At 41.3% G+C, this 57,671-nt stretch carries 41 protein-coding genes and 1 pseudogene (1 of these 42 running past the window's edge); 15 read left to right on the top strand and 27 right to left on the bottom strand.

What is annotated here, in order from left to right; translation table 11 throughout:
- Both HWQ44_RS31505 and HWQ44_RS31500 read right to left on the bottom strand, forming a co-directional pair.
- On the bottom strand, nt 1-189 hold the start of the coding sequence (locus HWQ44_RS31505) for an RNA 2'-phosphotransferase (protein ID WP_292726109.1). Its footprint begins 357 nt before the window's first position; 189 of the gene's 546 nt are visible here — the first part of the coding sequence; the start codon lies at nt 187-189; the stop codon falls past the left edge of the window.
- A gap of 68 nt (nt 190-257) precedes the next feature.
- Nucleotides 258-1,574, bottom strand: coding sequence for an amino acid permease (locus tag HWQ44_RS31500; protein WP_292726107.1), 1,317 nt, complete (start codon nt 1,572-1,574; stop codon nt 258-260).
- A gap of 855 nt (nt 1,575-2,429) precedes the next feature.
- Between HWQ44_RS31500 and HWQ44_RS31495 the strand changes: the two genes are divergently transcribed.
- From HWQ44_RS31495 to HWQ44_RS31465, 7 genes are all read left to right on the top strand, one after another.
- Nucleotides 2,430-2,645, top strand: coding sequence for a hypothetical protein (locus HWQ44_RS31495; RefSeq protein ID WP_292726105.1), 216 nt, complete (start codon nt 2,430-2,432; stop codon nt 2,643-2,645).
- Between the two features lie 292 nt (nt 2,646-2,937).
- On the top strand, nt 2,938-4,101 hold the full coding sequence (locus tag HWQ44_RS31490; protein ID WP_292726103.1) for a glycosyltransferase: 1,164 nt from the start codon (nt 2,938-2,940) through the stop codon (nt 4,099-4,101).
- A gap of 7 nt (nt 4,102-4,108) precedes the next feature.
- Nucleotides 4,109-5,176, top strand: coding sequence for a tetratricopeptide repeat protein (locus HWQ44_RS31485; RefSeq protein WP_292726101.1), 1,068 nt, complete (start codon nt 4,109-4,111; stop codon nt 5,174-5,176).
- 198 nt (nt 5,177-5,374) lie between these two features.
- On the top strand, nt 5,375-5,671 hold the full coding sequence (locus HWQ44_RS31480) for a hypothetical protein (RefSeq protein ID WP_292726099.1): 297 nt from the start codon (nt 5,375-5,377) through the stop codon (nt 5,669-5,671).
- A gap of 5 nt (nt 5,672-5,676) precedes the next feature.
- Nucleotides 5,677-10,239: an NHLP family bacteriocin export ABC transporter peptidase/permease/ATPase subunit gene (locus HWQ44_RS31475; RefSeq protein WP_292726226.1), complete on the top strand. Its 4,563-nt coding sequence runs from the start codon at nt 5,677-5,679 to the stop codon at nt 10,237-10,239.
- A gap of 447 nt (nt 10,240-10,686) precedes the next feature.
- Entirely contained in the window at nt 10,687-11,046 is a 360-nt protein-coding gene (locus tag HWQ44_RS31470) for a type II toxin-antitoxin system RelE/ParE family toxin (protein ID WP_292726097.1), read from the top strand.
- Complete coding sequence (locus HWQ44_RS31465; protein ID WP_292726095.1) at nt 11,043-11,348, top strand: helix-turn-helix transcriptional regulator; 306 nt, start codon at nt 11,043-11,045, stop codon at nt 11,346-11,348. The genes HWQ44_RS31470 and HWQ44_RS31465 overlap by 4 nt, the downstream gene beginning before the upstream one ends.
- A gap of 52 nt (nt 11,349-11,400) precedes the next feature.
- Here HWQ44_RS31465 and HWQ44_RS31460 read toward each other — a convergent pair whose 3' ends face one another.
- Nucleotides 11,401-12,378: a threo-3-hydroxy-L-aspartate ammonia-lyase gene (locus tag HWQ44_RS31460; protein ID WP_292726093.1), complete on the bottom strand. Its 978-nt coding sequence runs from the start codon at nt 12,376-12,378 to the stop codon at nt 11,401-11,403.
- Nucleotides 12,379-12,587: 209 nt separating this feature from the next.
- On the opposite strand from HWQ44_RS31460, the gene HWQ44_RS31455 reads away from it, so the two are divergent.
- Together HWQ44_RS31455 and HWQ44_RS31450 are read left to right on the top strand one after the other, a co-directional pair.
- Complete coding sequence (locus HWQ44_RS31455) at nt 12,588-13,400, top strand: SDR family oxidoreductase (RefSeq protein ID WP_292726091.1); 813 nt, start codon at nt 12,588-12,590, stop codon at nt 13,398-13,400.
- Between the two features lie 573 nt (nt 13,401-13,973).
- Nucleotides 13,974-14,174: a heavy-metal-associated domain-containing protein gene (locus HWQ44_RS31450; RefSeq protein WP_292726089.1), complete on the top strand. Its 201-nt coding sequence runs from the start codon at nt 13,974-13,976 to the stop codon at nt 14,172-14,174.
- Between the two features lie 424 nt (nt 14,175-14,598).
- Here HWQ44_RS31450 and HWQ44_RS31445 read toward each other — a convergent pair whose 3' ends face one another.
- The 18 genes from HWQ44_RS31445 to scyA all read right to left on the bottom strand — a co-directional run bounded on the left by HWQ44_RS31445 (nt 14,599) and on the right by scyA (nt 38,462).
- Nucleotides 14,599-15,561 carry a general stress protein gene (locus tag HWQ44_RS31445; protein WP_292726086.1) on the bottom strand — a complete coding sequence of 321 codons (963 nt, stop codon included), beginning with the start codon at nt 15,559-15,561 and terminating at the stop codon, nt 14,599-14,601.
- 245 nt (nt 15,562-15,806) lie between these two features.
- The gene (gene aroF / locus HWQ44_RS31440) at nt 15,807-16,907 is read right to left on the bottom strand and encodes a 3-deoxy-7-phosphoheptulonate synthase (protein WP_292726084.1); all 1,101 of its coding nucleotides are present in this window, start codon (nt 16,905-16,907) and stop codon (nt 15,807-15,809) included.
- Between the two features lie 298 nt (nt 16,908-17,205).
- Nucleotides 17,206-18,297 carry an anthranilate phosphoribosyltransferase gene (trpD, locus tag HWQ44_RS31435; protein ID WP_292726224.1) on the bottom strand — a complete coding sequence of 364 codons (1,092 nt, stop codon included), beginning with the start codon at nt 18,295-18,297 and terminating at the stop codon, nt 17,206-17,208.
- A 74-nt stretch (nt 18,298-18,371) separates the two neighbouring features.
- On the bottom strand, nt 18,372-19,613 hold the full coding sequence (trpB, locus tag HWQ44_RS31430) for a tryptophan synthase subunit beta (RefSeq protein WP_292726082.1): 1,242 nt from the start codon (nt 19,611-19,613) through the stop codon (nt 18,372-18,374).
- 437 nt (nt 19,614-20,050) lie between these two features.
- Entirely contained in the window at nt 20,051-21,280 is a 1,230-nt protein-coding gene (locus tag HWQ44_RS31425) for a tyrosinase family protein (protein WP_292726080.1), read from the bottom strand.
- 158 nt (nt 21,281-21,438) lie between these two features.
- Complete coding sequence (gene trpA, locus HWQ44_RS31420; RefSeq protein ID WP_292726078.1) at nt 21,439-22,272, bottom strand: tryptophan synthase subunit alpha; 834 nt, start codon at nt 22,270-22,272, stop codon at nt 21,439-21,441.
- 48 nt (nt 22,273-22,320) lie between these two features.
- The gene (locus HWQ44_RS31415) at nt 22,321-22,530 is read right to left on the bottom strand and encodes a hypothetical protein (RefSeq protein ID WP_292726076.1); all 210 of its coding nucleotides are present in this window, start codon (nt 22,528-22,530) and stop codon (nt 22,321-22,323) included.
- Between the two features lie 121 nt (nt 22,531-22,651).
- Nucleotides 22,652-23,485 carry an indole-3-glycerol phosphate synthase TrpC gene (gene trpC / locus HWQ44_RS31410; protein WP_292726074.1) on the bottom strand — a complete coding sequence of 278 codons (834 nt, stop codon included), beginning with the start codon at nt 23,483-23,485 and terminating at the stop codon, nt 22,652-22,654.
- A gap of 223 nt (nt 23,486-23,708) precedes the next feature.
- Complete coding sequence (locus HWQ44_RS31405) at nt 23,709-25,913, bottom strand: anthranilate synthase (protein ID WP_292726072.1); 2,205 nt, start codon at nt 25,911-25,913, stop codon at nt 23,709-23,711.
- 327 nt (nt 25,914-26,240) lie between these two features.
- Nucleotides 26,241-27,437 carry a 3-dehydroquinate synthase gene (locus tag HWQ44_RS31400; protein ID WP_292726070.1) on the bottom strand — a complete coding sequence of 399 codons (1,197 nt, stop codon included), beginning with the start codon at nt 27,435-27,437 and terminating at the stop codon, nt 26,241-26,243.
- Between the two features lie 53 nt (nt 27,438-27,490).
- Nucleotides 27,491-28,549, bottom strand: a complete 1,059-nt coding sequence (tyrA, locus tag HWQ44_RS31395; protein WP_292726068.1) for a bifunctional chorismate mutase/prephenate dehydrogenase — start codon at nt 28,547-28,549, stop codon at nt 27,491-27,493.
- A 14-nt stretch (nt 28,550-28,563) separates the two neighbouring features.
- Complete coding sequence (locus tag HWQ44_RS31390) at nt 28,564-29,853, bottom strand: glycosyltransferase family 4 protein (protein WP_292726066.1); 1,290 nt, start codon at nt 29,851-29,853, stop codon at nt 28,564-28,566.
- A gap of 236 nt (nt 29,854-30,089) precedes the next feature.
- Nucleotides 30,090-31,259 carry a scytonemin biosynthesis PEP-CTERM protein ScyF gene (gene scyF, locus HWQ44_RS31385; protein ID WP_292726064.1) on the bottom strand — a complete coding sequence of 390 codons (1,170 nt, stop codon included), beginning with the start codon at nt 31,257-31,259 and terminating at the stop codon, nt 30,090-30,092.
- A 175-nt stretch (nt 31,260-31,434) separates the two neighbouring features.
- Nucleotides 31,435-32,808 (bottom strand): ScyD/ScyE family protein, encoded by a 1,374-nt coding sequence (locus HWQ44_RS31380; RefSeq protein ID WP_292726063.1) that lies wholly within the window; start codon nt 32,806-32,808, stop codon nt 31,435-31,437.
- A 123-nt stretch (nt 32,809-32,931) separates the two neighbouring features.
- Entirely contained in the window at nt 32,932-34,188 is a 1,257-nt protein-coding gene (locus tag HWQ44_RS31375) for a ScyD/ScyE family protein (RefSeq protein ID WP_292726061.1), read from the bottom strand.
- A 30-nt stretch (nt 34,189-34,218) separates the two neighbouring features.
- Nucleotides 34,219-35,190 (bottom strand): scytonemin biosynthesis cyclase/decarboxylase ScyC, encoded by a 972-nt coding sequence (gene scyC, locus HWQ44_RS31370; protein ID WP_292726059.1) that lies wholly within the window; start codon nt 35,188-35,190, stop codon nt 34,219-34,221.
- A 25-nt stretch (nt 35,191-35,215) separates the two neighbouring features.
- Nucleotides 35,216-36,277, bottom strand: a complete 1,062-nt coding sequence (gene scyB / locus HWQ44_RS31365) for a tryptophan dehydrogenase ScyB (protein ID WP_292726057.1) — start codon at nt 36,275-36,277, stop codon at nt 35,216-35,218.
- Nucleotides 36,278-36,581: 304 nt separating this feature from the next.
- On the bottom strand, nt 36,582-38,462 hold the full coding sequence (gene scyA / locus HWQ44_RS31360) for a scytonemin biosynthesis protein ScyA (protein ID WP_292726055.1): 1,881 nt from the start codon (nt 38,460-38,462) through the stop codon (nt 36,582-36,584).
- A 1,720-nt stretch (nt 38,463-40,182) separates the two neighbouring features.
- Between scyA and HWQ44_RS31355 the strand changes: the two genes are divergently transcribed.
- Together HWQ44_RS31355 and HWQ44_RS31350 are read left to right on the top strand one after the other, a co-directional pair.
- Nucleotides 40,183-42,162 carry a scytonemin biosynthesis sensor histidine kinase gene (locus tag HWQ44_RS31355; protein WP_292726053.1) on the top strand — a complete coding sequence of 660 codons (1,980 nt, stop codon included), beginning with the start codon at nt 40,183-40,185 and terminating at the stop codon, nt 42,160-42,162.
- A 140-nt stretch (nt 42,163-42,302) separates the two neighbouring features.
- Nucleotides 42,303-43,181 carry a response regulator transcription factor gene (locus HWQ44_RS31350; RefSeq protein WP_292726052.1) on the top strand — a complete coding sequence of 293 codons (879 nt, stop codon included), beginning with the start codon at nt 42,303-42,305 and terminating at the stop codon, nt 43,179-43,181.
- A gap of 41 nt (nt 43,182-43,222) precedes the next feature.
- Here the strand turns inward: HWQ44_RS31350 and HWQ44_RS31345 are convergent, their stop codons facing one another.
- The 4 genes and pseudogenes from HWQ44_RS31345 to HWQ44_RS31330 form a co-directional block, all read right to left on the bottom strand.
- Nucleotides 43,223-44,425 (bottom strand): AAA family ATPase, encoded by a 1,203-nt coding sequence (locus HWQ44_RS31345; RefSeq protein ID WP_292726050.1) that lies wholly within the window; start codon nt 44,423-44,425, stop codon nt 43,223-43,225.
- A gap of 425 nt (nt 44,426-44,850) precedes the next feature.
- Nucleotides 44,851-46,014 (bottom strand): bifunctional glutamate N-acetyltransferase/amino-acid acetyltransferase ArgJ, encoded by a 1,164-nt coding sequence (gene argJ, locus HWQ44_RS31340; protein WP_292726048.1) that lies wholly within the window; start codon nt 46,012-46,014, stop codon nt 44,851-44,853.
- Nucleotides 46,015-46,039: 25 nt separating this feature from the next.
- Nucleotides 46,040-46,351, bottom strand: a pseudogene (locus tag HWQ44_RS31335) (transposase family protein); the annotation flags it as partial.
- Nucleotides 46,352-46,648: 297 nt separating this feature from the next.
- Nucleotides 46,649-47,227, bottom strand: a complete 579-nt coding sequence (locus HWQ44_RS31330) for a transposase (protein WP_292726046.1) — start codon at nt 47,225-47,227, stop codon at nt 46,649-46,651.
- A gap of 167 nt (nt 47,228-47,394) precedes the next feature.
- On the opposite strand from HWQ44_RS31330, the gene HWQ44_RS31325 reads away from it, so the two are divergent.
- Nucleotides 47,395-49,824, top strand: a complete 2,430-nt coding sequence (locus HWQ44_RS31325; RefSeq protein WP_292726044.1) for a GH116 family glycosyl hydrolase — start codon at nt 47,395-47,397, stop codon at nt 49,822-49,824.
- Nucleotides 49,825-50,780: 956 nt separating this feature from the next.
- Nucleotides 50,781-53,201 carry a sucrose synthase gene (locus HWQ44_RS31320; protein ID WP_292726043.1) on the top strand — a complete coding sequence of 807 codons (2,421 nt, stop codon included), beginning with the start codon at nt 50,781-50,783 and terminating at the stop codon, nt 53,199-53,201.
- Nucleotides 53,202-53,313: 112 nt separating this feature from the next.
- Here HWQ44_RS31320 and HWQ44_RS31315 read toward each other — a convergent pair whose 3' ends face one another.
- Both HWQ44_RS31315 and HWQ44_RS31310 read right to left on the bottom strand, forming a co-directional pair.
- The gene (locus HWQ44_RS31315; protein WP_292726040.1) at nt 53,314-53,868 is read right to left on the bottom strand and encodes a peptidoglycan-binding domain-containing protein; all 555 of its coding nucleotides are present in this window, start codon (nt 53,866-53,868) and stop codon (nt 53,314-53,316) included.
- Nucleotides 53,869-54,727: 859 nt separating this feature from the next.
- Nucleotides 54,728-55,444 (bottom strand): ROK family protein, encoded by a 717-nt coding sequence (locus HWQ44_RS31310; RefSeq protein WP_292726038.1) that lies wholly within the window; start codon nt 55,442-55,444, stop codon nt 54,728-54,730.
- Nucleotides 55,445-55,603: 159 nt separating this feature from the next.
- Here HWQ44_RS31310 and HWQ44_RS31305 point away from each other — a divergent pair, with 159 nt between their 5' ends.
- Together HWQ44_RS31305 and HWQ44_RS31300 are read left to right on the top strand one after the other, a co-directional pair.
- Nucleotides 55,604-56,434, top strand: a complete 831-nt coding sequence (locus HWQ44_RS31305; protein ID WP_292726036.1) for a creatininase family protein — start codon at nt 55,604-55,606, stop codon at nt 56,432-56,434.
- A gap of 135 nt (nt 56,435-56,569) precedes the next feature.
- A complete protein-coding gene (locus HWQ44_RS31300; RefSeq protein WP_292726034.1) occupies nt 56,570-57,073 on the top strand; it encodes a 2TM domain-containing protein in 504 nt (167 codons plus the stop codon).
- Nucleotides 57,074-57,671: the final 598 nt, after the last annotated feature.

Raw genomic sequence — 57,671 nt, 5'->3', positions numbered from 1 at the left:
CTCGTTGGATTCAACTACCATCTGTAATTCCTGACGGGTAATTGGAAATTTGTCTTTAGCACAAGCAGTAAGTAGTTCATCAACAGCAACCCAACCACCAGGAGCAAGTTGAATTCCAATTGCATCTGGTGTGTGTCGTAGATATTTGCTGAGATATTTGCTGATTTTAACGAGGCGAGAATCACTCATTTGATTGTAGTTAGCATGTTCATACTACGATTATAGTCTTTATGTAGCACAAAAATTTATTGATGGTTTTACTTTGTGTAAATTGACAGAATTTGTCTTCCCATCATAGCTAATGCTACTCCAATCATCACAATGAGTGTCACCTTACCACCCGGAACAAATGGCTGATTGATGCTATCTGAGTTTTCTTGTTCTTGACGTTGTTTCCAACTCATTAACGCCGGAATAATTCCACCTAGAACTGAGATACTAAATGTTCCAGTGTAATCTAGGGCAGTAAAAAAGATGCTGGGATTAAGCGTTCCGAGAGTCATAGGAGGGAAAAGAACCAACGAATAGAGGGGTAGGCGGCTAGAAAGTCTGCCCTGTGCAAGTAGGAAAATATCTTTGAACAAATCCAGCAATCCGTACACAAATCCAATGAATGATGTGACGATCGCAAACTCTGAAAAAATGGATACTAGCACTCCTAACCATTCCCCTGCACTACCTGCTCGAAGAATTTGCAATGGATCAAAAATAGTTCTACCATCAGATGTGCCATCTAGCATATCGGGACTGACGCTTCCTAAAATTACGGCATTCCATGCCAAGAACATAATTAGAGGAATCACAGAACCAATAAAGATAGACTGACGAATTTTGCCAGCATCCCCTTCGAGTTGCGCCACAACCAAGGGCACAACGTTTTGGAAAAATAGCGCCACAGACATCACTGAAATGGCACTACCAAGGGCACTCCAGTTCTGAAATAACAGTTGGGCACTCTGAATGTGTCCTCCTGCCAGAAACAATAGTCCCAAGAAGGAAACAATGACAATTCCGACAAAGGCGCTGTTTAATTTCTCAATAAACTTTTCTCGCCCAAGATACATAATGCCACCAAATAAGAGCGTGAAAGTCGTTGTGCCTACCCACGTAGGCAATATCTGCACACCCCAGACTTTAGCCGCCGCATATCCTAAAATCTCTCCGCCTTCAGTGATATATGCCACCAAGAGAGCATAGTGCATAAATAAATATGCGCCACCAGCAATTCGCGCTCCTAGTTTACCAAGGATTTTTTCAACAACTCCCAAAAAACCTATACTTGCACGCCCTTCTGTTCGCATTGTGTTTAAAGTAACATCTGCAACCAATAACCCTGACACTAAAGCGTAGAGCCAAACAGCAACTAGTCCAGATGTGGATGGCACAATACCAGATGGCAAGGTAACGGCTGGTAGAGCCAGAATCCCAGCCCCAACGGTGGTTCCCGCAATCAATGCAGTACTTCCCAATACATTACCCGGTTGATGATTGAGTTTTTTTCCATCAAATTCAAGATGAGAAAACAACCGAGTGACTTGCTCTGAATCTTTGAGAACAGTCTTTATGGGAACCATACTGAATATCCGTACTTAAACCAAACAAACAATATTACCATGTGGAAATATTCTTCGCAAAAACCCTGATTTTCTTGGTTTATCAAGCAAATTTTCCTGGTAAATAAGCGATCGCTACTTGATTATCAACACAAATTTTGGAGTATAAATGTCACTTGTAGCACTTTATTAATTAAATAGACCACGCAGTAGGGAACATTGTCCCTACAACAGAAGAAGATGTGTACACACTCGAAGATGAAGCAGTGGAGATTGGGGAGATGATGCAGCGGTATCCTTTGAACGAGTGAAACTATCAAAAATTTCTCAACAACCACAAAAGCAAAATTTCCGTGCTAGGGAGTTGGAATTTTAAATGGAGAACTAGTCAATTGGCTGAGGCAATAATTAAACTCAGTATCTTTATTGACAAGTTAATGATTGTATATTTAGCTACTAAACTATTTGCTTGATAAAGTAGGAAAAGTGGGAAAAGTGGGAAAAGTAGGAAAAGTAGGAAAAGTAGGAAAAGTAGGATGTTTTGTAGTAACCCTTGATTATGCTGTTGATAAGCTGTATTTTAGTGCATAGTAAAATACCTTCACCAAATTAAGAGCCTTACAAAATTTGGCAAAACTGGCAAAATAACCCATGCAGGAGCTTTTCGCTTATAAGGGAGCTTAGACTATCGAACTCTTTATACTGCCTGCGGGCAATAGGTAAAAAGAAACTTACGGGAAACCTGGAAGGAATTTTTTGGACTTATTGTTTTTGCCCAGTCTCAGATAAAAGTAAGTTGATAGTTAGAGCATTATCAACTTGTCCTCGTAAATGGTGAAGTATTGATAAATTTAGACATTAACAAAGGAAAGAAACATGAATCCTTCACAAGAACAAGACCAAAGCACCAGCAATGTGTTTATAGAGGGTGAACTATCAGAAGAAGATTTGATGAAGATAATAGGCGGACTGGGTATATACTTCAAATTCCAAGGACAGGACGAATTATACACTAGACAAAGTATCCTCTTTGACGACGAAGGACTCGATGCAAAGATAGCAAACGGCTCTATAGAACTCGTCATAAAATAATGAGTGAATGCAATATGTATAGATTTAGCTAATGTTTAAGCAAAATCCATGAGAAATAGCAAATTTTGATTGAATTTATTGAAAATTTAGTTCGATAAAAGGTCAAAATCTATTTTCATGAAATTGCGTTAGTTCTCAGATATTCTCATGATTTCCAAGGGAGTTTAACTCACCCTCCAAATCATGAATTTTAAAGGTCTACTATTAGGTGGAAATATGAATTCCACCTAACTTCCCATTGGTTTCGCAATTACGATATTCTTGACCAATCTACTTATTAACTACCTAATACATGAGCACTATAGTCATCACAACTTACGGTACATTAGGAGACCACTTGCCCTTTATTGCACTTGGAAAAGTCCTGAAAACTAGAGGACATCAAGTACGTATGGTGGTAAATCAGGCAATACATCCCTATGTTTTAAAAGCTGGACTGCAAGTAGCTGATGTTGGTCGTCCACAGATTGGTCCTCAAGAAGCGCAACGTTATGCACGAGAATGGAACCATTTGCCTTTGTTGAGGGAGGAGTCATTAGAGACAACAAAATCTGTAAGTGCGTTCGATCATAACTTAATCGACAGTGTGGACTGTGTTATGGAGGCATGTCATGATGCAGATTTGCTAATTTCTTGTAGCTTGCAAAAAAGAGTCGCAGCAATGACAGCAGATATTTATGATATTTGTTGGGTTGAATCTTGTGTTACTCCGTTTTTTCTTTGCTTTCCTAAGTCAGAAACTGAAAACCAAGCATCTTCTGGCGATAGTTTGCAAAATACCAAAGATTTGAACCGCTTAATTTTGGCTGCTAGTCCCTATCTTTGCGAGTTACTTCCAGAATATTCCCATGCACATCAAACAGGTTTCTGGTTTTATGAAGATCCAGATTGGATTGACTGGCAACCCAGTCAAGAGCTTAAGGAATTTGTTGAGCAGGAACCCAAACCTTTAGTGCTTTCATATAGCAGTGTACCTGTAGAAAATCCTCAGGAAGTTGTAGAGATCCACGTCCGCGCTGCGGCTAAATTAGGTCGCCGAATTGTGATTCAACAAGGCTGGGCAGGCTTCAATGAAAGCCATTTACCATTAGACATCGAGCGAGATAACGTTATGTTTCTAGATGGTTTGATATCCCACAATTGGTTGTTTTCCCGTGCAGCCGCTTTGATTACTCATGGCGGTGTGGGGACAATCGCGCGGTCATTGTGTAATGGCTGTCCAATGCTGGTAGAACCCTTAGGTAACGATCAATTTTATAATGCGCTACAGGTACTGAGATTAGGGGTAGGATCTGTTATGGACTCACAGAAGCTGACAGTGGATGGAATAGCTAATATTTTACAGAAGAAAATATTGACACCTGATTATAAAAAACGGGCTGTTGAAGTCGGTGAAAAAATCAAAGCTGAACAGGGTTTAATCGAAGCGTGCGACTTAATCGAGAGCTGGTTGTAAATGAATTATGAACCATACTATTTGTAAAATTAATTTATCTAACCAAATCATCTTTAATTTTCATCGTAGTGGTTGGGATTTTGCTGTCAATGCTTTAAAACCACTGCATAAAGATCGCGGCATCTACTTTGATGGCTTTATAGAGAATAACTTTGCTTATAAACACAAGAGATCGGGTAAAAGACCCGATGTGGTTTTAGAAAAAATGAAAAAGCATGGTCTTTACACTTCTCTTGCCACTTCAGAGGAAAAAGGCATTACACCCTATACTCAACCTTGGGTGGGTTTTATACATAATCCGCCAAATATGCCTACTTGGTTTTGGTATCATTATTCTCCTCAAACAATCTTTGCTAAAAATATCTGGAAACAAAGTCTTGATTATTGCGTAGGTTTATTTACATTATCTGAGTATCAAGCTCAATGGGTGAGAGTAGAAACAGGTAAACCAGTTTCTACTTTGATTCATCCTACAGAAATACCAGAATTACAATTTAATTTTGAGAAATTCCTGAATAATAGTCATAAAAAAATTGTGCAAGTTGGCTGGTGGTTACGCAAGCTTCATGCCATTTACCAGTTACCTATTCCTCAAAATAATTCCTTAAAATACGAAAAAATTAGATTACTACCTATGTATTCGCTTTACATAGAGCAAGAAATAAATACTTTAATGCAAATTGAGAAAGAAATTGACCAATTACAAATAGAGCAGTCTTTTTACAAAAATACTACAGAAGTTATTTATATGCCAAATAATGAATACGATGAACTCTTATCAGAAAATATAGTTTTTCTTAATTTATATGATAGCAGTGCTAACAATGTAGTTATAGAATGTATTGCCAGAGCAACTCCAATCTTAATTAATCCCTTACCAGCAGTAGTTGAGTACTTGGGCAAAGATTATCCCATGTACTTCAATAGCTTGTCTGAAGCAGCAGAAAAAGCGTTGGACACTTCATTAATTTTAGATACTCACAATTATTTGAAAACTTGTGAAACCAGAAGCAAGCTTAGGGCTGACTATTTCTTAAACAGGTTTCAAAAAAGTGAAGTTTATCAATTGATTTAAATTAGATAGTTGCTCTCTGGAAAATTGTTTTGAAAAAGTAAAGTGTTGCCATGAGTAATAATATTACTGTTTTCGATCATTGCTGAGATTATCCATTTCCATTGATGTGCGACACGAAGAAAATGTGTATCGCACATCAATGGAAGGCAGGATTTTTCTATTTTGATCGCTTTCACAACCAGCAATTCTGGGATATATATGAAACTACTGGCGACACTAGCCCACAGCGAACTGATAAAACAGCTACAACTAGTACGCACTAAATTAGAGCAACTGCAAGCACAGGATAACGAAGCTAGTTCTTTGCAACGACAGTGGCAAAACGCAGACAAACAGGTAATGGCACAGCAACGCCAAACTTTGCATCAAAGCTTGCAAGCAATACAGAAGCTCACACCAATTTTAAAGGAAAAAGGGCTAGACTCAATTGGACGCGATCGCGCCCTGATTACTTTTTTCTTCCCGCTTTTAAAATCCTGGAGTGGGATTAACTAGATATGATGTGGTGGCAAAATCTACAGAGGATAATAGGGCGTAAAAGCAAGCGGTGTCATACTCCGACTCTACTGCAAATGGAGGTAGTAGAATGTGGGGCTGCTGCCTTGGGAATTATTTTGGCGTACTATGGTCGTATTGTTTCACTGACGGAACTAAGGCAAGCTTGTGGAGTATCACGCGATGGTGTTAGTGCTTTCAACATTCTTAAAGTAGCTAGAACCTATGGACTTAGCACTAAGAGCTACAAGAAAGACTTAGATGGACTATGGAATCTCAAACTCCCTTACATTGTATTTTGGAACTTTAACCATTTCCTAGTCGTAGAAGGTTTAAGCAAGAAACGAGTTTATCTAAACGATCCGGCTACTGGACGGCGTAGTGTCTCATGGAAAGAATTTAGCGGCTCCTACACAGGTGTTGTGCTGGTTTTAGAACCTGCTTTAGGTTTCCAAACAGGGGGACGCAAACCTAGCACTATCTTGAGTTTATGGTCACGTCTGCAAGGATCTGTTGGTGCTATGGTTTACTGTGTGGTAGCAGGTTTTTTGCAAGTCATTCCAGGATTAGCTCTGCCTGTATTTTCTCAAGTTTTTGTAGATCATGTATTAATTGGCGGTAGAAATGAATGGTTGCGGCCGCTAATTTTAGGGATGATTTTGACAGCCGGACTCAATGGATTTTTAACACTGTTACAGTTGCAATTTCTGCGTCAGTTAAAAATCAAGCTGTCCGCGAGCATGAAAAGTCAATTCCTCTGGCATATTTTACGCCTGAGCATCAGTTTTTACGATCAGCGATTTGCAGGAGAAATTAGTAGTCGAATACAACTCAACGATAGTATAGCAAACCTGCTTTCCGGGAAGTTAGCTACTAGTGCGATCGCCGCAGCTTCTATATTTCTGTATGTAATAGTCATGCTGCAATACGATGTATTACTAACTTCAATTGCGATCGCCTTTGTCGCTGTAAATTTAGTTACTTTGCAATGGGTTAGAAGGTACCGCACAGATGCTAATACCAAATTGATGCAAGAGTATGGGAAAGTCCAAGGGATAGAGATTTCTGGGCTTCAAAGTATAGAGACACTTAAAGCATCTGCATTAGAGCCGGATTTTTTCTCTCGCTGGGCAGGTAACTACACCAAAGCTATCAATATACGTCAACAATTTGAAGTAACAAACCAAACACTGGGAATTTTACCAACATTTCTGTCAGGTAGTGCATCTCTACTCATGCTAGCGATCGGCGGTTTGCGAGTCATGGATGGAGCTATGAGCATCGGCATGTTAATTGCTTTCCAAGGGATGACGCAAAGGTTTCTTGAGCCTGTAAATAATCTGGTTAACTTAGGAACCGACCTTCAAGATATGGAAAGCAATCTCATTCGCCTTGATGACGTTTTACAGAACCCCATTGACCCACAGTTAGAACCGAAAAAAGGCAGGGAACAGAAGGAAAAGAAAAATTTATCCTCTGCTCCCAAGCTGAAATTACAAGGGGATGTTGAATTACGGAATGTCACCTTTGGCTACAGCCAAATAGCTCCACCGATAATAGAAAATTTTAATCTCTGTGTCAAAAAAGGGCAACGAGTTGCTTTAGTAGGTGCTAGTGGTTGTGGTAAGTCTACTATTGCCAAACTTTTGTGTGGACTTTACGAACCCTGGCAGGGAGAAATTCACTTTGATGGTGAACCCAAAGAACGAATTGAGCGCCAAGTATTGGTCAATTCTATCTCTGCGGTAGATCAAGAAATCTTTTTCTTTGCTGGCAGTGTCAAGGATAACTTAACACTTTGGGACAGTACTATACCCAACCAACATTTAGTTCAGGCTTGTCAAGATGCTCAAATTCATGATGTGATTGTTTCTCTACCAGGAGCATACAATGCAGACCTGTTAGAGGGTGCTACTAATTTAAGCGGTGGTCAACGACAACGCTTGGAAATTGCGCGTGCCTTGGTTAATAATCCTAGCATCCTGATTTTAGATGAAGCCAGCAGTGCCTTAGATGCCGAGACTGAAAACCAAGTCAGTCATAATTTGCAAGCGCGTGGTTGCACTTGCATCATTGTTGCACACCGACTTTCCACTATTCGAGATTGTGATGAAATTATTGTTCTCGAACATGGAAAGATAGTTCAACAAGGAACTCATGAGCAATTACAGCAAATTGAAGGGACATACTTGCAATTGATTCGTAGCGAACAAAACCTTGAGTTTGAATCTAGTATTGTCCCAACAACAGAAACTAATTTTGCTGATATTTCATTAATTTCTTCCACTTCTTTAACCAAGATAGATGCTATCAAAAATCCTATACAAGAAATAGATGCAGAATTACTCAGATTAGAGTCAAAGGAACGCCTCGATCGTGAGTTAATGACACAAACCTTGACAGAACTAGCATCTGTACTGCAACCAAGGTCAGACAAAGTAAGTAATCGCTCAACGTTGAATAAAAATTTCTATTTAACTGACAACCAGCAACCTTTATTAGTCGCGGCTGGTGCTGTAGGTAGAGCTTTAGGAATTGAAATTCGTCCGCCAGCAATTTCCGAAGATTCGCAGGAAATCAAAGACTCTGTAGAGGCTCTCGCTCGCGCTTCGTGTATCCGAGTGCGGCAAATTAAGTTGCCAGACAACTGGTGGCGACAGGATTACGGCCCGATATTGGCATATACCGAAAAGACCAAGTTGCCAGTGGCATTGTTACCAACGTCTAATACCCGTTATCAACTCTATGCGCCTAGCGAACAAACCTCTGTCCCTGTCGATGCTCGCACGGCAGCAACACTAATTCCAAATGCTTACATATTTTATCGACCTTTAAGCCAGAAACATCTCAAAGTTCTAGATTTACTTCAGTTTGCTTTCCAAGGACATTATAGAGAGTTGATTGTAATTTTCTTGACGGGAATTACAGTTACTTCATTAGGAATGCTCACGCCTCAAGCTACAGCTATCTTGATTGACAAAGCTATCCCTGATGGAAATCGCGCTCTACTGGGTCAAGTTGCTTTTGGTTTATTGGCTACTAATGCAGGCGCAATCTTGTTTCAATTAATTCAAGGGCTGGCTACGATTAGGCTAGAAACTTTTGCCACTTCCTCTACTCAAGCAGCAGTTTGGGATCGATTACTCAATCTCAAGCTTTCTTTTTTCCGGTCTTTTTCAGTTGGTGACTTAAATTATAGGGTCACAGCTATTAATCAAATTCACCAAAGATTGGGTAATACAATCTTAAAATCAACCCTTTCTAGTTTGTTTTCGTTGCTCAATCTCGGATTATTGTTCTACTACAATTTTTCCTTAGCTCTATTAGCTGGTGCAGTCGCACTGATAAATACTGCTGTGACTATCATCTTCGGTGTTGCGATCGTCCGTAAAGCTCGCTCGGAATTAACTTATGAAGGTAAAATTTTTGGTGTAGTTATACAGTTGATTAATGGAGTAGCTAAACTCAGAGTCGCCAAAGCTGAAACTCGTGCCTTTGCTTATTGGGGTCAACAGTATACTCAGCAACTAAAACTAATGCTTAGTACGCAAGGTATTGAAGATAGTCTTGCTGGGATCAATAAAGTACTACCTGCTTTAACGACTGCGGCTCTGTTTTGGTCTGCTGCTGGCTTAATTGCACAATCCCAGGCATTGGGCGAATCTCGCTTATCTATTGGTACTTTTCTCGCAATTAACGTTGCTTTTGGCACTTTTATCAATGGAGTAACTAGCCTCAGCAGTACAGTCGTAGAAGTTTTGCAAATCTTGCCTTTGTGGGAACTAGCTAAACCAATTCTGATTGCAGAACCGGAAATTAACTTTAACCAAGCAGATCCCGGAAAACTTTCAGGCTCATTAACTCTAGAGCGTGTTAGCTTTGGTTATGCTAATGATCTTCCTTTAGTATTAGATAATATTAGTATTCATGCTCAAGCTGGAGAATTTATTGCGATTGTTGGCCCTTCCGGCAGCGGTAAATCAACTTTATTAAAATTACTTTTAGGGTTTGAATCCCCCAAATTAGGCAAAGTTTACTACGACGGACAAGATTTAGCCTCTGTGGATATTCATGCTGTGCGCCGTCAATTAGGTGTTGTACTGCAAAATAGTCGGCTGATGTCAGCTTCTATTTTTAATAATATTACTAGTGGTGCAGGTCTTACGATTGACCAAGCTTGGGAAGCAGCTCAAATGGCGGGTTTAGCAGATGATATTGCTGCCATGCCGATGGGGATGCACACAGTCGTCAGTGAAGGCGGTACTAATCTCTCTGGTGGACAACGACAACGGCTATTGATTGCCCGAGCATTAGCACTCAAACCTAAGATTTTACTGTTTGATGAAGCTACTAGCGCGCTCGATAACACAACCCAAGCCATAGTTAGTCAAAGCTTGGATAAATTGCAAGTAACTAGAATCGTTATTGCTCATCGGCTTAGTACCATCTGCAACGCTCATCGCATTTATGTACTTCAAGCAGGTCGGGTTATACAACAAGGAACTTTTCAAGAGTTGGCAACTATGGAAGGATTGTTTGCCCAGTTGATGGTTCGGCAGATGATGTGACTTACACCATAAAATGTCCAAAAAGGTCAAGATATGTTTGAAAAAAGTTGATTCAACATTTGATTTTTCCTAGTCTAAGTTTGTAAGAACGAACAAGAAGTTACTACTTTGCAAGTAGGGCAAGGTTTGCATACTGCACTCCAGTGCCTATATTCCAGTTTGCGTACATTCCCCCACTGACATAAGGCAACTTTAGCAAGTTAATTTCAACTTAAGGCTTTCGTAGACAAACGAGAGCGATCGCCCACATCACCCCATCACCAGAAGTGCGACGCCGATAGCGTTCGCGTAGCGTCTCGTAGAGAAGCGGTAGCGAGTCATCGAGCGTCATAGCCCGTCGTAGACATCGCCAAGTTTAAGAATATTCGTTGTTTACTTGCCTTTGCACAGATATAGTCATAATATGAGTTAAAGGTGATATTCTCGGGAAAATATGTATAAGTAATAATGACGTGGGAGGTAGAATTCACAAACGAGTTTGAAATGTGGTGGGTTGAGCTAGACGACAGCACCCAAGTTTCAATAGATACAGTAGTGCGACTACTTGAGGCGCGGGGGCCAGAACTTCCTTTTCCCTACAGTTCAAAAATAAACGGCTCACGTCATTCCCACATGAGACAGTTGAGGGTGCAACACAGAGGAGAACCGTACCGAATACTCTATGCATTTGATCCAAGGAGAGTCGCCATTCTTCTTTTTGGAGGAAACAAGGGAGGAGACGATCGCTGGTACGAGGAGAATGTGCCAAAAGCAGATACGTTGTATGACGAACATTTAGAAGAATTAAAAACAGAAGGGTTCCTATGAAGACGAAGCCATTTAAAGAACTTCGTAAAAAAATGACTCCTGAACAACAGGCAGAAAGCGAGATGCAAGCAAACCTTGCATTGCTCAAATTGACACTTTCTGAGCTTCGAGAGTCCCTTGGACATACACAAAGCGATATGGCCAAGAATATGGGAGTGGTACAATCGGCACTTTCAAAAATTGAGCATCAGGATGATATTCAAATATCCACGCTCTCTCGATACATTAAATCTCTTGGCGGAAGTCTGACAATCATAGCCCGTTTTCCCGATCAAGAGGTTGTGATTTCTCAGTTCGATTGATATTCTCCGACGGGCTACGCCTACGCAGTTTGTCAATTGGGAATTTAAGTTTTCAATCCAATCCTACAGAAAACAATTTACCAACTTGTGCCAAATCTACATTTCCCCCGCTGATGATCACACCAATCCTCGACTCTGGTGCTGTCACCACACCTTCGAGTAAAGCTGTTGCTGCAAGGACTCCGGTAGGTTCAACGACAATTTTCAGCCGTTCCCATAAGAAAAACATGGTGCGAAGAATCGCTTCTTCAGATACCGTCACCATATCATCGACGTAATGCAGCACTAAGGGGAAAGTAATTTTACCAAGGCTAGGAGTTCGCGCACCATCAGCGATGGTATTAGGATTTTTGACAGTTTGCAGAGTTTTGGTATGAAAGGAGCGGGTAGCATCGTCGGCAAGGGCTGGTTCTACCCCGATTACTTTACAATTGGGGAGAAGTGCTTTGGCTGCGATCGCACACCCTGAAAGTAATCCACCACCACCACAACAAACTAATAATAAGTCCAATTCACCAACTTCTTGGATCAGTTCTAAAGCCGTTGTCCCCTGTCCAGCGACGACATGGGGATGATCGTAAGGGGGAATCAGAGTGAGATTGCGATCGCGTGCTAAATTTTGGGCTAATTCTTCTCGGTTGGTTTCTTGGCGATTGTACAAAATTATCTCTGCACCATAACCACGAGTAGCAGTTTGTTTGACAGCCGGAGCATCATCAGGCATGACAATAGTGGTGGGAATATTTAGTAATTGTCCAGCTAAAGCGATCGCTTGGGCATGATTTCCCGATGAATAGGTGAGAACGCCTGTTGGCTTTTCTGCTACCGATAGTTGGGCTAGGGCATTGTACGCCCCTCTAAATTTAAATGCCCCCGTGCGTTGAAAATTTTCGCACTTAAAAAACACTTGGCTATTGGTGCGATCGTTAACGATTCGAGAAGTCAGTACAGGAGTGCGGTGAGCAATCCCTAAAATTCGCTCTTGTGCTGCTTGCACGTCAGTTATAGTAACAAAATTATGCTGTGGCATTGATGATGATATTAAATATTCTGGCTCTTGTTTATATAGATACAGATTTTTATATTTGCGTTTATTATGCTTTATTTAAGCATACTCAATTTCAGGTGTATAGCATCATTCTTTGTTCCCATAAAAGTAGCTACAGCAAATATTATATATTGCTGTAGCTACTTTTATAAAAATTAAATTAATTCACTCAAACTAGTCATTTTTGTAACATGAATAAAACATCCAAAATTCGGCAAAAAAAAACTGCTCTAATTACAGGAGCGGCTAGTGGGATAGGCTATCAATTAACCCAAATCTTTGCTCGTCATAGTTATAATCTTGTCTTAGTAGATAAGAATGAAGAAAAACTTACTGAAATTATAGATGAATTTCCGCAAAAGTTTGGCATTTTTGTCAAAATTTTTGCTAAGGATTTATCTATCCCAACATCCCCAGAAGAAATTTTCACAGAACTACAGCAAGCATCCATCAAGATTGATGTGCTGGTTAACAATGCTGGCTTTGGTACTTATGGAGTATTTAACGAAACAGACCTCAGCCTGGAACTGAAAATGCTACAGGTAAATATAGTCAGCCTGACTCATTTAACTAAGTTATTCCTCAAGGATATGGTTGAGCAAAACTATGGAAAAATATTAAATGTGGCCTCAGCAGCAGCTTTTCAACCAGGTCCTCTAATGGCAGTTTATTTCGCGACAAAAGCCTATGTCCTATCATTTTCAGAAGCGATCGCTAATGAATTAGAGGGCACAGGTGTCAGCGTCACTGTTCTTTGTCCAGGGCCAACAGCATCAGAATTTCAACAAACTGCTGCAATGGAAGATTCAAAGATTGCTAGCGTTAAGAGAATGATGGATACCGCAACCGTTGCTAAGATTGGTTATCGGGGCTTAATGACAAACAAAACTGTTGTCGTTCCTGGGATGAGAAATAAGATATTAACTGAAAGCGTCAGATTTACGCCCAGAAATTTAGTCACAAAGATCGTGAGAAGTATGCACGAACTCAAAAAAAATAGATAGCCCCTTTCCTCAACTTAACGAAGTGGAGTAAAGAGGGGAGGGATAGCAACTAAAAAACAGGGTTTGATGCCCTGTTTTCTAGTATATAGATGGTATCAGATTGACTATAAATTTCCCAATTTAAAAATGTCTCAATCTCTGCCACAAGATAGCTGCTTTTTGGATATGTGTATGCTGCTAAAGGTGGGCAGACATAAAAATAAGTTAAAAATTACAAATAAAAAGGTTTCGGGACTTACGTATAGATCCTTGTATGTTCAGGTAGTGCTGCGAGAACAAAGAACGCCTATAAAATAATCTGCAATCTCTAGTGGAGTCTTTATAACAAACTAAAAAAGCGGGTTTTTAGAAGTTAGTAGGACTAAGTGTATTTTCATAAATTACTTTATATATTTTGGCATTTTATTTCGTTTCATATCTAAAAATTATCTCAATAACGATTTATGTATAGCTATTATTTATTACTATCTTTGGGATGCCCAATTCCCTCACTCCAGTAAGATGTGCGCTCACTATCTCAACCGTTATGATATTTATTGAATAGAAATTGAAATTGATGTCAAGAGGCAAGTAATGGCAATTAAATTGAAAGTTCCAAACATTAAAGGTGATGACTGCGCTAAGAAAATAACTAAATCTATTCAGACTATGGAATCTGATGCGAAAGTAGATGTGAACGTTGATACTAAAATCGTAACTGTAGAAGCTGCGGCTTCTGAAGAGTCAATTAAACAGATCGTTCAATCTGCTGGTTATACTATAGAAGGCTATTAATTCCAGAAAAACGGCGAGTGAGCTTATTCCTTCTAGGAATGGGAGGAATCGACATTCACAATCTTGGTCATTAGTTATGATTAAGCATGAAACAATCATGAAAACTACTAGTGACTAAAACTCACGGACTAATGGCTTCGATTTCCCCCGGCTGCAAAAACTTCGCTCCGCTCATTTTTTACAGTTGGGGAATAAGTTAAATTTCTAAATTTCTGAGGAGATTTAGATGAAGTAATTTAGCCAGCACAATTGCTTAGTCAGATATTCCACCCGAAAACAGGGTGGAATATTATTAATTAATGACTCTACTTGATAAAGAATATTTTCCTCTTCTGACTTACAAGCTAAAGACTTTAGGTTTTTGAAAGTATTGCTGTATATTTATTTGCTCTGAAAAAATTGTTAAATTCTCCGGTAATCGTTTTTAAGAACGAATTAACATGGGGTCATAAATTTGACATTCTTGAACCGCATAATTGCCCAAAATTAAGCTAGCCGACTCAAGCTCATTGTCTGTGCCACTAACGATGAGTATGTAATTACCTTGATCAATTTGCTCGTTGTAAAAGCGTGCCCACTCATCTGCTATTCCTAGCCTCATAGCGTCAAAGCGCTCACTAAAATTAACGTCTGTTGACCCAATCAATTGAGAAAAGTCTTTGCAAATTAAGGAAATCTGGTTTGCTGGAAAACCTGCGGCATACATATCGTTAATTGCCGCTTGTACATTATCTACGTTATCAAAGTAACTAATAGCATACTTAGTCAAAATCCCACTTTTATTAGGAATGGTAGGAGCAGAACTAGTCGTGGTCAGATAATTTATAGTTCTATGCTCACTGTTGAGATGCTCGTAAATGCCAAACTCTTCAATACCCCAACGCTGTAAAATTGCTTCTACTTTAGCAATTTCAACAGATGTACAATCCACAATTATAAAATAGTGTCCATGCTCTACTCGCTCGTTATATGCTCTAGCTTGCTCCTCCGATATTCCCCAACCAACTAATGCACCAGCAAAAGTCCCAGTAGCAGCACCAATACTTGCCCCGACAAGGGTTGTAACCAAAGCAGTTGCTGCTGCACCAGCCAGCATTATTGGCCCAACTCCAGGGATTGCTAAAGTCCCAAGACCTACTAATAAACCAGTCAATCCACCAACAGCGCCCCCAGAAAGCCCTCCTACTGTTGCACCTTCGTCAGCTTTATCACCCGTGCGCTCTTTTATTTCATTATTGGCAATCTCATGATTGCGGTCTGCATTCTGGACAACTATAGATACTTTGTCCATCGCCAAGCCAGAATCTCTCAACTCATGTAGTGCCTGTTCTACATCTCTTTGATGAGTAAATACGCCTACAACACGTTGATATTGATTTAAAACCATTATTACTCCTTGATAGCAGGGAAAACTAATTTCCCACAAACTTAGTTTTTCATTACCTGTAATCTTAAATACAACTTTATTTAACTCAAAACTATCCTAAGTAATAAAATTCATTACAAACCCCGCCCTCAGTGTTAGCAGAGCAGGGTAATTTATGAAAACCCGATCAACAGATTCTTTCGTTTGAAAAAATCCGTTGATCGGGTTTAGCCATTTGCAAAAAATCGGTTAATATTACGCTCTATCTACTTTGAGAGTTCTGGCGTGAGGAGAATTTGGCTTTCGCCAATGCGATCAAATGTAGGTGTAGACCAGCGATCAACTACTTTGCCTAGAATTGACATTTCTTGAACTAAGCGGTCAAATTTATCAGGGGTGAGAGATTGGGGCCCATCAGATAAAGCTTTTGCGGGATTGGGGTGAACTTCAATCATCAAGGCATCTGTACCAGCTGCGATCGCAGCCATTGCCATCGATGGAACATATTCAGACCTACCAGTACCATGACTGGGATCAATCATAATCGGTAAATGGGTAAGCGATCGCAATACCGGAAGCACTGATAAATCTAAAGTATTGCGGGCATATTTGCCATCAAAGGTTCTAATTCCCCGCTCACAAAGAATTACATTGGGATTTCCAGATGCCATAATATATTCTGCCGCCATCAGCCACTCGTCAATTGTGGCAGACATCCCCCGCTTCAGCAGCACGGGTTTATCTTGAGCGCCTACCTTTTTCAGCAACGAGAAGTTGTGCATATTCCTAGCTCCGATTTGGATTATGTCAGCGACTCTCGCCACTGCTGATAAATCGGCAGCATCCATCAGTTCGGTGACGATACCCAAACCCGTAGCTTCCCGCGCTGCTGCTAATAAATCTAAAGCGCTTTCGCCATAACCTTGAAATGCATAAGGTGAAGTACGAGGTTTGTAAGCTCCGCCACGCAGAAACTTTGCTCCTGCTACCTTTACCCGCTTTGCCGTTTCGACAATCATCGCTTCATTTTCAACAGAACAAGGCCCGGCTACCACTACGATCGGATGATGTTCGCCGAAATACACATGACCGTTAGGTGTAGGTACAACAACTTCGCTGGCTTGTCCATCTCGGAATTCTCGACTTACCCGCTTGAAAGGTTGTTGCACTCGTAACACTTGCTCAATCCAAGGGCTAAACTCCTGAACTTGTAATTTATCGATGCTAGTAGTATCACCAATTAGCCCCAGCACAACTTTATGAGTGCCAATGCTTTTTTCTACCGTGACTTTCCAAGTTTCACTCAGTTCTTGGCTAATCCGAGTAATTTCTTCAACAGGTGTACCGCTCTTAAGTATGATAATCATCTGCTTTTCCTTGTGTATAGTTTGGGTGGGCTAATCTTTACAGGTCGATGCATTGGCATTGTGGGTCGATGCATTGGCATTGTGGGTCGATGCATTGGCATTGTAGGTCGATGCATTGGCATTGTAGGTCGATGCATTGGCATTGTAGGTCGATGCATTAACATTGCAGGTCAATGCATTGGCATTGCAGGTCGATGCATTAACATTGCAGGTCGATGCATTGGCATTGCAGGTCAAGGTGTAGGGCAGCTTTAGAAGACTTGCGTGTACACCATAGCTCCTTCAAGGAGAGGTTCGTCTAGCGCAAAAATTCCGCAAGTTGTTCTAGTTTTGTCCAAGCTGCACCGCTTTGCAGAATTTTCTTAGCAAGGACAATACCTTTAACACAACCTGCTAAAACATCCGTTTCCCCATGAATTGCTTCACCAACTTGCAGGGCTAAGGCTGTATTTAAAGCGACTACATCCTGTTGTGCTTGCGTACCTTTACCTTGGAGAACTGCCTTCAAAATTTCGGCATTTTCTGGGACATCTCCACCCCGCAACGCCGCAGTTGGTGCAAAACTCAGACCCAATTCTTGAGGATTCAGCGTTAGAGAACGCACTTTTTTATCTTGGAGTACAGCCAAGTCGGTGACATCTGCCAAACCAGCTTCATCTAAACGTTCCCGTCCGTGGAGAGCGATCGCTTGCTGACATCCTAATTGAGATAAAGCTTGAACAATCTCCTCTAGTAAAAGCGGGTCGTTCACACCAATAATTTGCCCTGTTGGTCGCATGGGATTTACTAGCGGGCCGAGCAAGTTAAAAACAGTCCGGACTTTTAACGTTTTTCGCAAAGTAGCGATCGCTTTGAGTGCAGGATGCCAGCCGGGAGCAAATAAAAAGGTGATTCCAACTTCACCCACTGCGGCTTGCACTTTCTCAGGAGTAGCGTTGAGATTTATACCCAAAGCTTCCAACACATCAGCCGAACCAGCTTTGCTAGATGCCGAACGATTGCCATGTTTGGCAACTTTTACCCCAGCAGCGGCGGCGACAAAGGCGACAGCAGTAGAAATATTAAAGGTTGAAGCTCCATCTCCACCAGTTCCACAGGTGTCAATTAGAGGGGTTGGGAATTGGGTAGTGGGTACTGGGGATTGGGATTGTAAGACGGTGGCCATGCCAACTAATTCTTCGGCAGATACGCCTTTGGCTTGAATTGCGGCTAAAATCGCCCCTGATAGTACATGAGGAATGGCATTTATCAGCCAACCTTGCATCAGATCCGCAGCTTGGGAAACCGTCAACGATTGCCGATTCAACAACTGTTCCAATAAAGCTGGCCAGTTGTAGAACTCAGGAAGGATGAAGATGTTATCGGGTGGAGTTTGAGTTACAGCCATCATATTGGTCATTTGTCATTGATCATTGGTCATTTGTCATTGGTCATTCATGAAGGACAAATGACAAGAAGAGAAAATTAAGGAATCAGGATTTTTGCGACAGTTTGCACATCTTTGTCACCTCTGCCAGAACAATTGATGACGATGCGGGGACTACCTTCTAACTGAGGACAAAGGGTTTCTAGATATGCGATCGCATGAGCAGTTTCTAAGGCTGGGATAATCCCTTCTAGTTGCGAAAGTCTTTGAAATGCATCCAAGGCTTGCTGATCGGTAACGCTGTAATATTCGGCGCGACCAAGATCCTTTAAATAACTATGCTCAGGCCCAACGCCGGGATAATCCAATCCGGCGCTAATTGAATGGGCTTCGATGACTTGACCATCATCATCTTGCAGTAAATAGCTCATTGCTCCGTGCAATACACCTATTTTTCCCTTTGTCAAGGTAGCTGCGTGCTTTTCTGTATTTACACCTTCACCCGCCGCCTCTACTCCGATGAGGCGAACTGAAGGTTCATCTAGAAACTCATAGAACAAGCCGATCGCATTGGAACCTCCACCCACGCAAGCCAGTAGAATATCTGGTAATCCTTCCCATTTCTCCTGGGATTGAGCGCGAGTTTCTATACCAATTACAGCATGGAAATCACGCACGATCATCGGGTAGGGATGGGGCCCGGCAACAGAACCCAGGATGTAATGGGTTGTTTCCACATTCGTCACCCAATCCCGAATTGCTTCAGAAGTTGCATCCTTGAGAGTTCCCGTACCTGCCTCCACTGGATGAACTTCTGCCCCCATCAACTTCATGCGGAATACGTTAAGGGCTTGCCGTTCCATATCGTGGACGCCCATGTAAACCACACATCTCAAACCAAACCGCGCACATACAGTTGCAGTCGCAACCCCGTGCTGACCTGCTCCTGTCTCTGCGATAATCCGTTGCTTGCCCATGCGTTTAGCGAGTAACACCTGAGCTAAAGCATTATTAATTTTGTGAGCGCCTGTATGATTTAAATCCTCACGCTTTAAATAAATTTGCGCTCCCGTGCCATCTCGTCTTGCGTAGTTTGTTGTCAGGCGTTCAGCAAAATATAATGGGCTGGGTCGTCCCACATAGTCGCGCAGTAAGTTTTGCAGTTCTGCTTGGAAACTTGGCTCGTTGCGATATTTTTGAAAAGCCGCTTCCAATTCACTTAATGCAGGCATTAAGGTTTCGGGAACATATTTACCGCCGAACTTTCCAAACCTGCCTAAAAAGTCAGGTAGCACGGTCGTAGGTGAAATCGTAGTGTTGATGTCTTGTATGCTTACCACTGTTTAAAATCCTTTCGTGTTTAAGTATTTTTTACTTTCGTTCTAACTTTTTAGAACTTAGGGACTTCCAAGAAATAAATTATCCAATCTTGTGGGGTGGGCATCTTGCCCGCCTTGGACTACGGGCGGGCGAGACGCCATTAGTGTCAACTTAAGGTTAAAACCCATTTGTCAATGATAGGTTTTGTTAGGAACGAAGTATAAAGTTGAACTTTTTTCTGACTTTTATACGCAAGCTGGGAGTGATGCTAATAAACAAAGCATTAATAGTCCCTGAAAAAGTTCGTTTTTTGTCCCTTTCAAACCAAATTGTTAAGCATAAATGCTTATTGACATAGGAAGTTTGAGCTTAACTTGACACCTATGGCGAGACGCCCACTCCACAATAAATAGTTGTACATTTTTTTATTTGGAAGTCTCTTATGCCACAGATAAAATTATCTTCGCGGTTGATTTTCCCAGGTTTGGTAGGTATAGCCCAGTTTTCGGTGATTCAAAACATCTAGAGGGCGCACTAAATCGTCAGAGTTAAATTTTGGTAATAGGGATAGTAAATCTCCTAACGCCGTAGCTTTGGGGTTAGACATACCGCCGTCCCAAGGCCACATTAGGTCTTTAAGGTTGTGTCCATAAGGCTGACTATGACCATCGGGAGGATAAAAATCGCTACCTTTATGACCGTTGTCTTGCCATTCAGCCCAGAGGCGGTCTGCGTTGGCATGATGCAACCAAAACACTGGGTCATAAGGCGAACTTGGTATATTGCTCATCGTACCCAGACTCTTAAAGGTTATGGGTGTCGTGCTTGCGTCTATCTGTACTCCACCGACTAAGCCATGAATGTAGTTGTGGATGAATCCTCCAGGGGTGACTTTACCCTGCTCATCTACAGAGATAAATCCTTCCAAAGCAGGGCGAAATAGAGAATAGTCATTAAGAGCAAGGACACGCTCAATATCTTTTTTGGGCACAGGGTAATTACTGGCAGGAGGTAGTCTGAGAAAGCGGACAAGTGATGTACCTAAAGATATTCCGGTATCTGGGTCAATGTTTAATGCTGGATTCATAACCCAGCCATTTGCAGCAGAGAAAGCCCCAGGCACAGGCCCACCTGTAAAATTTCCCTGATTTGGAATTTTGATGGTTACTCCTTGACCATTAGAGCCAAGAAAATCATCGTTAAAAATTACATCAAGTGCTTTGGCGTCAGTCCAATCCCAGTATGGGAGAGTAACAGTTCGGTCTACTGCTTGCAGAGCTTGTTCAAATCTGCGGATATATTCTCGATGCCAAGGGAAAAATGCGGCATTTTCATGAGCAAGTTCTTGGACGGAACCATCGGAATGCCCTTTATGATTATGAATCAAGCGTGTTGCCCCTAAATGTATGGCAACAAATTGGTCGTAAATACTGAGCTTGCTACCTGCTGGTATGACAGTTTTTAAGGTTTTGATAGCCTTGACAAAGGCTGTTTTCTCTCTTTGTGTCAGGTCAGTTACATTCTTTCTTACAGCTAATTGAGCGTATTGTCCTAGAAGATTTTCATACCTATAGTGTTTGTCTTGTCCGTAGTCAATGCGATCGTGGGCGAAGACTGTAATAGCACAGGTGCTAACTATAAGTAAGCTGTAAATTAATATTTTGAAGGATTTCAGCAGTAGTTTCATTATCTTAATCGAAACAGAGGAGCAGGGAGTTACAGAGGCAGAAAGAGAAATAATTGATCGTAATTCCCTACTGAGTAGTGAGTAATGAGTAATGAGTAAATAGGCAGAAAGAGAAATAATTGATCATAATTCCCTACTCCCTAAATCTGCGGGTGAATTTATCTCACCTTTTGAAGAGATGGACTTTCGCGCCGACTTTCTGTAATGGCTGTTTTGAGTTCCTGACAAAATTCTTCCACGGCTTGCAATCCTTCTGTTGGGCTACCTTCAGCTAAACGTTTGACAAAGGCACTACCAACAATCACTGCGTCTGCTCCCCATTCCATTACTTGATGTGCTTGTTTTGCTTCTGAGATGCCAAAACCAACGCCGATGGGTTTATTGGTGACGCTTCGCAACTCGGTAATTAAATGCTCTACGCGGTTTTGAATTTGAGCGCGGATACCTGTAACACCTGTAACGCTCACCAGGTAGATAAAACCCTGAGATTGACGAGCGATCGCAACAATTCTATCTTTAGAACTGGTAGGAGCTACAAGCAAAATTACTTCAATTCCGAAAGAGGTAGCAGTCTGGATTAATTCTTCTGCCTCTTCTAAGGGTAAATCTGGCACTACCAACCCTTGCACCCCAGCAGCAGCAATTTGCGCCAAAAATGACTTAATACCCCGGTACAAAATGGGATTGTAGTAAGTAAATAGAATTATCGGCGCTTTGAGGCTAGGAATCACTATGTGTAACATCTCTAGCACTTGTTCTAATTTAGTGCCTTTTTGTAAAGCGCGGGTTGCTGCTGCTTGAATCACAGGCCCATCTGCCAGAGGATCGGAGTAGGGAATGCCTAACTCGATGAAGTCAGCACCGTTGCGGTCTAAGATGCGTAAAGCTTCGGCAGTAGTTTCTAAGTTAGGATCGCCTGCTGTGATAAAGGGGATTAAAGCACACTGTTGGCGATCGCGTAAAGTTTGAAAGGAATCGGAGATAGAAGTCATGCTGAAAAATAGTTAATGATTATTTAATAGTTTTGGAATAATTAACACTTAGCAATTAGCGATATCCACGCTAGATTTTTTGTCATTGAGTCTTTGATACTCGTGAATGAGTCTTTTAGCTCCTTGGCGCACCCCGCAGTCGGCTGGGTTCACTGAGGTGGCATAAACCTTCATTAAAACTTCGTTGTTCCTTGGTGTCGGTTTATCCACTTCAGTTTCTACAAAGACTTCTGGACTTCCGAAGTTTGTGATCGCCATCGCTTTCATACAATTGCCTCAAAGCAAAATAGGGAATAGGTGACAGGGAATAGGGAAAGCAGGGGGGCAGGGGAAGAGGGGGAGAGGGGGAGAGAAAAAAGCTTAACCCAAGCGTATTGGGTTAGGGAGGATCAAGTCTTAGCAAAGTACGCACAGCTTGTTCTACATCGCTTTGTTTAACTAAAGATTCTCCGATCAAAACTGCACGGGCACCAGCTTCAGCGACAAGAGATAAATCAGCAGGTGTATACAGTCCAGATTCGCTGACGACGGTGATATCCAAACTTTGTAATTGTTGTTGACGCTCTGCTAAGAGTTGCTGGGTTGTTCCTAAATCAAGGGTAAAATCTGCTAAATTGCGATTGTTGATTCCTACTAAACTGAGGTTGTCAAGCTTTAGCACCCGATCTAGTTCAGCCAAGGTATGAACTTCTACTAGCGCAGTCATGCCTAAATCATGAATCATTCGCAAAAAGTCTTGGAGTTCTCGATCTGATAAAATAGCCGCAATCAACAATACAGCATCCGCGCCTGCTGTCCGTGCTAAATAAATTTGATAGGAGTTGATGATGAACTCCTTGCACAGTAAAGGTAATGCAACTTGCGATCGCACCCTTCGCAGATTATCAAAACCACCTTGAAAGAACTTTTGGTCAGTCAGGACTGATAAACAAGCTGCACCGCCTCGTTCATAAGCTTGAGCGATCGCTACTGGATCAAAATCTGCGCGGATAACCCCACGGCTAGGTGATGCCTTTTTTACTTCAGCAATTAAGCTCGGTTGGTTGGAATTTTCCTGCAAAGCAGTCAAGAAATTTCGCACAGTCGGGGCTGCATTTAACTGTTGTCGCAAGGTGGCTAAAGGCAATTCTTGCTGCATTTGTGCAACTTCTTGCTTTTTATGCGACACAATTTCTTCAAGAATATGGCGGGAAGTGGCAACTTGGTTAGTCATAATCTACTAAAGGTAGTGGAGATGGGGAAATAAGTAATTATTCTCGCATTCTTGTTAATCTCGTTTGTTTTTCGTTTCCAAATTCCATCTGGGAATGCATTATGTGCAGACTGTGCCTGATAGACTAAAAACACTCTTAATCTCAGTATGAGAGAGGCGGAGTCTCAAGGGTGAAATTCCCACGCAGAGCATGGGAACAAGGCTAATGACCAATGACCAATGACTAATGACCAATGACTAATGACTCTTTAACTTGCGTATATGCACGCACCACATTTTTAATGATTTCCAAACCGACTTCTCCACCTAAAGTCATGATTGATTCTGGATGAAACTGAACGGCGGCGATGGGAAGTGTCTGATGTTCAATGCCCATAATTACGTCGTCATCAGAAATTGCTGTTACTTTCAGTTCTTTTGGCAAATATTGCGGTAGAGCAAATAATGAGTGGTATCTACCGACTGCAAAGGATTCCGGTAAGTTTTTGAAGATGACAGAATTGGCATCGGTGACGAAAATCCGTGAGGATTTTCCATGTTGAGGATAGTTGAGAACTCCCAATTGTCCATCAAAAGCTTCTACGATGCCTTGCAATCCTAAACAAACTCCGAAAATAGGAATTTGGCGATGCAGAAGGGCACCGACAGTCTCGGAAACCCCAAAATCACTTGGTCTACCAGGGCCAGGAGATAATACAACTAAGTCAGGGCGTTCTGTATCGAATAGCGATTCTGAGAAACCATGACGGAGTGTAGTAACGCTTGCACCAGTTTGGCGAATGTAATTAGCTAAGGTATGAACAAATGAGTCTTCGTAGTCTATTAATAAGATACGTTTACCAGCTGCCGCACTTGGGAGGAGTTTCGTTAATTTTAGAGAACTGGACTGATCAATTTTCTGACTCGTTTGCTTCACACGCCGAATCGTTTCAAATAACGCGGCTGCTTTGGTAATTGTTTCTTGTTCTTCTGCTTGGGGTATGGAGTCATAAAGGACAGTAGCGCCAACTCGCACTTCAGCGATGCAGTCTTTTAATCGAATTGTCCGCAGAATTAATCCAGTATTTAAATTCCCGTTGAAATTTAAATAGCCGACTGCTCCACCATACCAACGTCGAGCGCTCTTTTCGTGCTGTTCAATAAAGTCTATTGCAGCCCTTTTGGGTGCGCCGGTGACTGTAACTGCCCATGTATGCGATAGAAAGGCATCTAAAGCATCAAATTGCGATCGCAGTATCCCTTCAACATGATCTACTGTATGGATCAGGTGGCTGTATAATTCAATTTGACGACGACCAATGACTCGTACTGAACCAGGTTCGCAGATTCGGGATTTGTCATTGCGATCGACATCAGTACACATGGTCAACTCAGCTTCATCTTTGTGTGAGTTGAGTAAATGACGAATTTGCACTGCATCGTCAAGAGCATCTTGTCCCCGGCTAATAGTGCCACTAATTGGACAAGTTTCTACCCGCCTACCCTCAACCCGCACAAACATTTCTGGAGATGCACCAATCAGATATTCTCCACCTAAATTAAAAATAAATCCATAAGGACTAGGATTAATTTCCTTTAAGGTGTTAAATAGTTTGCTGGGTTGGTCTTCATAGTCTTCAAAAAAGTTTTGACTAGGAACAACTTCAAATAAATCGCCTCTGCGGAAATAATTGAGTGCAACCTCAACTTTTTTCGCATATTCGCCTACTTTATGGTCAGCAGTTTGATTCGGGAGAAGATGTTTGCCACGATAATCTACAGACTCACCTGTTCTCGGAAGATTCTTCGTATTGCCGTGCGCTGTTTCAAAATCATATTGTAGACGAAATGCACGTTGCTGATAGTAGTCAACAACAATCAATTCATCTGGCAGATAAAGCACCAAATCGCGCTGATCTGTAGGACGTTCTAGATGTTGAGTAATTGGTTCAAACTGAAAAACTAAGTCATAACCAAATGCCCCATACAAGCCTAAATGCTCGTCTTCTTGACTAGAGAAAGTATCTAAGACTTCGCGGACAACGGTAAATGCTGAAGGTTGTTTACTGCGTTCTTCTTCAGTAAATAGTTTTTTTGCAGGTTTAACAAACCCTACAATATTGTTATGAGCTTGGGTGACTTTCTCAAGTTGTTCTGACTGGGATAGGCGCTCTAAGAAGAATGGCAAAAGTACTTGACCGCGTTCATTCAACGCTATCAAAGTGAAAGCATTCTCCTGTGTAGTCAACTCTAATGGTGGATTGACAAATCCGATCGCCCATCTTTTGTATCTGCCCGGATATTCGTAACTGCTCCTTAGCAAGCCTCCACGCTGAGAATTTAAATGGAATAGAATATCTTCGAGGGCAGTGTCCATCTTAACTTCGGTGATGGAGCGAGAAACACTTACACCACCAAGGGTTTTGTAGGAACGGGAATCAAAAACCATGAGTAATTTCTCTAGAATATTTATTAGTCAATCATTAATCAACAACCATTAATCATTATTAGTAGTTATTTTCAAATCTCGAACAAACTTAGATAACTTTCTATCAATCTAAGCCAACATATTATTTTTAAAAAATGTCATCAAAAACTTTTCACTTCTTATTCAAGAATACTAGATATCAAGCAAATAATACATTGAATAATTTTTCGATTGGGTGTCAATTTATTCGCTTTTTATACTGCTTTTCTAGTACATTTACCAACAACCCTATTTAAACATCTCCGCCTCCCCCCAAAGTAGTAAATAACCTCATAAAAACCTCTGCATTTAAAACTCCCCCCTCACTTCTCGCAACAGCGATATTGCTTGCCTATACAACAACAAATTCACCTCATGAACCTCAATTCTTTTGCCAATCCCTTGTAACAGCGTCAAAGTCAACTCTCCCCCCAAGTGTTCGCGGAATTCAGTCAAACCCCGAAACAAACAATGAGGATCTTCCAGTTGTGATAACTTATGGGCTAGTTCTGGCACATATAACGTGAAACCCAACGCCGATAAAGTATTTAATATCCGTTGCCACTCTGAACAATCTAGCAATCCTGCCAAATAAGAATAAGTGCTATCCAAAGCAATACCGATCGCAACTGCTTCACCATGACGCAAGCGATAATTTGTCAAATGCTCCAGTTTATGAGCCGCCCAATGTCCAAAATCTAGGGGACGAGACGAACCCATTTCAAAAGGATCGCCGCCATTGGCGATATGTTCTAAATGCAACTGGGCGCAACGATAGATAACTTGTTGCATAGTATCCATATCTCGCCGCCCAAGGGCTACGGTGTGAGAGTGAATAAAATCAAAAAAGCTAGCATCCTTAATTAGCGACACTTTGACTGCTTCTGCGATTCCAGAACGCCAATCGCGATCGTCTAGAGTTGTCAAAAACGCAGAGTCATTTATAACTGCATAAGGTGGCGCAAATGTGCCGAGAAAGTTCTTTTTACCAAAGGCATTGATGCCGTTTTTGACGCCAACCCCAGAGTCATTTTGCGCTAACACCGTCGTTGGAACCCGAATTAGACGGATTCCCCGGTGAGCAGTTGCAGCTGCATATCCGACCAAATCCAACACCGCCCCGCCTCCGATCGCTAATATGTAAGAGTGGCGACATAATCCGGCGGCTTCAATTTGTTGCTGGATTTGCTCTACTAAAGTGCGATCGTTTTTGGCAGCTTCCCCTCCCGAAATTATCATGGGTTCAGCTGCGATCGCTAGTACCTCTGCATAAAACTTGGTATACGCGACTAATTGCTTCACCAATTCCGGTTGATATTGCAATATTCCTGCATCTACCACTGCAACTAATTTCTTCGGCTTTGTCTCCTCATCCGCAGCAATCACTTGCGCTAGCGTCGGGTTTTTCAACTCAAATAAATTTTGGGTGAAATAAACCTCGTAGTTGAAAGTAACCGCAACCCGTTGATGAATTAATCTACTTTTTTGCTTGATGTCAATTACCATATTTTTGCTCTTTAAATACTAATATTTGTGTATATCTGGGGTTGAAAGTCGCGTTAGATAGCCGCTTTAGCAGTTGTATTTAAAGGCTGTATAAAAGTATTGATTTTATCTTGAAAAAAGCTTTGAGCATTTTCAAATTCCTGAATTAATGCGTCTCTATCTTTCCTCGCCACTAGTCTCGCCAACCGACTGTAAGTATCAGCTAAAAAACTAATGGCATCACACCTTTCCTCTGTAGCTAGCATAATATCCACACATAAATGAGGATTTTGGGAAAATAAACGTTTAACAATGTCAATTTCTTGACGATAATTAGGAGTTGACATTGTTAAACTATGCTCTATATCGATTCTTGCTTGTGTTAAGAAAACGCCAAGACTAAATCTATAGAAGTGCTGCGTTGCTTGAACAATCACCATCATTTGATCGTGTTCTTCAGGTGTGGAAACAATTAACTCTCCACCTTGACTTTTAATCAAGTCTAATAGCCATTGAAATGAATCATCGTTCCGACCTGGACATACCACCACTTTTTGTCCCAAGAACGATTTGATATTTGGCCCAAACATTGGGTGTAAGCCCATAACTGGGCCGGAATGGTGTTCGAGCATTGCTTTAGTTGGCTGTGCTTTAATACTCGTAATGTCACACAAAGCGGTATTTGGGGCAAGGTATTTAGCTGCCCGCTTGATAACATCAACCGTATGCTCAATGGGAACACTTATTAATACTAATTCCGCTTGACTCAACAGTTGATCTGCGTAATCCCAATCTTCGGGTTCGAGAACACTAACATTGTTACCTACTAACGAAAGTTGCTCTTTAAAGAATCTTCCCATTCTGCCACATCCACCGATGATTGTAATTTGTCGGGGGCTGACATGATTTGTTGTATATTTAGGAATTAGAGTAGCATGACAACTATTTAGCACACCCGCCCAAACAGATTCAGGAATACCAGCTTGAGCGAGTAGGGGAGCTACATCAGCCAGTTGTTCATCTAAAGAAGGTTGTTCTGAAGCTGCTAATAATGATATGCGATCGCTCAGTAAGGCGATCAAGCGTTGGTCAGTTTTTTTCAGATGATCTGAATAAGAGGATTTCAAAGGCATTTTTCTTCCAATTTTCAAATATCAATAAGTGATTCCTTAGAACTCAATTCAGGCAAGATATCCAAAGTTGTTGCTCTTTTGGCAATCATATTAGAAAATAACTCTTCATACCGATCTAGCGCTTGCTCAAAGGAATAGTTTTCTACCGCAAACTTTCTTCCTTCACGCCCTAATTTTGCTGCTAATTCCGGTTGATTATATAAATCCAATACCGCAGTGGCTAAAGCATCTGCTGACTCTGGCTTAACGATAATACCGCCGCCACTTTCTCGAATAGCTTTCGCAGCAGTCCCAACTGCGGGAACTGAAGCCACAATTGGGCGACCACTGGCTAACAATAGTGGTATTTTAGAAGGCATATTGAAGGAAATCACATTGCACTTTTGCACAATCAACCCAATATCGGTAGCTGCTAACATTTGCGGTAGTTTTTCTCGCGGTTGCAATGGCAAAAGCAAAACGTTATCTGCACCACAAGCAAGACAATGTTTTTGCAACCTTTCGAGGGCTTGGGATTCGCCAGCTACGACAAAGATAATTTCTTTTAGATGACGCAAGCGAGCTGCTGCTTCTATGACTGTCTCCAAACCTTGGGTGAGAGCAATATTACCTGAATAAAGCACTACAAATTTACCATCGAGTTGATGGGTAGCTCTCCAAGAGTTATTTTCCTTTGGTAAAGGGCGAATAAAATTTAGATTTACCCAATTGGGAATGCAGGTAATTTTATTAACAGGTACATCTTTATTGATTAAATTATCTACAAAGCCATCGGCAATGACGCTAATAGTATGTGCAGTTCGGTAGGCAAATTTCTCTAAAGCTTCCAGAGCGAGAATCATCAACTTATTTTTAATTAGCCCAATCCGCACAGCAGCTTCCGGGAGTATATCTTGCACATTCAGCACGACTGGGCAGTTATATAACCAACTTATTAAGGTTGCAGGTAAACAAACTAGTAACGGCGGTACTGTTAAGAGAATTAAATCAGGTCGCTCACCCCTAAGAGCTTGTGGCAAACTTGTAAAGACAAAGCTCAACTCTAACAGTAGCCGATCTACAAGGTTAGGTTTAGACTTAATCCGCAGGTAACTACGTTGAATGGTGACACCATTTTTCTGTTCAGTAACGTATAACTTACCCCGATAGCGATCGTAAATCTGACGCTGAGGATAGTTAGGCATACCTGTGATTACCCGCACTTGATGCCCTCGCTTCACCAGCCCTTCTGCTAGCTCAGTCATCAAAGGTGCAATACCAATTGGTTCTGGATGATAGTTGTATGAATAAATCAGAATGTGCATTAACCGTTAATGTCCTGAAGGTTTGTAGTAAGCACTTTAGTGCTTAGAAAATAAGGACTAAAGTCCTTACTACGAACTTGCTTACCTATCAATTTCAACTTGACAGACTACTAGGACACCAATTCAGTAATCCTGGAAGAACCTCTCCCCCTACCCCTCTCCTACGAGAGAGGGGAGTTTAGCTCCCCCTTCCCTTGGGGCTGGGGGGTTAGGTTTTTGATTACTGAATCGATGCTTTAGCACTGTTTTTGCAGTTCCTTTTCTAAACTGAAGACTGGCTTTTGTTGCCCACGTTTTTTCAATGTGACGGTAGCAGCCCCAAGCCCAAGCAATACTAAACCCAATGCTGAACTAGGTTCTGGCACTTGCGTTCTGCCTTCTACGTTTAACACTTGGACGCGACCTTGGAAGAAATCGCCCACATAAAGCTTGCCATCTTTATAGCTTGTGCCACCCGTCCAGTTAAATGTGCCTGGTGTGAGGTCAAGGGGGTCGCCAAAGGGAGGCTGACCTAGTTGAGGAGGTGTTGCAGCGGCGGGTTTACCATAAGCTGTCAGGAAGTTACCGTTTTTATCGAATACTTGGACGCGGCTGTTGATAGAATCTGCCACATAAATATTCTCAAACTCGTCCACTTCTAAGCCGATGGGCTGATTAAATTCTCCATCTCCACTGCCTTGTTTGCCAAATGTGAACAGAGAATTACCTTCAGGATCGAGTACTTGAACGCGGTTGTTAAACTGGTCACTAACATAAAAATTGCCACTAACTGGGGAAATTCTTAAACCTGCTGGCCCTTGAAACTGCCCAGGTTGAGTGCCAGAAGTGCCAATACTGCTAATTAGTTCGCCGTCCTTAGTGTATTTATTGATCTTGTCGCCGCTAAAATCACCTATATACACATTGCCAGTTTTGTCAAATGTCACACCAGATGGGCCAAAGAAAGCTCTACCCGGTATGAGACCGCCAAACTTACCAAATGAGTTAATAAAGTTACCTTGAGGATCGAAGACATTAACGCGGTTGTTGAAAACATCACCCACATACAGATTCCCAGTCTGCGGATCGATTTCTAAAGCCGATGGTTCGTCGAATTGTCCAGGCCCTTTGCCGCCCTCGCCGATGGCTCCAATATAATTACCTTGAGGATTAAATACTTCAACCTTGTTACCAATGTTTGGGTTAAAAGTCCCATCGGGGTTAAGACCGCGACCGTTACTGACAAGGGTATTCCCGGAGTTATCTACCGTTATGCCTTGGGGAACAAACAACTGCCCAGGAGCAAAGCCAGGACTGCCGATACTTCTGTCGTAAGTTAATGTTACAGCTTTGGCTTGGGCTGCTGCTGCCAACACTATAAATCCAGTACCGAGAATACCGATTGAGAAATTTTTGACTAATCCCATGAATTTTAAGTCCTGGTTGTATGAGTTATACTCGTTCCTAGACTAATTTCGTTCCCAGTCCTAGTTTGGGAACCCTAAAATTTGGGCTGCTGCCTCTTGTTGGAAATGCAACTTTCTCTGTAAGGCAGCAGCTTATTCTGTAAGCATTCCCTGACAAAGCCAAGGTTTTGAGGAATTAGATAGTCTCTGCTTTAGCTAGCAATTCACCCAACTTTTCTTGGCGTTTGCGCTTGGCGTTAGCAGCAGTTGCGCCTACACCAGCAAGTGCTAATAAGCCGACTACTGAACCAGGTTCAGGGACTGTTTCTGTAACAACACCATCCACCCGAACAACCTCCCCTAGTCCTGGGCCGACACCGCGATTGGTAATATAAATCTTGCCGTCAGGGCCAATATCAATTCCATCAGCCGAATCTAGCCCTTGACCTGCTGCAACAAGTGTTGTGCGAGTGCCGTCAGGAGCAACTTGGATCAGAGAACCAGGTAGATTTGTGATGTCACCCCCTAACTGGGACTTGTCGCTGAACTGTAAAACCAACAAATCGCCTTTCTCATCAAAGGTTAGGTCGGTGATGTGCGTAAAGCCATCTAGAAAAACTTCTGGTTTCATATCTTCGCCAATGCGGAAGATCCGCGATTTACCATCTGGATAAGGAAAACCCGTATATTCACCAACGTATAAAGCTCCATCGGGGCCAATTGCGCCACCTGTGGGTACTGCTTGAATTGCTATTTTTCCTCCTGGAAGCTCCTCTAATAGCCCAGGAGGTAGTTGTAATCCTGGTGGTAAATCTGACTTACTAATGATGTTTTTAGGAATTGCGATCGCCTGGGACTCGCTTCCGTCAAGTTTAATTTTGTAAGCAGTGTTCCCACCCCCGTCAACGACATAAGCATTATCACCACTAACAGTCAGGTCATAGGGATTGGTAACTACATCCCCACTGTCTGGATTTTTGGTGATTTCATTCTTGGCAAAGTCAAAAATACTGTTGAGAGATCCCGTATTCAAGTCAACTTTGTACAGTTGTCCTAGTAGCGGCGTATTCAAAACTTTATCAGGTGTTGATGGCGGAAAAGTAGCAAGTTGCTGTGGTGGAAGCGGGAATTGAGAACCAAGGTTAAGTGTTGCTAGATCGCGGTTTCCTGGATAACCAGCAAAGCCTGTCAGAAGATAAGCGTTCCCTTTAGAATCGAATTGTATGTCTTCAATACCAGCGCCTTGGTTGCCAGTAGGTTGTTCTGCAAGAGACTGAAAGTTATTAAGTATCCGCTGTTTGGTGCCGTTTGGTGAAACTTTGACCAGTGAACTAGTATTACCAGCACAGATCGGCTGAAACAGCGTACTCGGAGATGGTTGACAATTTCCGTTGCCGCCGATACCTGGCTCTGCTACGTAGAGACTGCCGTCAGGGCCAAAGCTAACACCTCGTGCATTACTGACTCCATCGACAACTGTCGTTAGCGTTGCAGCTTGTACAGATGGTGTTCCACAAATAGCAGCAAAACAAAATGTCAGAGATGTAAGAGCAAATGACTTGAGTTTCATACCTTTGGAGATTGAGAATTAAATAATTTGTTTGGGGAAATTTTTATCAAGAAGAATTCAGGAGGCGGGATAAATCGCGTATGTACTCTTGTAGAGACGCGATTCATCGCGTCTATGCGAAAGTCAGAATTCTGGATGGTTTCTCTTTTTGTGCAACCAACCAACGCCTAAAGCAGTGATCGCTAATACACCTAAAGTAGAATCAGGTTCAGGAATAGACTTGATATTTTCAATTCTGAGAACTTGTCCAAGTCCTGGGCGATCGCCTCGGTTTGTGACGTATACTGCACCATCAGCACCAATAGTCAGGGCGCTAGGTGACTCTAATCCATTGCCACTCAAAAGGGTTGTGCGTGTCCCATCGGTAGCTATTTTGATCACAGAACCATCAAAATTCCCCTTCCAGGCGGACTGATTGGCGTACTGCAAAGCATACAAATTGCCCGCAGGATCAAATTCCAAGTCTGTGAGTTGGGTAAAACCATCGGCAAAGACTGATGCTTTACCATCAGTACCGACTCGATAGATTTTTGCCCCACCTTCTGGGAAGGGGAAACCAGTAAATTGGCTGACATAATAAGCACCATCAGGCCCTTTTGCCAAATTTGAGGGGACTGCTTGGGTTGGAAACTGCGATCGCACCACCTCACCTTGAGATGGCACCTGTGCCGGTTCATTGGATGGGGTATCGGAAGGTGGAAAGACGGGATTAGTTAATATGTCTTGGGGAAACGCAACTATCGCCTGCAAATTACTTTTATCAGCATTAACACTGAGTAAATCGTTTGCACCTGCATCAACTACAACTAACTTATTGCCATCTATGATAAAACCCAAGGGATTGCTACTGACATCAGCACCATCAGGATTGTTGGCGAGTTCATAGTTAGCTAAATCAGCAACACTCGTCCAGGAATTGGTATTAAAGTTGGGAGCGATGATTTTACCGAGGTCAGTGTAACCTAAATTGCGATCGCGAAAGGTTGGATTAGCCCCATACCCAATCAGAACATAAGGTTTACCTTTAGCATTAAATTGGATGTCACGAGGCCCACTGGCTCCAGTTCCATCTGGTAATGCTAAAGAAGGAAGTCCTGTAAGTATCCGCTCAGTCTTACCATTCTCAATTTTGGTAACTGCACCACTTGTGCCATAGCATAAAGAATCGCCTTGACCACTTGCGGGTGGAACACAAGCGCCATTTCCTCCGATTCCCGCCTCTGTAACATAGAGATTACCATCAGGGCCAAAGCTCAGACCACCGGCATTATATAGACCATCGGCGATTACCGAAAATGATGCAGCTGAGACAGCTTTCATTCCCGAAAAAGCGGCAACACAAAAAGTGAGGAAAGTAATAGTTAATTGTTTCAGTTTCATGTGTTGCAATGTTGCTTATTAGCCCTTTAACTAGTTACTAGCCACTAATGATTCTGGAGTTTTTGGTAGATAGCTCATTCCCCGATCAAATGATTTGAGGTTGCCAGCTTTGGCTTCGAGTAAACGTTTGATGTTCATGCTCTCAGCGCCAAAGTCTTCAATTTGAAGTTTGCCGTGGGTGACAGTTCCATCTGTTTTCCAGAATGTGATTCGATGCAGGATAAAACCAGAAGCTTCTGGATCTGCAAAAGCATAGGCAGTTGGGATAAGTAATGCTACAGAACGCTGATAATATTCGTAGTCTGGATAAAAGTGTTCTTGTTCAAGTAAGTAGTATTTACTCAGACTATGCAGCCGTACAGAAACTTTTACCTTTTGGTCATATTCATCTTTGAATTCACCTGATTCAACACCTATCTCACCATTTGGTTGCAGTAAGTGTGCCCATTCATCTATATTTTGTAAATCTTTTAAGTATTCAATGCCAATTTCAATTGGAGCGTCAACATAGATAGTGTCAGTATCGATAAAGTGGCTTCCTTTAGCTGCTGAAGTTAGACCAGCTTTGCGTTCCAAATTACCTTTGAGAGAACGACATTCAGAAGTGTGTACGGTGTGAATTCCCTGCATAATCATCTGAGTCTGCCGTTTGGGATCGACAAAGCTCAACCAGTGAAAGTACACACCTTTTTCATCTGTTCCCGGCTCAATGTAGTCTGTAGGAAACAGCAAAACAGGGTAAACCTGATAATATTTTTGATACTCTAATCCACAATGCCACTCAATACCGTAGAAAAGCGGGTTTTCTAGTTTTTTAACATGATAGTAAAGATTTTTGTGATAACCGGATGCAGTTCCAAGCCAGGTATCTTCATCAATTTGCTCTTTCATCCGGCTGTAAAGCGTCCATTCATCTAAATTCTTTAAACTACAAAGGTAGTCAAAGGCGTTCTCTGGTGAAGTAGCAATGTAAGCTGATGTTGCAAAAGTATTTCTTTCCACTTTTCACTCCTGAAGATAATAACAATTAAGCTGCGATCGCTTTAGTTTTGTTTCGCTTACTATTGTTGATTCGGTCTTCTGCTAATCGTCTGGCAGCATCGTTAGTAGTAACTCCCTGGGCTTTAGCAATATCAAAAATTGCTAACAGCGTGTCATAAATGTTATGCACTTGTTTGAAAGCTTTTTCTTCGTCATAACCAATCATCTCGTTGTAAACATTAATTAACCCTCCGGCATTAATTACATAATCAGGGCTGTAAAGAATCCCTTTTTTGGCAAGCATTTGACTATGTAGTTGCTCATTATCCAATTGATTATTAGCTGCACCAGCAATAATCGAAGCTTGCAGAAAAGGAATTGTATGACTATTAAGAATTCCTCCTAAAGCACAAGGAGAAAAAATATCTACATCAAGAGCATAAATTTCGCTTGGTTCAACAACAGTTGCCCCAAAAAGTCGTTTTACCTCTTCCGCTTTTGCTGGATCTACATCGCTAACAAAAAGCTGGACATCATGCTCATGTAAATGCCGACAGAGATTTTTGCCGACATTTCCTAAGCCTTGAACTGCAATTTTCATGCCATCAAGTCTTTGGCTCTGCCAACGAGATTCTACAGCAGCTTTAATTCCGAGAAAAACTCCTAGTGATGTTATGGGAGCAGGCCCACCAGATTTTTCTGATACCCCAACAACATATTTAGTTTCTTGACTGATTGTCCGCACATCGTCTGGGGTGATGTTAACATCTTGCCCGGTAATAAAACGCCCATTCAAGCTATCAACAAAACGTCCGTAAGCTCTCAATAGATCATCTGTTTTATTTTCAGGATTAGCAATGATGACTGCTTTTCCTCCACCAGCCGGAATGTTGGCACAGGCTGCTTTATATGTCATTCCCCGACTTAGACGAAGTGCATCTTTTAAAGCAGCTTCTTCATTGACATAAGGCATGAGTCTTGTAGCTCCCATTGCTGGGCCCAAGGTCGTATCATGGATGGCAATAATTGCCTTAATTTCGGGATTTTTACCATGACAGAAGAGAACTTGTTCGTGACCCATTTCTCTAACAGTTTCAAATAGCAGCATTTTCACCTCTCGATATTGTTTAGTATTGGTTAGAGAAAGTAATGACCATTACAAAATGTAAAGATATAGATATAAAAACACTCTCGAAGATTAAGATAGGATGAAGTTAGAAAAAACTTTAATGTTCAAAAATCGAAAATTTGAAATTCCAGTTTACTGAGTATGTTTTTGGCTGGAATAAAGTTTTTGTCGCTTCTAAATCCATCCTTTGCTGAATAGACAAATCCAAACTGCGTTGTAAATTCCGCCTTCTTGGAGTGTTTTTGTGTCTATAAGAATTGAATGAGATTGCAAGCTTTTAAAGTCAAATCATTGGAAATGAAACTTGCTTGGCTGGATTTTTAGCCGAACTTGATTTGACTCCTTGTGCAGCCAAACTTTTATTACGTCCACCAGAGGGTGCTGGGCGATCAGCATCAATCACGACATCAATCAGAAAGGGAACATTTGATGCGATCGCTTGTTCTAATGCTGGTTCAATATCCGACTCTCTGACGACTACGATCGCTTCTGCTCCCATCCCACGAGCAATCATGGCGAAGTTTGTGGGTGGAAGTGTTGCATCTGCACCCTTTAATCCCAAGATTTTCATCCCTTGATGGCACATGTTGTAACGTGCATCGTTGAGTACAATCCAGATTGCAGGAATTTTGTATTTCACGGCTGTGCTGATTTCGTTATTCATCAGCATTGCCCCATCGCCGACAATACCTACAGCTTTGCTATTGTTCGCCAGCGCTGCACCCAACACTCCAGTAACAGCGTGACCCATTGCGCCGACTCCGGTGCTGACTCGGTAACGATTGGCTTCGGCAAATTGCAGTAAATGAGTTGACCAAGTAAAGGAGTTACCGCACTCTGCCATAACTATCGCATCACTACCCTCAACAATGATTTTTTGAATTGCTGCCATCAATACTTCTGGCCGCACTGGGTAATCTACGTCTGGTGCAGGTTCAATTGCTTTATGTTCTGGACGAGGTAACGACATTGGGGAATGAGGAGCATCTGGTAATTGCTGCAACAACTCTTTCACAAAAGCTTTGATATCAGAGCGAACTCCGAAAGTTTCAACGTGAGGATAGGCTACTCCTGGTACTTCTGGATCAATATCGACATGGACAAAGCCTCCTTTTGGAACTAGCGCCTGACTCCAAAAGGAAGTCGGTTCACCAAGGCGGGTTCCTAATACGAGTGTACGTAGTGGAGGTTGTTCTTCCATATAAGTTAATACGGAAGCGTGACCACCTAAACCTGTGACACCCACAAACTGGGGATGATCTTCGGGGAAGATACCTTTACCACGGGGGGAACAGATGACGCCTGCTCCGGTTTTTTCCGCAAGTTGGCGGATTTCATCTGCTGCATCACGCGCACCGAAACCAACCCAGATGGCAAAGGGGCCAGATGATAATAACTCTACAGATTTTGCGATCGCTTCTTTTGAAGCAGTCATTGGAAATGGAGAAACATCTAGTTGGGGTAAGGCTATATCCTCAACTAAACTTGTTTGCACAGCGGTGGGAATGCTCAAATGGGCAACAAATCCGCCTGGTTGGGCCAAAGCTAAAGCCAATTTACGAAAAATCTGCGGTAATTGAGCCGCAGATTCAATAGTGATTGCATAGTTGAATAGCGCTCCTGAGGTAAAAATTCCTCCACTAGGCAAGGTATAAGTGCTAGTTTCTTGAATTGCCCAACGTCCACGCTGCGGTGCTGAGGTGCAAGCCGACAGTAAAATTACCTTGGCACCTTCACCACGAGCCGCAAATAATCCGGTGATGGCGTTGGTGATCCCCGGCCCTGCTGTGGTAAAAACTACAGTGGGGCGATTATTAGCAAAGTAAGCTTCGGTGGCTGCAAATGCGGCTCCGGCTTCATGGCGGAAGTTCAACACTTCTATAGTGCTATTGGATAGCGCACCCCAAAGGCTGGCCATTGCACCACCGGCTACACCAAAAGCGTAGCCTACTCCCAAATTTTCCAACATTTGAGCGATCGCATCGGCAACTGAGAGCGTTGGGGTTGTTTGATCGTTTAAAAAAGGCTGAATTCCCTCATTCTTCTCCAATTCATCAACCTTGAGGGAGTCAGACACAGATTCTACATATCTGTTTGCGGGAAGTTCCTTGTATGGCTCAGTGATGATGAGAGGAGAGTTTGAACCAGTATAGTTTTGACTCATTGGTTTCACGTAATTACAGAAAGTTAAACAAAGGCTTTTTAATTTACAATCGCAGCGCAAGAAATACTTAATACAAACAACTCTGTTGTTTACTACAGCTATGACCTAGCTTGAGCGATAGTAGAAATGGTTGATCGCTGCTGATTGATGCTTGTGAGCGCAGTACCAAAAAATTTTTATCGAAAGCATACAAATATTTGAGGCTGTGCTCCTTGTGATCAGAATAGTGGAGACAAAGACTGTTGTGCAATCAAAAATCTTTTGATGTGGGTGTCAAATTTTTCGCTTCTATGGTGATGACTACAGTACTTGAGTAGATTAGCGGGGAAAAACTAAATCATCTAAAGGTGTATAAAGTAGCAACTAACCTGAACTCAAATACGTCTCAGAATCTTTACAAAGCTTAATATAGCTAGCTTTAATAGCACCGATCTACTTACTGAATTGCCTGAGGAGGTTCTTAGCTTGTGGTAATTATTATGATGAAAACCTAATTTGCAATAAAAAATCTTTTGATCTGGGTGTCAATTCTTTCGCTTTAATTGTGATTGTGACATTTGCAACTTAGTCACCCTGAAAGATGATATTTTGCGATCGCAGAAGCGCTACATTACCAAATTTGCAATAGAAAATCTTTTGATCTAGTTGTCAATTCTTTTGTTTTAGAACTTACACAAGTTTTTATCCGAATTAAAGCATGAGTCAATTTAGCGGTCTTTATATTGTCACCAAAAACTCTTTGGGTCAATTATTTGTAACGAGAAAGACATCATTTATTAACTTTTTATATTTCCTTAGAGAGATGACTAAGCGTTCAGTATGTAATGGCTTGATAAGATATATTTTTTGACATATAATTCATTATTTTATACTTAGTATAACTTCGTGTTTCTTTATGATAAAACAAACACAAAGTTATACGTAAACATATACGTATAATTTCGGTACAATTGTACTTCTTACGACAGATGCTTAAGCATATTTTTATATAGTTAGATACATGAGAGAGTAAGTTAAGATAAATTAAGCAAATAAGTTGATGAGTGAAATTTAGTTCATTTAAGCTAGGTCTAGCACTGCACATCGCGTTTATGTTGAAAATCAAACGACTCTACACTAGTACAACACGGCGTAAATCCAACTACCATCTTAATTAACCAGACAGATAGGGGGAATTCATGAATTGTCTCTACTCAAGCAACTGGTTAAAGGTAGGCAAACTTCTGCCACAGTGTACTAGTAGTTCGCTAAAGTCCTTGGCGAGGGAAAAGTTAAAGGATAAAGATTTTTATCCTTTAACTTTTCCCAGTCGAAACCTAGTAATTTTAGGTTGTTGAACCATTTAGTTAGTTTTGGTGTAGGGCTAATTGAAATTTAAAATATTTTTTCTACTTATAGATTAAGAGTTTTTAACTCTTGTCTAATAAAGTTTATTGACTAATCTAGATTGGATTTGTCTAAATTTTGTGTTGCTATAAAAAGCTGTTTAAGTCAATAGTCAAGTTTTTTAAACATTTAGGTTTTTTTTAGGAAAATTTGGTTCAATAATTTACGCTTTCCTGGTATGATAATTTTTGTTAAGCAAATTAGTAAGATTTGTTAAATTATTGGTCAGTTTGATTTTTGAACAGCCAAAGAATGCACCAAAGATTTTAGTAAGTTATGGCTGTTAACTCATCAATGCCTATGGTGCTGATTGATTACCAGGGGAAGTAGAAATATGAATTCTGGAGAATATACACTAGCTAGATCAAACAATCAATGGGCACTACAACCAGAAATAGAGATGAAGTTTGCTCATTTCCTAATAAATCATGCTGTAGATGCTGCCTTCTGTTTAGGAGCAAACGCGCAGTTTCTTTACGTCAACGATGCCACTTGTCTGATGACTGAGTATTCCCGTGAGGAATTACTTTCCATGAGGCTACATGATATAGATATAGACTTTTCTCTACACAATTGGTCAGATATTAACTCACGGGGCTCCCTTACCTTTAAATCTCGCTATCAGACAAAAGGAGGTCGGATATTTCTGGTAGAAATATCCATGAACTATGTCAAACACCAAGATATGGAATTTGGCTGTGCCTTTGCTCGTGAGAAAACTGATGAAATAGTAGAATTAAGCGTACAAAAGTGGACTGATGAATTAAGGGATACCAAAGACAATTTACAACAGGAATTTTCTCAACTCAAGGCAAAAGAAGTAGAACTAGAAACATCTCTTTCTTTGCTTCGTTCTAGTCTCGAATCTACTGCCATTGGTATTGTTGCAGTTAACTTTGAGGGAGATATTCTGAGCTTGAATCAGAAATTTGTGGATATGTGGCAGATCCCAGAGTCGCTAATACTATCTAAGAAATGTCCTCGATGCAAAGCCTTTTTTGAGAACCAACTTAAAGATCCACAAGCCTTTAGTCGGCTGATTTGGGAGGTATCTAGCCAATCTGATTTCGAGAGCTACGATATTCTGGAGTTGAAAGATGGGAGAGTTTTTGCACACTACTCTAAACCTCAGTGGCTTGAGGGCAAAATTATTGGGAGAGTGTGGAGTATTTGGGATATTACTGAATCGAAACAGACAGAAGAAGCATTACGGCTGAACGCAACGAGATTTCGGACTTTAGCAGAAACGACAGATGCTAGCACTTTTCTGATTCAAGGCACACGGCTTTGCTATATAAATCCAGCAGTGGAGAAACTCACTGGCTACACAAAAGAGGAACTGCTAACAGGCTTTGGCCTGCACCGACTGATTAAAAGCAAAAAACGTAGGCAGGTACGCAACCAGGGTGAAGCAGGTAACTTTGAATACCAAGAGATAAATATTTTGACAAAAAACGGCACGGAGCGCTGGCTAGCCTGTGCGGTTGCCATGCTGGATGGAGTGCTGGATTTTGGGGGAAAACCAGTCGAACTGATTGCAGGCATTGATATTACCGATTACAAATATGCAGAATTAGGTCTTAACCAAGCTTTAGAACAAGCTAAACAACTTAGCGAACTTAGAGCGCGTTTTCTTTCTATGGTTTGCCATCAATTCCGAACTCCGCTGAATGTTGTTTCATTTTCTAATAGTTTACTTAAGGAAGAAGTAGACAAACGTACACAGAAGAAAATCCAACCATTACTCGATCATATTCAAAAAGCTACCGAACAACTGAGCCTGATGTTGGATGATATTTTGTTCTTCTCTAAGGCAGAAGCAGCAAAATTAAACTTTGAACCAAAACCGCTTGAGTTAGTTCATTTTTGTCAGGATTTAGTTGCACAAATGCAGATGAGTGTTAGCCAAAACCCAATCCATTTTGTAACTCAAGATAACTCTCTAACAGCTTATATAGATAAAAAATTGTTAGAGCCTATTTTGAAGAATTTGCTTGATAATGCAATTAAGTATTCTCGCCCGAATATTGGAATTAATTTTGAACTGTCTTGCGAAAAGGAAAAATTAATTTTCCAAGTTAAAGATAGGGGGATCGGTATTTCAGTAGTAGATCAACAACGAATATTTGAGCCATTTTACCGTGGTAGTAATATTGATCATATCCCTGGTACTGGACTAGGACTATCGATTCTTAAAACTCTTGTAGATTTACATCATGGTCAAGTTTCTGTAGAAAGTGAAGTTGGTGTAGGCACTAAGTTTACTGTAATGCTGCCATTAATGAAATCAGAGTTTACCTGTTCCGAATTATGAGTGTCGAAATGAAGAATAGTTGTTAATTAAAAACTTGATAATCATAACTATCAGAACGAGGTAATTAATTTCATGCCTATTTTAGATACTCACCAAAGAGTTTAGTAATTAGCTTCTGCCAAAATTTATGGTAATAGAAAATGATGTACGAATCGTCAAAGAAAATTCTCGTTATTGAAGATGATAGCGTTACCCGCAATCTTTATCTAAAGGGTCTTGAGGCTAAAGGTTTTGATATGATAGGCGCTCAAAACGGTCGTGTTGGTATCCAACAAGCACAAAAGGATGTACCCGACTTAGTGATTTGCGATATCACGATGCCTGATATGGATGGTTATAGCGTTTTAAGTACACTACGCCAAGATCCTCTGACAGCAATTATTCCTTTCATTTTTCTGACTGGCAGTAGTACTAAAGCAGATGTTCGCAAAGCTATGGAATTGGGAGCAGATGATTATCTTACCAAACCCTCGACACTAGATGAATTGCTCAGAGCGATCGCTATTCGCTTGCAAAAGCAAGCCACTCTTCAATACTGGTGCAATATTCAATTTGAAAAAGCTGCAAAATCAGTATTTGCAGATGATACTATAGCGATCGCTGGAGGTGTTGCTGTAGTCTCTGATAGAGAAGCCCCTGATAAAGATCCTTCTAAGTCAATCTTTCCCTGCATTCCCCAATTGAAAGAAGTTTTTGACTTTATCGAAGCCCATTATCATCAAGGAATTACTTTGTGTGATGTGGCTGTTGCTGTTGGTTACTCACCTGCTTACTTAACTAACCGAGTCGCAAGGCAAACAGGAGAGACTGTAAACTGCTGGATTGTCAAACGCCGAATGGCAGGAGCGCGTTTTTTACTCCAAAATAACGATCAGACAGTCGAGAAGATAGCGAAAGCATTGGGCTATCAGGATGTGTCTCATTTTTCCCGCCAGTTTCGCCAACATCACGGTTTACCTCCCCAAGCTTGGCGCAAAGAGCATCAGCTTGTATCGCAAAAACATGTGCAACTCTGGTGAAAGTAGATTTACAAAATAAAGGCAGTATTCCTTCTGCCTCCTCATACAAACAGTTGCGTAAACTCATATATTAAATCCACCCTACCCTTACGTAACATGGCTGGATCTAATCTTTCAGTCGTGTTGCAAGTCATCAAGACAACTAACCGTTGCTGCATCTGAATCCCAGAGTCATCAATTACACTTTGATACAAAGTGCCATCCAGCAAACTCAGAATGTGTTCAGTTTTATTATTGTATTGTGCTACCTCAGAAGCTCGATTTTGCGCTAGGTTGTCAGCTTCATTAATAACGATACAAATCCGCTCTATGTAAGTTGGTGGGACAAAATTAGCGATCGCATCATGATCTAAAATAAAAATTACATACCCTAAAGGTACAAGAATTTCTTTTGCTACTGCCTGTGTCCAGACTGTTTTACCAGTACCTGGTTGTCCATGTATAACAACCGCTAACTGGTTTTGATTCATAATCGCTTGCTGTACAGAATCAGTAAAGTTTTGGATATCTGCGGGAAATGTCCGAATGTTAAATTGACTATGAACTTTGCCTACACGACTTTGATATCCACTCAGCATCACTGCTAAGTCATAAGTTGCTTTGTTAATTAATGGCGCGAGATTTTTCGCCATTAAACTATATTGTCGTCGCCCGCGATCGTAGGGATCAATTTGCAACCAAACGTCATACTTTGACCAGTAAGCATAAACAGTATTAATAACGTCTAAGCGTTCCCAGCTAACAAATTTATCTATAGGTAAATAAAAATCTCTTTCTGAGTAATACTGAGTAATAATATCGGGACTACCCAACACACCTAAAACTCGCAGCACAGTAATTTCTTGCAGTCGGTTAAGAACATAATCAATGGGGATACTACTACGACTTACAAATTGGAGAATGGGCGTTTCCGTACTCAAAACATCTTTGTAGCGATGATCTGGTGATTCAGGATCTGGCGTGATGTAATTCCAAAACTTTTCAACTTCGTAGCGGGTATTATCAGATACAACACTTAATAAGTTCGCCCACCAAGCATAATTATTTCGTCCTAAAATATCAGCAATATTACTCGCTAAATTCAAACTTTTTTGACTTAATTCGCGAGAGTCACTATACAATAGTTGCCACAAAAACCCCCAGTCTAATTCTCGGTTAAACGGTCGCCAACCGCTAACAAGCAAGCTTTGTCGGGTATTATTTGTAGGAGTACCTTCATTGCTTCTAAAATAGTCAAAATCCATATTTATTAGTTATGCAGCGTTAATCGAGTTATTTTGTGTTAAGTAAGAGATTTTGAAAAAATTTTCTCGTAATATCAACTAATTGCGTACAAATGGTAATTTTATTTTCACCGTGCTGTACTGGCTAGGAAGTCTTTTTAATCTAACTCATTATTTATGTAATACACTATAATACATAGCAACTACCTCTGTCAACTTTTTTGACAAAGCAATTGGTAAGTGGGGGTTTACTTTTAAGCTATTGATGTACCTGCACCACTTGTCCATCTCTAGATGAGAAAAATATCACGCCTGTTAACAATTCGTAATAGCTTATTGATACTAGGTTTTGACGGCTTGCTCTAATTCCCTCCTTAAAAAGAAGGGTTAGAGAGGATCAAGCCTTAACCCAAGCGTATTAGATTATCAATTACAAATGACTTTAATCAAGTTGAGTATTTGCCATTAATTTCTATATAACCCTCTGAAAGATCGCAACCCCATACAGTTGCAGAGGCTTCGCCAATATTCAGGCTAACATGAATATTTACTTGATCTTTGGACATAATTTGCCGTAACTGTTCCAGATTTTCATCACTTAAGTTATTAGGATAAACTTTCACGCGATCAAAACTAATAACAACTCGTTCTGGATTTATCTGCTGTTCATTTTCACATTTGCCTATAGCCATAGCAACTCGTCCCCAATTTGGATCTGCTCCATAGACGGCAGTTTTTACTAATGGTGAATTCACAATTGCTTTAGCTACTTTTTTAGCTTGTACATAGTCAATCGCAGAATCTACAGTCACCTCAATAATCTTAGTAGCACCTTCTGCATCTCGTGCAATTTTCAGCACCAATTCTTGTGCAACTTCTTGCAATGCAATAGCAAAATCTGGTTCTGAAACTTCACCGGCTATTCCATTAGCTAGAATCACGGCGGAATCACTAGTAGAAGTGTCAGTGTCTACACTCAGACAGTTAAAGGTTTTATCTATAGTAGAGCGAAAAATAGAACGAAGACTATTTGCAGAAATTGCAGCATCAGTAAAAAAGAAAGTTAGCAGGGTAGCCATATTAGGCTCAATCATGCCAACACCTTTGGCAATTCCTACTAGCTTGGCATTTCCTATTTGCCGTGTAGCTAGTTTCGGTACTGTATCGGTGGTCATAATACCACGGGCTGCGGCATGAAAATCAGCATCAGTCAAATTTTTTCCCAATCCTAATAAACCTGCTCGGATTTTTTCAATTGGGTAACGTCTGCCAATTACACCTGTAGAAGCTATCACAATATTATGTGCAGCAATTCCAGTTTCAGTTGCAACTAATTGCAGAACCTCTTGGGCGTCAGCGATGCCAACAGAACCATTAGCTACATTTGCATTCTTAGATATAACGACAATTCCTTGTACTTGTGAATCTTTTAAGTTATCGCGACTAAGAGTGACACTAGGCCCAGCAAAAAGACTTTGTGTGAAGACTCCATCAGCAACACAAGGAACAGATGATTTAATAAATACAAAATCATCTGTTGTATCTCGGATTCCTAAATTAGTAATAAATGCACTAAAACCTTGAGGTGTGGAAGATATAGTTGATGACATTTTTCTTGAGTTAATAATTTGCTTTAATTATCTCAAATATTCTTCTAAAAGTATCTGGACTGGGTATTGCAAATGGTAGTTCTAGGAATGTCTTCAACCACCCCTGTTTATTGAGTCCATACTCCTCAATATCTTCCCAACCTTGCCCGCCTGCTATCACTGCCAAAATAGCTATGGTAATGATATCAGTGAGTAAATGCCATCTTGTTCTGTCTACTCTGGGGTCTTTTATTTCTGTAAAGTATTCTTGAAATTTACTGATAATGTCAAAGCTATCTATGCTGGATGTAAAAGATGCGTTGGTTTTGCAATTCTTGTTCTCAAATCCTATTGGCATTACTTTGATCTTGCACCTAGATGGATTAAATCTTACCCTAGCTCGGATAGTGCCACTTTGTTTCCAACCTGATTGCTGATCAGGCAAGTCCGCTTGTCAATAGGGTTTGAGACGCGCTAACCCTATGTAATCGTACCCTTTCAAGCGAATAGAATGGCGATGGTGTCTTTGTAGATCATAGGGCATTGGTTTTTTACATACAGTTATTAGTAATATGTGTGTATTTTAATCGATGATTTTTATCTGCGCCCATATACACTACATAGGGGCACAGCATTGCCGTGCCCCTACAATGATTCAGAAAGGGATATCGAATAGGAATTCGTAACCATCAGGATTCTGCTGTGAATTTTCTGGATCATCTGCCCACCTTTGAGGATTGTTTAGGATATATTCTCGGATGTGATCCAAAGATTTTTGATCCCGGCTAATGTGTTCATAAAAATTGCGTTGCCAGATTGATTGCCCTTTGGTGTGCCAAATAACATTAATGTTTTTGCTGACAGCGCTTTTATAGCTGCCAATTACGGTTGGGATAGAACCATGCACAGGTTTGCCAAATTGTTCTCTTGTAGGGGCATGGCAATGCCATGCCCCTACAGATGTGTCAGTAATTATCAGTATCCCATGTAGATGATTAGGCATCACCACAAAAGTATCTAATTCAATGTGCGGAAAATGATCGGGAATTGCCTCCCAGCAATTGAAGGCAATATGACCTAAATAATTTAATTGCATTTTGCTTTTGACTACATTGCCAAATAAACATTGCCGCATCTGCGTACAAAGCGTAATAAAATAGGCTCCTGGTTGGGTGTAGTCATGTCCTTTTAGGCGAATAGAACGACGCTGATGTATTCGCGGGTCGTAAGGCATTAATTTTTAAGTACGGTTATTTGTAAATTGTGTTTATATTAACCTGGATATTTTTATCTAACGTAAGGGCACGGCATTGCCGTACCCTTACATCGTTGTGCCCCTTGAGAAAAATCACGCATCGCGTTAGTCTTCATTGACGTAACTGCACGCTGTAACATTAGGCGATGATAAATCAACTCTCTCCAGAAATTCCCTCTTATACTTGGAACCGTCCCATCGGTTTAGGCTGGGACAAACCTTATACCGTCCGCTACGCAAGTAATATCGATGATGGCCCTTGGCATGGTATGCCTTTAGGTGGCTTTGGTGCAGGTTGCATTGGTCGTTCTTCACGGGGAGACTTTAACCTGTGGCACATCGACGGCGGTGAGCATACCTTCAAAAACGTTCCTGCTTGTCAATTCAGTGTGTTTGAATCCAATGGTACATCCTCCCAAGCCTACGCTTTATCTACCCAAGCACCTGATAATGGTACTCTCAAGGCTTGGCAGTGGTATCCGACACTTCGCGTTACTGAGGGGACAGGCAATTATCATGCACTATACCCACGTAGCTGGTTTGTGTATGAAAATGTATTCCAAGTACAGTTGACTTGTGAGCAATTTTCCCCGGTTTGGGCAGGCAATTACCAAGAAACTAGCTATCCTGTAGCGGTATTCCTCTGGAATGCTCATAACCCCACAGATGCACCGATTACCCTCAGCATCATGCTCACTTGGCAAAATATGGTGGGCTGGTTTACAAACGCCCTGAAATCTCCCGAAGTGCGGGTGCGCGATGATGGTAGTCCAGTTTACGAATACCAGCCGCGCTGGGGCGAAAGTCAAGGGAACCATAACCAAATAGTTGAAAATACACAACAGTTTGGCTGTGTTTTAGGTCGGGTTGGTAGTGATGAACCTTTACAAGAAGGTGACGGAACTTGGTGTATTGCAACGCTGAAACATCCCCAGGTGGAAGTATTTCACCACAGCAGATGGAATCCTGAAGGAACGGGTGAGGAAATATGGGAAAGCTTTGCTAAAGATGGCTCTTTGCCTAATTATCTTGATACCACTCCAGTGGCAAATAATACACAGCTAGGGGCTGCGATGGCTACGCCGGCCGCAGGCATCGCACTCCGTTTTACTCTCCAACCAGGTGAAACTCTAGAAATTCCCTTTGTCCTAGCTTGGGATTTACCCGTCACTGAATTTGCGGCTGGAGTTAACTATTACCGCAGATATACAGACTTTTTTGGTAAAAATGGAAATAATGCTTGGGCGATCGCATCTACTGCACTACAAGAATACCAAAGCTGGCGATCGCAAATTCAAAATTGGCAACAACCGATTCTCGACCGGGAAGATTTACCCAACTGGTTTAAGATGGCTCTATTTAATGAGCTTTATGACCTCACCAGCGGCGGTACTCTCTGGAGTGCAGCATCAGAACTTGACCCCATCGGTCAGTTTGCGGTGCTGGAGTGTCTAGATTATCGCTGGTATGAAAGTCTAGATGTGCGGTTGTATGGCTCTTTTGCGCTGCTGATGCTGTTTCCAGAATTAGAAAAGTCGGTGATTCGGGCATTTGCACGGGCAATTCCTCAAGGTGATGATACTCCCAGAATCATTGGCTATTACATGACAATTAAGGCGGAAAGCCCGATTGCAGTTCGCAAAGTCGCAGGTGCAACACCCCACGATTTAGGCGCACCCAATGAACACGTCTGGGAGAAAACCAACTACACCAGCTATCAAGACTGCAATTTATGGAAAGATTTGGGTAGTGATTTTGTCTTGCAAGTATACCGTGATTTTCTACTTACGGGTGCTGACGATGTAGAATTTCTGGCAGATTGTTGGAGTGCGATCGTGCAAACCCTCGACTACCTGAAAACTTTTGACCTTGATGGTGATGGGATTCCTGAAAATTCTGGTGCGCCTGACCAAACCTTTGATGATTGGCGGTTACAGGGTGTCAGCGCTTATTGTGGGGGGTTGTGGTTGGCGGCGCTAGAGGCTGCGATCGCAATCAGCGATATTTTATTAACTTACCAGATCGGTAACACAGTAGAGTTAGCAGCGCAAAAATCCATCTATGAAGGTTGGTTAAAACAATCTCGCCCAATCTACGACGAAAAACTTTGGAATGGGCAATATTACAAACTTGATAGTGAAAGTGGTTCTGATGTGGTGATGGCAGATCAATTGTGCGGACAATTCTACGCCCGTCTGCTGGATTTACCTGATATTGTACCGAGCGATCGCGCCCTTTCTGCCTTGAAAACTGTTTATGATGCGTGCTTTTTGAAATTCTGCAATGGTGAGTTTGGTGCTGCTAATGGTGTTCGTCCTGATGGTTCACCAGAAAATCCCCAAGCTACTCATCCCCTAGAAGTTTGGACGGGGATAAACTTTGGGCTGGCGGCTTTTCTCATGCAGATGGGAATGAAGGATGAAGCGTTGAGGTTGACGCAAGCTGTGGTGCAGCAAATTTATGACAATGGTCTGCAATTTCGCACCCCTGAAGCTATCACCGCAACTGGTACTTTCCGCGCTAGTACTTACCTGCGGGCAATGGCTATCTGGGGAATTTACTTAGTTATTAATTAATTCAAGGGGAGACGCCAAGGGCGAACAAGCGTCTGGGGTCTCCCCAAATGGAGCGACTGGCGTTAGGGGGATCAACAAGTGCCTAAAATCACAGCCAATCACTTTGAAAACAACCTTTAAGCCTGAGAAGTTTTTGAACGCACATTTAACTCTTAGAAAATGCCTAGAAGTATTATGAAAGTCAGCCCACAAAAGGCAAGTAAAGAGATAATCAGAATATTGCCTATACTGTGGTCATCAGCTGTTGATTTATGTGTATTGGTAGCCATATAAATCGACCTTGTTTAAACAACTTTTGCTTAAATTATAACTATGGCAAATCAATATTAATTTATCTTTGAACAAAAATTGATTTTAATTTATTGAAGTTTAACTAAAGAGTTAAGCTTTAAGCAAAACAATAAACTTTTATTTCAACCCTAGAAAAATAGATCATAGCAAGACAATTACTTGTTCCCCACATTACTAGAAGATCAGCAATCATCAAAATCGGCCAATATATCATCTACACCCAGGATTAAAATGAATATTAACACTCTGGACTAATAAAAAAAGCCTTGATTTACAAGTCTTAGCGAGCTTGACAGATAAATCTTGACCCGATCGGCGCACTGATAATTAGATATATGCAAATAAATGATATAGTAAAAATTACATCAAGCATTTGAGGGCATGATAGGTTGTGCCCTATATATTATTATGCAGTTATTTACTAACATCTATCAAAAGAAATAAAAATTGTATTCCTTTAGTTAGAGTCAAAAATACTGAGTCATAGATACTTTAAGTAAAGTAGAACATGGTTTAAATGCCTGCTGAAAAGTTGAGACTTGTAGGTACACAGGTAAATATAATTTATCTGTGTTATTTCGTGTTTATGGTTTCAGAAAAGGTGGAGGCTTATTTGCCCGCCTTGAAAGTCAACAATGCAAACATCGTCATTTAATGGAGTTGTCATGTCTGAATTGCTTCAAGCAGTCTTAGATAGTGAAGAAAGAAGTGATTTACGTTCCTTTATTAGTGAATTACGCCAACAAGAAAAGAAGTACTTGCTGCGGAACGACATACTCAATGTATATAGTGAGTATTGCTCCAAGTCCCAGAAACCTAAGACTTTTTACACTTCCTCGGAGTTAGGCAAACTCATTTACTATACTCAGGAAATTATTCAGGAGGACTCAAACTTCTGTTTCATCATCCGTTCTAAGATTGCCAGCCAAGAAGTTTATTGGTTGACATCAGACTTGAGTATTGAGCCGATGACGGTGCAGGATTTGTTGGATCTGCGCGATCGCTTGGTGAATAAATTTCATCCTAATGAGGGCGATCTGCTAGAGTTGGATTTTGGCCCGTTTTATGACTATTCCCCAGTCATCCGCGACCCCAAAAATATTGGTAAGGGAGTACAATTTCTCAACCGCTATCTATCCAGCCAACTATTTCAAGACTCTAAACAATTGCTGGACAGCTTGTTGAATTTCTTGCGCCTGCACCACTACAACGGTGTCCAGTTGCTAGTCAACGATCGCATTCAATCTCAACAGCAACTTTCCCAGCAAGTTAAAAAAGCTATCGATTTTGTTAATAATCGCCCTGATGATGAACCCTACGAACAATTCCGGTTTCAATTGCAGTCAATGGGTTTTGAGCCAGGTTGGGGTAACACCGCAGCGCGAGTCCGGGAAACCCTAAATATTCTCGATGAATTGATTGATTCTGCCGATCCTCAGACCCTAGAAGCTTTCATTTCTCGTGTTCCGATGATTTTTAGAATCGTCTTGGTGTCAGCTCACGGTTGGTTTGGGCAAGAGGGCGTTTTAGGGCGTCCTGATACCGGTGGTCAGGTAGTTTACGTCCTTGACCAGGCAAAGAGCCTAGAGAAGCAGCTACAAGAAGATGTTCTGCTTGCCGGTTTAGAGGGATTGAATGTCCAGCCAAAGGTGATTATTCTTAGCCGCTTGATTCCCAATAGTGATGGTACTCTTTGTAATCAACGGCTAGAAAAAGTCCTTGGTACCGAAAATGCCTGGATTTTGCGAGTGCCTTTGCGAGAATTTAATCCTAACATGACTCAAAATTGGATTTCTCGGTTTGAGTTTTGGCCTTATCTAGAAACTTTCGCCATTGATTCCGAAAGAGAACTACGGGCAGAATTCCACGGCACACCTGACTTAATAGTTGGAAACTATACTGATGGGAATTTAATAGCATTCTTGCTGGCGCGACGGCTGAAAGTTACCCAATGCAATGTTGCCCATGCCTTGGAAAAATCTAAATATTTGTTCAGTAACCTCTACTGGCAAGATTTGGAAGATAAATATCATTTTTCCTTGCAATTCACAGCTGATTTGATTGCCATGAATGCTGCCAATTTTGTGATTAGCAGCACCTACCAAGAAATTGTCGGAACACCGGATAGTGTGGGACAGTACGAGTCTTATAAGTGCTTCACCATGCCGGAGTTATACCATGTAACCAATGGGATTGAATTATTTAGTCCCAAATTTAATGTCGTACCGCCGGGAGTAAATGAAAATAATTACTTTCCCTACACCCGCACTAAAGACCGAGTAGAGAGCGATCGCCAACGCCTTGCAGAAACACTCTTTACTCTGGAAGACCCCACGCAAATCTTTGGCAAACTCGACGATCCTAACAAACGCCCTCTCTTCTCAATGGCGCGTCTTGACCACATCAAAAACCTCACAGGTTTAGCTGAATGTTATGGTCAAAGTAAAGAATTACAAGAGCATTGTAACTTAATTTTAGTAGCGGGTAAGTTACGTGTCGAAGAATCAGGTGACAACGAAGAACGCGACGAAATTATCAAACTCTACCAAATAATTGACCAGTACAATCTCCACGGTAAAATTCGTTGGTTGGGTGTGCGCCTGACTAAAACTGATTCTGGTGAAATTTACCGAGTCATTGCCGATCATCAGGGAATTTTTATCCAACCAGCTTTATTTGAAGCTTTTGGTTTGACAATTTTAGAAGCAATGGTTTCAGGATTACCAACTTTCGCCACACAGTTTGGTGGGCCACTGGAGATTATTCAAGATAAGGTGAATGGCTTTTTGATTAATCCGACAAATTTAGAGGAAACAGCCACAAAAATTCTGGAATTCATCACTAAGTCTGAACAAAACCCTAACTATTGGAATGAAATTTCCCAGCGAGGAATTGACCGAGTTTACAGCACCTATACTTGGAAAATTCACACTAGCAAGCTATTATCATTAGCACGGATTTATGGCTTCTGGAACTTTACCTCAAAGGAAAATCGGGAAGATTTATTGCGCTATATAGAGGCTTTGTTCTATTTAATTTACAAGCCAAGAGCGCAACAGCTATTAGAGCAGCATAAGTACCGTTAGTTTGTCATTTGCTCCCCACTGCGGTCTTGGGGTCTCCCCAAGTTAAGCACGTGGCGTCATTTGTCATTAGCCAAGGACTAAGGACAAATGACTAAGGACAATAGACAAATTACTAAATTGTCAACGCCCGCCAAGTTCGTTGACCAACTACTCCATCCGTTGCTAAATTCTGCTGATTTTGAAAGGCTTTAACAGCAGTCTCTGTCAGTGCGCCATAAATCCCATCCACTCTAACCGCATAACCACTAGACACTAACAGCCGTTGTAAGACTCTGACAGCAACACCAGAGCTACCGAAATAAAGAGTCGGCATAGGTTGGCTACTAAACTTCTGGAACCGTCCTGTAGCCTTTGCACGGACTTTACCTCCAGACTGAGAATACTTCTTAGACTCACCTAAGTTAGAAGAAGCTAGGAACTGATTGTTTTTGCTGATTTTCTTAAGTATATGTTCTTTCTCTGGTGCGATCGCTGAGGAAGAAGCCTGGGAAATCTCATCTGTCTGCATGAATTCAGGTGGTGTGACTTGAGCAGTTATCTCTAACTGACTCTGTTTGGACTGGTTTACGTCATTTTCCATCTGAAATAATTGCTGCTGTGGCAAATTGGCCCCAGATGCTTGTCTTATTGCTAACACGCCCGTCATCATCAGGCCAATTTCACTCATTGTAGTTCATTTTACTTCAACCAATATTTCTTTTAACTAACAACATTGCTGTTGTCCGGGATAGTGCATACTGACCAAATAAAAAAGTCATGTACTAATTTTTTCAGATAATATTGTCAGGCTCATCTTTCCTCACCTCCTATTCCGTTTAATCAGACGAATATCATTAGCTTTGTGCTTTTTTTATCTTGAATCAAGCCCTCAAATCCTCAGATATTGTATTTAAATCAACGGTTTAGACAATAACATACTATCCGATCATCTGGGAATATCATGAAACAAATTTGTCTAGTTATCTTTGGCTCCTACTTGGTATGCTGATGCTACTTTTATCATATTTATACTGCCATAAAGAATACTGCTACATTCACTGAGTCAGTTTTTTAATCATTGATCAATGCAACATTTCACAACAACGATCAACTTTTAATTTCAAACAATTTGTTCTCTCTCAGAGATTATTTTGAAGAAGAAGTCAGCATTCAGAAATCAGAATTCAGAAACTCTGGAAGGATTCAGCCATAATTCCTAAATATCTGCTTTTTTATGGAATTATTCTCAGAAAGCGCATACTTTGACCTCAAGATAATGAAACCGCACAACGTTGTTGGGTGGTCTTAAATTTTAACTAGAGTTAGACTACTGCATGACAAAATTACACAGGCGCACTGAAAAGAATATCAGTTCAATTCTCTTGCCTAACCTATGTTAATTTTTATATCATTTTTCCAGTTGAGTAAGGATGCGCCTAAAAAAATGTTCGTAGGCGTAGCCCGTCGTACCCTTGGGAAGCTACACGTAGCGCGAACGCAGAGAAGACATCGCTTAGTACGCCCAGTTGTGAACACTGAAAAACTTTTTACTTTTTCTCATCTCGCCACAAAGCAATACCACCTAATAAACCAGTGATATTGGGGATAAGTTTGACATTTAACGGTAGCTGGAAATTCACTCTTACAGCTTCACCACCGCCAATATAAAGGCAATCATAATTGAACAGATGTTGCAAGGATGCGATCGCTTTTTCTAAACGCCGATTCCATCTTTTATCACCAATTTTTTCTAACTCTGCACGCCCCAACTGCTGCTCAAAAGTCTCTCCTTTGCGAAATGGATGATGTCCCATTTCCATATTCGGTACCAGCTTACCATCCATAAATAAAGCCGAACCAAACCCCGTACCCAGAGTAATCACCAATTCTAGACCTTTACCTGCGATCGCTCCAAACCCCTGCATATCTGCATCATTAATCACCCGTACAGGCTTGTTTAAGTGTTTTAATAATGCTGTTTCCAAATCAAATCCGATCCAATCTGGATGTAAGTTTACCGCTGTTTCCGTGACTCCAGAGCGCACCACACCGGGAAAACCGACCGAAACGCGATGAAATTCACCTTGAGCCGCGGCTAACACAACAATTGCATTAATTACAACCTCTGGTGTAGCAGGTTGAGGTGTATCTAAACGCGCCCTTTCGGTTACAGGATGCCCTGTAATATCCAAAACCATAGCCTTAACGCCACTACCGCCAATATCAACCGATAGGGTACGAATCGATCCATTTTCTTCAACCATTGAGTTACATCCTTGTTAATGCTTGTTATTTCGTTATTATGCTCTGCTGTATTTGATAATATCTGGATGTTTGGAGAGTCTTTATATTGGTGGGCATTGGGCATGAGAGGACAAGGAGAATAACCATACCGAATGCCCTAAAATATAAATTTAAGGAATATGCACAGCTTCATTCCACCAGAACGCTTTTTTCCCTACCTTAGCTGGACTGATATTCAAGCAATGCCAGATAAGGAAAATGTGGTAATCATCCAGCCAGTAGGGGCAATTGAACAACATGGCCCTCATCTGCCGTTGATTGTAGATGCTGCGATCGGTGTGGGGGTGTTGGGAAAAGCAATGGAAAAGCTGGATGCCAGTATTCCGGCTTATGCTTTACCAAACCTTTATTATGGCAAATCTAACGAACACTGGCACTTTCCCGGTACGATTACCCTGAGTACGGCAACTCTGACGGCAATCATTATGGAAGTGGGAGAAAGTATTTACCGAGCTGGGTTTAGAAAACTGGTGTTAATGAACTCCCACGGCGGACAACCGCAAGTGATGCAAATAGCGGCGCGAGATTTGCACGTTAAGTATGATGACTTTTTGGTATTTCCGCTGTTTACTTGGCGCGTGCCTAATATTACTAAAAATTTATTGACTCCGAAAGAAGCAGCACTAGGAATGCACGCCGGAGATGCTGAAACTAGCATTATGTTATCGATTTTGCCAGAACAAGTGAAGCTAGAGAAAGCGGTTGCAGAATATCCACCAGAACAGTCAGAAAGCAGTTTACTGAGTTGGGAAGGTAAATTACCTGTGGCTTGGGTGACGCGAGATATCAGTAAAAGTGGAGTGATTGGTGACGCCACAACCGCAACTAAAGAAAAAGGCGATCGCATCCTCGAATCTCTCGCTAATGGTTGGGTACAAGTTATTCAAGATATTTATGCCTATCGACAAGCAAAAGTAGGGGAGGGATTGACAGGTTTTACTCAAAGTTAAAAATCCAATACATTTCGATGCAGGACAGCATCTAGATTTGCTAATGTAAGAATAATGGAAATAGCTATTGGCATAGCTGCTTAAAATCTATCAGGCAGCAAATTTCTATTCAAAGTAATATTAAGAGAAAGAATTATGACGGCATTTGAACCCAAGAGCCTCCGCTCTTATAGCCAAGAAGATGTCCAGCAAATTCTGCACTTAGCGATCGCTCGTCAAGCTGATGACAAAGATACAGAATTTTCTTATGAGCAGATATTAGAAATTGCTGCTGAGTTAGAAATTTCACCTGATTCTTTAAAATTAGCAGAACGCGATTGGGTAGTACAACAAGGACAAGTTCAACAGCGAAAAGCTTTTGACGCCTACCGCATCAGCAGATTTCAGAAGCGTCTAGGCAATTATGCAATTTTCAATGGATTTTTGATACTGGTCGATTTAATCACTGGCGGTGGAATTTCTTGGTCACTGTACATTCTACTATTCTGCGGATTGCCTGTCGGGCTTGATGTTTGGAATACCTTTCAAATCAAAGGCGAAGAGTATGAAATGGCATTCCAGAAGTGGAGTCGTAAGCATCAGATGAAGAAAACCATCAGTACAGTTTTGAATAAGTGGTTTAAAGCATTGCAGGCTTAATAGATTTGCTTGCGTAAACGTACTCTGACGGGGAAGAGAGTTACCTGTAGCGTCTCGTGGAGAAGCTCGTTGTACACATCCCTAATTCAAAGAAAAACCCCGCATCACATCGGGGTAATATTTACCTCAACATTTGTTGGGTAACACCACTTATATAAAATCTTAACAACACAGCAATTATTAGGATTAGTATAAATATTAATTCATTAATCGAAGTATTATTTCTATCTTTATACGGATCTGCTGGTCTATCAATAGTCTCAAAAATGATTTTCTCTAGAGTGGTTTTCACATCACACTGAGTTAACCACTAAATAATTTCTTTGAGTTGTAAAAGATTTAGAGAAGCCAGGTTAAACCTGGCTTGAAAACCGAGATTTATTCTTAAGAAAAATAGTAACAGACCTCTATCACAAGATCCAATAGATATGAAACAGCATCTATGGTAGTAAAAACCGAGAAAGGCAACAAGGAGGAAATTAAGCCCCCTTTTTAAGAGGGGTTGGTGGGATCTCTTTTCTTTCGGGGCAAAATATCACTTAGCAGGGTTAGCGCGTCTCAAACCCTATTGACAGGGGGATTATGGCAGAGGTACTGA

This window comes from Nostoc sp. JL34, assembly GCF_017114945.1.
Lineage (GTDB): Bacteria > Cyanobacteriota > Cyanobacteriia > Cyanobacteriales > Nostocaceae > Nostoc.
This window is presented reverse-complemented; position numbering and strand designations above follow the sequence as displayed.

Bases quoted from the DNA above. Each gene is read 5' to 3' on its own strand.
- HWQ44_RS31415 (WP_292726076.1), bottom strand. From the start codon at position 22,530: ATGGCGATCACAAACTTCGGAAGTCCAGAAGTCTTTGTAGAAACTGAA.
- HWQ44_RS31500 (WP_292726107.1), bottom strand. From the start codon at position 1,574: ATGGTTCCCATAAAGACTGTTCTCAAAGATTCAGAGCAAGTCACTCGG.
- HWQ44_RS31330 (WP_292726046.1), bottom strand. From the start codon at position 47,227: ATGCCTTACGACCCGCGAATACATCAGCGTCGTTCTATTCGCCTAAAA.
- trpA (WP_292726078.1), bottom strand. From the start codon at position 22,272: ATGACTTCTATCTCCGATTCCTTTCAAACTTTACGCGATCGCCAACAG.
- HWQ44_RS31315 (WP_292726040.1), bottom strand. From the start codon at position 53,868: ATGAGTGAAATTGGCCTGATGATGACGGGCGTGTTAGCAATAAGACAA.
- HWQ44_RS31475 (WP_292726226.1), top strand. From the start codon at position 5,677: ATGTGGTGGCAAAATCTACAGAGGATAATAGGGCGTAAAAGCAAGCGG.
- tyrA (WP_292726068.1), bottom strand. From the start codon at position 28,549: ATGCCTTTGAAATCCTCTTATTCAGATCATCTGAAAAAAACTGACCAA.
- HWQ44_RS31460 (WP_292726093.1), bottom strand. From the start codon at position 12,378: ATGCCACAGCATAATTTTGTTACTATAACTGACGTGCAAGCAGCACAA.
- HWQ44_RS31390 (WP_292726066.1), bottom strand. From the start codon at position 29,853: ATGCACATTCTGATTTATTCATACAACTATCATCCAGAACCAATTGGT.
- scyB (WP_292726057.1), bottom strand. From the start codon at position 36,277: ATGCTGCTATTTGAAACTGTTAGAGAAATGGGTCACGAACAAGTTCTC.
- HWQ44_RS31465 (WP_292726095.1), top strand. From the start codon at position 11,043: ATGAAGACGAAGCCATTTAAAGAACTTCGTAAAAAAATGACTCCTGAA.
- HWQ44_RS31320 (WP_292726043.1), top strand. From the start codon at position 50,781: ATGTCTGAATTGCTTCAAGCAGTCTTAGATAGTGAAGAAAGAAGTGAT.
- trpD (WP_292726224.1), bottom strand. From the start codon at position 18,297: ATGATGGCTGTAACTCAAACTCCACCCGATAACATCTTCATCCTTCCT.
- HWQ44_RS31355 (WP_292726053.1), top strand. From the start codon at position 40,183: ATGAATTCTGGAGAATATACACTAGCTAGATCAAACAATCAATGGGCA.
- scyA (WP_292726055.1), bottom strand. From the start codon at position 38,462: ATGAGTCAAAACTATACTGGTTCAAACTCTCCTCTCATCATCACTGAG.
- HWQ44_RS31380 (WP_292726063.1), bottom strand. From the start codon at position 32,808: ATGAAACTCAAGTCATTTGCTCTTACATCTCTGACATTTTGTTTTGCT.
- argJ (WP_292726048.1), bottom strand. From the start codon at position 46,014: ATGTCATCAACTATATCTTCCACACCTCAAGGTTTTAGTGCATTTATT.
- HWQ44_RS31310 (WP_292726038.1), bottom strand. From the start codon at position 55,444: ATGGTTGAAGAAAATGGATCGATTCGTACCCTATCGGTTGATATTGGC.
- HWQ44_RS31445 (WP_292726086.1), bottom strand. From the start codon at position 15,561: ATGGTTTTAAATCAATATCAACGTGTTGTAGGCGTATTTACTCATCAA.
- HWQ44_RS31325 (WP_292726044.1), top strand. From the start codon at position 47,395: ATGATAAATCAACTCTCTCCAGAAATTCCCTCTTATACTTGGAACCGT.
- HWQ44_RS31405 (WP_292726072.1), bottom strand. From the start codon at position 25,913: ATGGTTTTTGATTCCCGTTCCTACAAAACCCTTGGTGGTGTAAGTGTT.
- aroF (WP_292726084.1), bottom strand. From the start codon at position 16,907: ATGATTATCATACTTAAGAGCGGTACACCTGTTGAAGAAATTACTCGG.
- HWQ44_RS31375 (WP_292726061.1), bottom strand. From the start codon at position 34,188: ATGAAACTGAAACAATTAACTATTACTTTCCTCACTTTTTGTGTTGCC.
- HWQ44_RS31345 (WP_292726050.1), bottom strand. From the start codon at position 44,425: ATGGATTTTGACTATTTTAGAAGCAATGAAGGTACTCCTACAAATAAT.
- HWQ44_RS31350 (WP_292726052.1), top strand. From the start codon at position 42,303: ATGATGTACGAATCGTCAAAGAAAATTCTCGTTATTGAAGATGATAGC.
- trpC (WP_292726074.1), bottom strand. From the start codon at position 23,485: ATGACTAACCAAGTTGCCACTTCCCGCCATATTCTTGAAGAAATTGTG.
- HWQ44_RS31425 (WP_292726080.1), bottom strand. From the start codon at position 21,280: ATGAAACTACTGCTGAAATCCTTCAAAATATTAATTTACAGCTTACTT.
- HWQ44_RS31485 (WP_292726101.1), top strand. From the start codon at position 4,109: ATGAACCATACTATTTGTAAAATTAATTTATCTAACCAAATCATCTTT.
- HWQ44_RS31470 (WP_292726097.1), top strand. From the start codon at position 10,687: ATGACGTGGGAGGTAGAATTCACAAACGAGTTTGAAATGTGGTGGGTT.
- HWQ44_RS31450 (WP_292726089.1), top strand. From the start codon at position 13,974: ATGGCAATTAAATTGAAAGTTCCAAACATTAAAGGTGATGACTGCGCT.
- scyF (WP_292726064.1), bottom strand. From the start codon at position 31,259: ATGGGATTAGTCAAAAATTTCTCAATCGGTATTCTCGGTACTGGATTT.
- HWQ44_RS31480 (WP_292726099.1), top strand. From the start codon at position 5,375: ATGAAACTACTGGCGACACTAGCCCACAGCGAACTGATAAAACAGCTA.
- HWQ44_RS31490 (WP_292726103.1), top strand. From the start codon at position 2,938: ATGAGCACTATAGTCATCACAACTTACGGTACATTAGGAGACCACTTG.
- HWQ44_RS31455 (WP_292726091.1), top strand. From the start codon at position 12,588: ATGAATAAAACATCCAAAATTCGGCAAAAAAAAACTGCTCTAATTACA.
- HWQ44_RS31300 (WP_292726034.1), top strand. From the start codon at position 56,570: ATGACGGCATTTGAACCCAAGAGCCTCCGCTCTTATAGCCAAGAAGAT.
- HWQ44_RS31495 (WP_292726105.1), top strand. From the start codon at position 2,430: ATGAATCCTTCACAAGAACAAGACCAAAGCACCAGCAATGTGTTTATA.
- HWQ44_RS31305 (WP_292726036.1), top strand. From the start codon at position 55,604: ATGCACAGCTTCATTCCACCAGAACGCTTTTTTCCCTACCTTAGCTGG.
- HWQ44_RS31400 (WP_292726070.1), bottom strand. From the start codon at position 27,437: ATGGTAATTGACATCAAGCAAAAAAGTAGATTAATTCATCAACGGGTT.